Source organism: Arenimonas oryziterrae DSM 21050 = YC6267 (assembly GCF_000420545.1).
GTDB lineage: Bacteria > Pseudomonadota > Gammaproteobacteria > Xanthomonadales > Xanthomonadaceae > Arenimonas > Arenimonas oryziterrae.
Genome location: NZ_ATVD01000002.1, coordinates 228,624 through 286,294 on the forward strand (window position 1 = coordinate 228,624; position 57,671 = coordinate 286,294).

Genomic DNA, 57,671 nt, shown 5'->3' on the forward strand with positions numbered 1-57,671 from the left:
GCATTTCTGGATGACCGCATCTTGCCGCAGCGCAGCAACCATACGCTGACGCATTGCACCATCGAAATGTGTTGACGGTCACATACTTGTGCGTATGCTCGGTCGCCATACGCCAGCGCAGGGATGCCTGGCGACATCCGGGACAGGAGCATTGGGACGCCGCTCCACCCCGCATCGTTCTCTGGGGAGGGAAACAATGCGCTATCTGCTCCTGGCTGCCCTCGCAGCCACGTCTTCGTTGTGCCATGCGGCGACCGGTGTCGCCTTCGTACACGGCACCGGCAAACAAACCAACGCCACCGCCGACTACTGGCAACCGACCATGGTCAACAATGTTCGCGGCGGTCTGCCCGACCCGAACAATTACGTCGTCATCAACTGCGACTTCACCAAATACATGTGGGAAACCGATGCCGCCGGCTGTCTCGCAGGGCAACTGACCAGCTTCATCGCCGCGAAGAACATCGATCGCCTGATCATCATCACGCACTCCAATGGCGGCAACGTCGTGCGCTGGATCCTGTCGAATCCGACCTACGACAGTCGCTACCCGAACATCATCGCCAAGACCGTCCGCGTGAACGCGCTGGCGCCTTCGTCCGCGGGCACGCCGCTCGCCGATGCGGTCATCAACGGCAACGTGTTCGAGACCTCGGTGGGCTGGCTGATCGGCTACAAGTCCGACGCCGTGCGCCAGCAGCAGCAAAGCTGGATGGCCTACTACAACGCGAACAATCTCTACGGCACCAGCGGTCGGCCGGCGCTGCCGAAAACCTTCCGCACCGTCGTCGGCACCGATGTCGATTCCGCGATCTGGGATTCGGACAGCTACTGCGGCGGCTACTTCGAGAACGTCGGACTGGAAACCACGCAGCTGTGGCTGAACTCGTGCTCGGACGGCTTCCTCAACTGCACCAGCCAGTCGGCGGCGGGCAGTGTCTGGTTCCAGGACAAGACGCGCATGGCCGGCAGCGAACCGCTGTCGCACAACCAGAGTCGCCGGGCCTGTTTCGGGCTTGATTCGATTCTCCGCACCGACATGTCGAAGTGAGGACCGAACCCATGCGCACTCTTATCGCTTTCGCCCTGGCCACGGCCTCGTTCAGTGCCTTCGCCGGCAATGCCAATCTCGATGCACCGCGTCGCGGTGATCTCGTCGCCACCCGCACCGTCGCCCTGCCCGCACCGAGCGGACAGATCGAACGCCAGCCGGTGTCTTTCAGCTGGAAACTCGATCCGAACGCGGCAGTGACCGAGCAGACGCCGTTCGCGTCGGAAAGCCGCGAATACTGGACGCAGGTGGACTCGGCCGAACTCACCCGCGGTTTCGCCATCGACACCACCGCGCCCGGCGCCGTGATCCGCATCAGTCCGATCGGCAAGGCCGTGCCGGTGCCGGCCGATAACCTGATGCTGCTGCGCGACGGCCGCGCGATCAGTTCGACGCAATCGTTCGCACGTCGCACCACGGCCGCACAGTTGCAGGAAGCGGGCATGGACATCGACAACGGCGCGGCGGTCGTGCAGATCGCGCCGGGATTGGGCAAGGGACGCTTCCAGGTGTTGATGCCGGAAGCGAGCGGGCGCTACCTGGTGCACGTATTCGAACCGGAAAGCGAATACGTGCTCCAGGCGCGCGCGAGCCAGGCCAATGTGCTCGCCGGTGGCGACGTCGAAGTCAGCGCCGTGCTCGGCAAGGGCGACGCCGGACTGCCGGGCTCGCAGCTCGCCGGTCTGCTCGTCTCGCCTTCGGGCAAGAGCTACGACCTGAGCTTCGACCGCAACGGTCGCGCCCTCGCCCACATACCGGTGGATGCCGGCACCGAGCCGGGTCTGTGGGACGTGCAGGTGTTCGCCGGCGCCAGCCAGGGCGAGGGCCGCATCCAGCGCGATACCCGCACCGCGATCGCTGTCGCACAACCGACCGCGCGTCTGGGCAATGGCGTCAGTTTCGACGCGCTGCGCCTGGGCTTCAGCGTGCCGGTGCAGGTCGGCTCGCCGGGACGTTACGAACTGCGCGGCACCTTGTTCGCCACCGGCCCCGATGGCCTGGCGCGCCCGGTGTCGGAAGCGCACAGCGCCGCGTGGTTCGAGCGCGGCAACCGTTCGCTCGCGCTGGCCTTCGATCGCAGCCATCTGCCCCCAGGCTATGGCGCGCCGTTCGAAGTGCGGCAGGTGCAGCTTAATGACCAGAGCCGGATGGGACAGCTGGAAAGCCGCGATCTGGCGGTGCGTGTGGGAACGCAGGGACCGTTCCTGCCCGCGCCGCCGGCTCCGGTGAGCCCAGTGGTCGCGCCGACGCGTGGCCGCGGCAATGCCGGGCGATTCGATCGCTGAAGTTGCTCCGCCGATAGGCGGGCCATTCGCGATCGGCAATAATGACGGCCGGGCACACGCCCGGCCGTCTTCTTTCGAAAGGGCCGCATGGACGCCGACCTGCGCCGCTTCGCGATTTTCTATTTCTGCTACTACGCCGCCCTCGGCGCCTACACGCCCTATGTCGGCCGCTGGGTCGCCTCGCTCGGTCACGGCGGTTATGTCGTCGGCACGATGCTGGGGCTGTGGTACGCGACGCGCATCCTGGCCCCACCGGTCTGGGCACGGCGCGTCGAAGCCAGCGCCCGCCCCGGACACTGGTTCGTCGCCGGATCCGCACTGACGTTGCTGTGTTTTGCCGGTTTCACGCTCACGCGCAGCGCCTGGGCGCTGTTTGCGGTCATGGCGGCGTTCGGGCTGTTCTACAACGCGGTCATGCCGCAGTTCGAGGCGATGACGCTCAAGGCGCTGGGCACGCGCAGCGGCGATTACGGCCGCATCCGCGTCTGGGGCTCGATCGGCTTCCTCATCGTCGCGTCGACGTACGGCTGGTTGCTCGATCGCCTTGGCGACGGCGCATTTCCTTGGATCACCCTGCCCTTGCTGCTGTTGATGCTCGCGGCGGCATGGCCGCATCGCCACGACACGCCGCCCGATCATCTCGACACGCTCGAAGACGCCGGCCATTTGTGGAAGCGCCCGGGCGTGCGCCGCTTCCTGCTCGTCGCCCTGCTGATGCAATTGGGGTTCGGCGCGTTTTATGTGTTCTACACCTTGCACCTCGCCAGACATGGCCACGACGGCGCGACGATCGGCGCGCTGTGGGGCCTGGGCGTGCTCATCGAGATCGCGATGTTCTGGCAGTCGCCGAAGCTGCTCGCGCGCTTCGGTGCGCCGGCGCTGATGTCGTTCTGCATCGCCCTGACCGTCGTGCGCTGGACAGCCACGGCCCTGCTGGCCGATTCGCTCGCGTGGATGGCACTCGCCCAGCTCACGCATTGCTTCAGCTTCGCGATCTTCCATGCCTGCTGCATGCGTCGCATGTCCGATCTGTTCCCGGGCAAGCGCGCTGCCGCCGGACAAAGCCTGCTTTACGGCTTCTCCTCGGGCGTGGGCGGCGTGCTCGGCGCGGCGCTCGCGGCCGGCATGTGGGAATGGCGCGGTGGCACGGCGGCCTTTCTCGCGGGCGCGGCGGCGACCTTGATCGCGTTCATCCTGCACGCCCTGCGCGCAAAACCCCTGCCGGCGCCGACCGGATAGCAGCGCGTCCTGAGCGGCGCCGCGATTGCGTTGCGGTGCCGGGTCCGGAGCGATGATTTATCCTAGACGCACGCGGCAGGGACCGCGATGCGCCCTCGGGCCTCGATACAGCCTGGCCGCGGGTTTCCGGCCACAGGGAGAGCGAACGATCCATGGCCGCCGCCGTCCAGACCTTGCCTGAGGCCGCGCCGCGCCGCGTGCTGGTCACGGGTGCGAGCGGGTTCGTCGCGGCTTCGCTCGTGCGTCGTTTGCTGGCGCAGGGCCATGAGGTGCATGGCCTCGTGCGCGAGCACAGCGATCTGTGGCGTCTGGCCGAACTGGAAGACCGCATCACGCTGCATCGTGCCGACCTCTGCGACGCCACGCGCATTGCTGGAATTTTCGCTGCCGTCCGTCCGCATTGGCTGTTCCATCTGGCGACCGCGCGCGCCGCGCACGAAGGCGACCAGACCTACGCGCAGAGCAATGTCCTCGCCGCCGCAGGCCTGATTGCAGCCTGCCGTCAGCAAACACCCGAACGCGTGATCGTGCACGGCAGCTCACTCGAATACGGTCATCGCGATCTGCCTCTGCGCGAAGACATGACACCGCAACCAACCACCGCGCACGGACAGACCAAGGCCGAGGCGACCGCGATGTGGCTGCAGGCCGCGCGCGACGACGGCCTGCCCGTGACCGTGCTGCGTCTTTTCTCGGTCTACGGCCCCTGGGAAAGCAGTGCGCGCCTGTTGCCGAAAGCGCTGCTCGCCGGCCTGGCCGCGCGCGAACTGCCGCTGACGCCACCGGGCATCCGTCGCGACTACGTGCATGTCGACGACGTCGTGACGGCCAGCCTGCGCGCGATCGGCGCCGACGCGACGATCGGCGAAGTCGTCAACATCGGCAGCGGCGAACAGACCAGCAACGAAGAACTCGTCGCGCGCATCGACGCACTCACCGGCGGTCGCCTGCGCCTGGCGGAAAATGCCCATCCGCGCCATGAAAACGATGCCGGGCACTGGGTCGCCGACACCGGAAAATGCCGGACGCTGCTGGGCTGGTCGCCGACGCTGACGCTCGACGAGGGCCTGCGCGGAACGCTCGCGTGGCTGCGCGAACACCGACACCTGGCGATGTATGTCTGAGATCGCCCTGCGCCAGATCATCGGTCGTCCCTCCCTGTCCATCGTCGTGCCGGTGTTCCGCAATGCGCCGTCCTTGGCGACCCTGGTCGAACGCATCGACGCGGCGATGGCCGCCGCCGGCCTGAGCCACGAAATCCTGCTCGTCGACGACGCCTCGCCCGATGATTCCTGGGCGCGCATCCGCACGCTCGCCACCGCGAGTTCGCACCTGCACGGTCTGCGTCACGCGCGCAACGAAGGTCAGCATGTCGCGGCGATGACCGGCCTCACGCGCGCGCAGGGCGAGATCTGCGTGGTCATGGATGCCGATCTGCAGGACCGGCCGGAAGCCATCGCCGGCATGGTCGCGCGGCTGCAGCAGGGCGATGCCGAGGTGGTGTTCGCCGGCCGCGTCGGCGACTACCAGTCGTGGCCGCGCATGCTCAGTTCGCGTCTGTATCGTCACGTCCTGCTCGGCGGCCTGACCCGATTACCCACCGATGCCGGCATGTATTTCGCGATCACGCGCTCCGGTCTGGCGCGTTTGCGCACGCTGCGTCCGTCCGGGCAGCCGATGCTGATCGGACTGCTCGCCGCTGCCGGCTTGCGCTGCGAAAGCCTGCCGGCGGCCCGCGCCGAGCGGGAACACGGGACCTCGGCCTACAGCAGTTGGCGACGCCTGCGCTCAGCGCTGCGCATGGCGCGTTGCGCCTTGTTTTCAGCGCGCGCGCCCGATGGGTCAGGCTGGCCGCAGGCCGTGCTGGCCGAGCCCCGCATCGGTCCGGCGGAGGATCGCCGATGACGCGCGCGCGTTGGCCCGTGCTGCTGCTCGCCGGCCTGGCCCTGATCGCCTACTACGCATGGATCGCCTGGCAGGCACCGTTCAATGTCGGCGACGAGGGCTATCTGTACTACCTCAGCTGGGCGATGAGTCTGGGGCAATCGCCGTATCGCGATTTCGAACTGTCGTCGTATCCGCCCGGCCTGTTTGCGCTGCACGGCCTGGTGTTCCGGCTGTTCGGTGCGAGCATCGAAAGCGGTCGCGGCTTCGACGCCCTGTGGCTGCTGGCCAATGTCGGTCTGGCCCATGGCGCCGTGCGCGGCATCGCCGGGCGCGGGCCGGCATGGGTCGCGACGGCGCTGGTCGCGCTGATTCCCGGTCCCTGGCATTTGTCCTATATCGCCACGCTGAGTCTGGCCTCGCTGTGGCTCGGCGTGCGTATCCAGTGCGACGGACGACGCTGGGATCATGTCTGGCTCGGCGGGGTCATTGGCCTGGGGCTGCAGATGCGCCTGGACGCGGCGATCTGCGCGATGGCGCTCGCCCTGCTTGTGAGTTGGCGGCGCGCGCCTGCGACGCGCCTGGCCGGTGATTTGAGCGCCTTGCTTGGTACGGCCTTGCTCACCCTGCTGCCGTTATCTATTTACCTGCAGCAGCGCGGCCTGTTCGGCGACTATCTCGCACAGTTGGGTCATTTCGTCGGCATCGCGTCCGAACGCAGCGGCGCCTGGTACCGACTGCCGCCGCCCGGCTTCGACGCGCTGTTTTCGGGCTGGCCGGGCGCCTTGTTTCCGGCGCTGTATTTCAGCTCGTTCGCGATCGTGCTGGGCGTCTGCGCGGTGGCCGGCAAGCAGATGCGGTCCTGGCAGTGGCAGGACCGTGCGCCTCTGCCGCTCGGCGTGCTGGTCGCCTGCTGGGTGCTGATGAATTTCCCGCAGCACGCGCTGGAACGGCCGGACGAATGGCATCTGTATCAGCGCGGTTTCGCCTTCGTGGTCGGTGCGTGCTGCCTGCTCGGCCAGGCGCCGCTAAGGGCGCTGTTCGTCCATCGAACGGCGCGCACGATCCACGCCGTCGCCGCGTTCTGCCTGTTGCTATTCACGATTGGCGGCTTGTGGTTTCCGGCCGGCGGTGGACCAGGCAATCTGCGCGGCGCCGGGGCCGTCGTTGTGTTGCCCAACGGCCTGCGTTTCGTCGAACCGATGGACAGCGACTGGGGGCGCGCGGCGACGGATATCGTCGCCGAGACCCGTCCGCAGGATCGCATCGCCGGCGTCCCGTTTGCGCCGGGGCTGAATTTCATCACCCAGCGCCTGACGCCGGGCCGCCGCAATCACTACATGCCCAATGCCATCCGCACGCCCAACGACGATGCACAGAGCGCGGCGATGCTCGCCCGGGCCTCGCATGTCGCGTTGCAGCCGGGCTTCCAGTTCTCGCCGATGCCCCGGGCGGCGCTGGGCTGTTATGCGCCCGCGATATCCTTCGTCCTCAACCACGACTACGATGTGCGCCAAGGCTTTGCGCATCCGCTCCTGCTTGCGCGCCGACCGGGCACGTCCGATGTCGCGCATAACATCGTGCCGCCCTGCACCGCCCCTGTGGCAGAACCCACTCCTCTTCCCGATCCTGCCTGACCCGACCCCCATGAACGACGCCGAACGCCAACTGCACAACGCCCACCAGCGCCACTACTACGAAACCGCGCTCGACAAGCCGGCGATGCAGGTGCTGGACACGCCTTATGTGCGTCGCCATGTCGATCGCATGATCGAGCACGGCGGTCTGCAGCCCGGTCAGCACATCCTGGAAGTCGGCGCCGGTCTGGGCAAGTTCAGTCTGCCGCTGCTGCAACGCGGACTCGACCTGACCTGCAACGATCTTTCGCCGGTCATGCTCGAGCGTCTGCGCGAAAGCGCACCGCGCCCGGTGCCGACCGTGGCCTGCGACATCATCGATATCGGCGCGCATGCGAAAGAAAAATTCGATCGCGCGATCGGTTTCTTCACCCTGCATCACATGGTCGAGCTCGACGCCGTGTTCGCCGGCATCCGCAGCGTGCTCAAGCCCGGCGCCGAGATCTGTTTCAGCGAACCGTTCGGGCGCAATCCGCTGTACCTGGTACAGATCGCGTTGACGCCGCGCATGACCCTGAAGGCCGAGCGCGGCATTTTCGATATGTCCGACAAGGTCATCCACGCGGCGATGCGCCGCGCCGGCCTGGAGCCGCTACCGAGCGCGAGCTATGGTTTCGCGCCGCCGTTCGTGGTCAATCGCGGCTGGGGCGGCCGGCTCGAAGACGCGCTCAATGGCCCGCGCTGGCTGTCGTTCGCGCATGCGTTCGTGATGTTCCGGGCACGTAATCCCGGATGAATCTGTCGCTCTACGCGTGTCCGCGCTGTCATCGGCCGCTGGCCGGCGATGCGCTCCGCCTGCACTGCCACGAATGCGGTTTCGCGCTGACCATGAGCGAAGGCCTGTGGCTCGACAACACCCTGGCGCAACCGCCGGGTTTCTCGCCGGACCGGCGTGAACACCTGAGCGACATCGAACGCGACCATTTCTGGTTCGGACCGCGCGATCATCTGCTCGCGAAACTCGCCGCGCGTGAACTGCCCCGCGGCGGCAACGCGCTGGAACTGGGCTGCGGCAGCGGACGCCTGTTGCCGGCCTGGAACACGCAGTTCGCGCAGACCTTCGCCGTGGAATCGTATGCCCGCTCGCTCGCCGAGGCGCAGGCGCGCGACGCGCGCACGACCCTGGTGCAGGCGGACGTGACGCGACTGCCTTTCGCCGACAACCAGTTCGACACCGTGCTGGCCTTCGATGTGCTCGAACACGCGCCCGCCGACGCCATGCTCGGCGAAGCAAGGCGGGTGGCCCGCGACGGTGCGCGCTTCCTGCTCTCGGTACCGGCGTTCCAGAGTCTGTGGAGCTATGCGGACGTCGCGGCCGGGCACCGGTGCCGCTATGACCTCGCGCAACTGCGCGGCGAGCTCGTCGCCAATGGCTGGCGCCTGCTCGGCCATACGCATTACCAGTTCGCCCTGTTTCCCGTGCTCTGGCTCAGCCGCCGCCTGCTCGGCGAACGCGGCCAGGCCGCCGAACGCCGTCCCAGCCGCGTCGCCACAGCCCTGCTGGGCCGGATCAATGCGCTCGAGGTCGGTTTGGGTGCCGGATTGCGTTTGCCCTATGGCACGTCATTGATGGCATGGGCCGAGGCGGTTTGATGCACAAGGATTTCAAGCTGCTGCTGTTCGCCCACGAGCCCGCTGCCTTGCGCGCGGCCGTGGCCGCCGGCCTCAGCGATTTCATGGTCGACTGCGAATGGCGCGGCAAGACCGAGCGCCAGACCGGCGCCGATACCGATACCTCGCATGTGGGCATGGCCGAGGTGGCCGCCGCCGCGGCCGTTCCGGGCGCCCGCATCACCTGCCGCATCAACAGCCATGGCGAATGGACGGCACGCGAAGTCGACGCCGCGATCGCCGCCGGCGCGACCCGCGTTTTCCTGCCGATGGTTCGGCGCATGAGCGAGGCCGAGCACTTTCTGCGCCTCATCGATGGCCGCGTCGAACCCGCGATTCTCGTCGAGACTCTGGAAGCCGTGCGTCTTGCTCCCGATCTCGCGCGCCTGCCGCTGTCGGCCGTGTACGTGGGTCTGAACGATCTTGCGATATCGCGTGGCAGTTCGCTGATTTTCGAGGCCGTGCTCGACGGCACCGTGGCCAGGCTGCGCGACATCTTCGACGGCGTTGAATTCGGATTTGGCGGCGTCACCCTGCCCGGCTGCGGTCACCCGGTACCCGGCGACCTGCTGCTCGCGGAAATGCAGCGGCTGGAATGCGATTTCAGTTTCATGCGGCGATCCTTTCACCGCGACGTGCAAGGCAAGGACATGACGACCGAGGTCGCACGCCTGCGCGATTTCTGGCGCCGCCTGGGCCTGCGCAACCGCAGCGAACGCAATGCGCAACACCAGCAGCTGCAGCGCTGCCTGCAGATGCTGCTGGCCGACAGCCCCGCCACCGCGCCGGCCTGAACACGCCGCGCCGCGGCGTGGCTCAGTGCTTGATCATGATGTGCCGGATTGCGGTGTAGTCCTCGAGCCCGTACATCGACAGGTCCTTGCCGTAGCCGGACTTCTTCATGCCGCCATGCGGCATTTCGTTGACCAGCATGAAATGCGTGTTCACCCAGGTGCAGCCGTACTGCAGTTCGGCGGACACACGCATCGCCTTGCCGATATCCGAAGTCCAGACCGAAGACGCCAAGCCGTAGTCGCTGTCGTTGGCGAAGGCGATCGCCTGGTCGACGTCGGAGAACCGCGTGACCGACACCACCGGGCCGAACACTTCCTTGCGCACGACCTCGTCGTCGTTCGTGGCACCGGCGATGACCGTGGGCTCGTAGAAGAATCCGCCGCCCGCCACCACTCGACCACCCGTCGCGATCTCGATGTGTTTCTGCGCACGGGCGCGGTCGACGAAACCGGCGACACGGTCGCGCTGCGCGGCCGACACGAGGGGACCGAGCTCGACGCCCTCCTCGTCCTGCAGGCCGTGCTTGATCGTCGAGACGGCCGAGGCGAGATCGGCGACGAAATTGTCGTATTTCTTCGACTGCGTATAGATGCGGCAGGCGGCCGTGCAGTCCTGACCGGCGTTGTAGTAGCCGAACGCGCGGATGCCTTCGACGACCGCGGCGATGTCGGCATCGTCGAACACGATCACCGGCGCCTTGCCGCCGAGTTCCAGATGCGTACGCTTGAGCGTCTGCGCGGCGACCTCGAGCATCTTCTGCCCCGTCGCGATCGAGCCGGTCAGGGAGATCATGCGCACCTGCGGCGCCGACACCAGCGGCTGGCCGACGCTGGCGCCGCGACCGAACACGATATTGGCGACACCCGGCGGCAGCAGATCGCCGATCAACTCGAAAAAGCGCAGCGAGGTCAGCGGCGTAATTTCCGACGGCTTCAGCACGAGGGTGTTGCCCGCCGCAAGCGCAGGCGCCATTTTCCAAGCCGCCATCATCAGCGGATAGTTCCAGGGCGTGATCGAGGCGATGACGCCGACCGGATCGCGCCGGATCATCGAGGTATGGCCGGGCAAGTACTCCGCCGAGGCCGAGCCGCCGAGACAGCGCGCGGCACCGGCGAAAAAGCGGAACACGTCGGCGATCGCGGGAATCTCGTCATTCAGAGCAGCCGAATACGGTTTGCCGCAGTTGTCCGATTCCAGCCGGGCGATTTCGTCGGCATGCGCTTCGACGACCTCGGCGATCTTCAACAGAACGGTCGCACGATCCTTCGGCGCCGTGCGTGCCCAGCCGGGCAAGGCGGCGTCGGCCGCCGCGACAGCGGCCGCCACTTGTTCGGGACTGGCTTCGGGAATGCGGCACAGCTCCGCACCGGTGGACGGGTTCAAGACCGAGAACGGCTCGCCCTGCCCGCTCACGAGTTGGCCGTTGATGAACATTCGGGTCTGCATGGGCTGGCTCCGGGGTGTGCGAAGGTTGTTGCAGCTATTTGCCGCTGCCGGCCACCGAGTCGGTGTCGCGGGTGAGGTAGTACGCGCCGAGGATCGGCAGCATCGTCGCGAGCATGACCATCATCGCCACGACATTGGTGATTGGCGTGTCGCGCGGTTTGCTCAACTGATTGAGCAGCCAGATCGGCAGGGTACGCTCGGTGCCGGCGGTGAACGTGGTGACGATGATTTCGTCGAAACTCAGCGCGAATGCAAGCATGCCGCCCGCGAGCAGGGCCGTGGCGATGTTGGGCAGGACCACGTAACGGAAGGTCTGGAAGGGGTCGGCACCCAGGTCCATCGAGGCCTCGATCATCGAGGACGAGGTGCGGCGGAAGCGCGCGATGACATTGTTGTAGACGACCACAATGCAAAACGTCGCGTGGCCGATGACGATCGTCAGCAAACCTGGCTCGACGCCGACCATCTTGTACGCCGCCAGCAGCGCGATGCCGGTGACGATGCCGGGCAACGCGATCGGCAGGATGAACAGCAAGGTGATGCCTTCCTTGCCGAAAAAATCGCGCCGGTACAGGGCGGCGGCGGCAAGCGTTCCCAGGGTCATGGCGATCAGTGTGGACAGGCTGGCGATGCGCACCGACAGCCAGATCGCGTCGCGCACGTCGGTGCGCGCCCAGGCCTCGCCGAACCACTGCAGCGTGAATCCCTGCAACGGAAAACTGAAAGCGCTTTCCTCGGTATTGAACGCGTACAGGAAGATCACCAGGATCGGCGCGTGCATGAACAGCAGACCGCCCCAGGCCGCCGTCTTCAGGCCCCAACCCGCGCGATCGCCGTGCTCAGAGCGCATCGAAGGCTCCCAGGCGCTTGGCGATCGCCAGATAGATCGCCACGAGCACGATCGGCACCACGGTGAAGGCCGCCGCCATCGGGATATTGCCGACCGCGCCCTGCTGCACGTAGACGTAGGTGCCGATGAACAGGCCCGACGGGCCGATCAGCGTGGGGATGATGTAGTCGCCGAGGGTCAGCGAGAAGGTGAAGATCGAGCCGGCGACGACGCCCGGAAAAGCCAGCGGCAGGATCACGTGCCGGAAAGTCTGTCCCGCTCGTGCGCCCAGGTCCGACGAAGCCTGCACGAGATTCGGCGGCACGCGCTCGAGCGCGGCCTGGATCGGCAGCACCATGAACGGCAACCACAGATAGGTGAACACGAGAAAGCGGCCCAGGTGCGAGGTCGACAGCGTCGAACCGCCGACATAGGGCAGCTGCAATAAGGCTTCGAGCGCGCCGGTCAGATGCAGTTGCCCGAGTAACCAGAACACGATGCCACCCTTGGCCAGGATCACGGTCCAGCTGTAGGCCTTGACGATGTAGCTCGCCCACATCGGCAACATCACGCCGATGTAGAAGAACGCCTTCACCGCCGGCGTCGCGTACCGGGACATGTAGTAGGCGATCGGAAACGCGATCACCGCCGACGCCAGGGTGACCGCCGACGCCATCGCCAGCGTGCGCATCACGATGTCGATATTGCCTTTCGCGAAAATCAGCCCGTAGTTGCGCAGGGTGAACTGCGGCAGCACGCTCATCGAATAGTCGTCGAAGCTGTAGAAGCCCTGCCACAGCAGGGCCAGCAAGGAGCCGAGATAGATGATGCAGAACCAGATCAGCGGCGGCCCGAGCAATACCGCCAGCAGCAGACCGGCGCGCCGGTGCAGCAGCGCCGCCACGTGGCGCAGGGGCGTGCGCAGGTAGAGCGCGTTCGCGTTCATCCCGCAGGATCCTTGAGCGGCACCATCGCCTCGCGCGACCAGGTCGCGAACAGGGAATCGCCTGCACGCGGCAGCGCCGCGTCCTGCGCTTCGTTGTTGTTGAGGCTGACCACGAGCGTCGCGCCGCCATCGAGTGCCATCTCCACGCGGCTGGTCGCGCCGTGGTACTGCACGTCCTCGACCAGACCCGGCACGCTGATGCGATCCGAGCCCGACGACGGCAGGCTGGCCAGACGGATGTGCTCGGGCCGGATCGAGAACGCATGCGCACTGCCGCCGAGCAACTGCGCGCGCTCGCCATCGATGACGTTCGAAGTGCCGACAAAACGGGCGACGAACACCGTGGCCGGACGCATGTACAGATTGCGCGGCGTATCGACCTGTTCGATGCGGCCCTGGTTGAACACGGCGACGCGGTCGGACATCGACAGGGCTTCGCCCTGGTCGTGCGTGACGTAGATGAAGGTGATGCCAAGCTTGCGCTGCAGGGACTTGAGTTCGCCCTGCATCTGCTCGCGCAGCTTGAGATCGAGTGCGCCGAGCGGCTCGTCGAGCAGGAGCACGCGCGGCCGGTTCACCAGGGCGCGGGCCAGGGCCACGCGCTGTCGCTGTCCGCCGGAAAGCTGCGAAGGCCGACGATCGCCATAATCGGCCAGCGCGACCATCGCCAGCGCCTCGGCGGCGCGCTCGCGCCGCTCCGTTTTCGCGACGCCCTTGACCATCAATCCGTAGGCGACGTTGTCGCGCACGTTCATGTGCGGGAACAGCGCGTAGTCCTGAAAGACGGTATTCACGTCGCGCTGGAACGAGGGCACACCGGCTGCCTCGCTGCCATGGATGCGGATCGATCCGCTCGTGGGCTGCTCGAAGCCGGCGATCAGGCGCAGGCAGGTGGTCTTGCCTGAGCCCGACGGGCCGAGCATCGAAAAGAACTCGCCCTCGCCCACCGCGATCGAGACGTCATCGACGGCCTTCACCGCCCCATAGTGACGGGATACCTTGTCGAACTCGACGGCGGAGGTCATGCGCGCGTTCCGCTAGCCACCCATGATCGTGATGTAGTCCTGCGTCCAGCGGCTGTACGGCACGCATTCGCCCTGGCTGCACTTGGCTTCGGGCGTGCGCCAGAAATGGATCTTGTCGAAGTTGTCATAGCCATTGGTCTTGCAGCCCTCGGCACCGAGCAAGGCATTGTCCTTGCACGCCACCGGCACCGCCGGCAGCGAGCCGAACCAGGACGCGACGTCGCCCTGCACCTTTGGGCTGATCGACCATTCCATCCACGCGTACGCGCAATTGGGATGCTTGGCCTGGCTGTGCATCATCGTGGTGTCGGCCCAGCCCGTCGCGCCTTCGGCCGGAATGACCGAGGCGATCGGCTGCGGTGGTTTTTCCGCCTGCAGGGCGTTGACCTGGTACGGCCAGGAGCCGGAAACCACGACGCCTTCGTTCTTGAAGTCGCTCATCTGGATGGTCGCGTCGTGCCAGTAGCGATGCACGAGGCCCTTCTGCTTGCGCAGCAGTTCCAACGCGGCCGCGTACTGGGCTTCGTTGAGCTCGTACGGATCCTTGATGCCAAGCTCGGGCTGCTTGCTCATGAGGTAGAGCGCGGCATCGGCGATGTAGATCGGTCCGTCGAAGGCCTGCACGCGGCCCTTGTTGGATTTGCCGTCGGGCAGTTTCTGTTCTTCGAACACGACGCTCCAACTGGTCGGCGCTTCCTTGAAGGTGCCGGTGTTGTACATCAGCACGTTCGGGCCCCATTGGTAGGGCACGCCGTAGTGCTTGCCGCCCACCGTGTGCCAGGCTGCATCCTGCAGGCGCGGATCGAGCGTGGAATAGGATTTGACGCGGGCGACGTCGATCGCCTGCACCTTGCCACCGGCGATCAGACGCAGCGAGGCGTCACCGGAGGCCGTGACCAGGTCGTAGCCGCCCTGGTTCATCAGCGAAACCATTTCATCGGAATTGCCGGCCGTCTTGACGTTGACCTTGCAGCCAGTGGCCTTCTCGAAGCCGGTGACCCAGTCGTAATTCTTGTCGCTATCGCCGCGTTCGATGTAACCGGGCCAGGCGATGATGTCGACAGCGCCTTCGAGCACGGGCACCGGCGCGGTGGTGGCGGAGGCAGAGGGTGGCGGCGCGGCGTCTTTCTGTCCGCAGGCAGCGGCGGCCAGCGTGATCGCGGCCGAAAGGGCGAGGTGTTTCATACCGATGGACATCACTGCAGCCTCCCTGGTGACAAACCTTGCAACAGGATGCAGGCCAGGCGGAGACAGACACGCGTTGGCCTGCGGTTTCGTGACGAGCCGCGCGTGGGTTGCGGCGAGCCCATAGCCTCACCGGCCGCCCAGTCAGTGTCAAGTATATTGATCACCCGCACATCGGCGGCGCCGGACCGGCTTACTCGGGGTTGGAAACACCATGCGGCACATGTCCGGTCGCGACATGCCGGCGCGCGTTTTCGACGTTGTGCCGGGAATCGTCGAAGAACAGGTCGGCGCCGAAAGCCTGCAGGAACGGTCCCTTGTCGCGGCCGCCGAGGAACAATGCCTCGTCCAGGCGCACGCCCCACTCGCGCAGGGTCAGGATCACGCGTTTGTGCGCGGGCGCCGAGCGTGCGGTGACCAAGGCGGTGCGGATCGGCGAATCCTCGGCGGGAAAGGCCTGCTGCAGTTCGTGCAGGGCACCGAGGAAGCCGCGGAACGGCCCGCCGGACAGCGGCTCGTGCGCGCGTTCGGCCTCGTGCGCATGGAACGCGGCGATACCGCCCTCCTGCGACACCCGTTCGGACTCGTCGCCGAAGATCACTGCGTCGCCGTCAAAAGCGATGCGCAGCTGATCGCGCGCGGCTTTTCCCGAAGTCTGGATGCCCTCGACACCCGTTTCCGGGGCACGCGAGGGCAGGATCGTCGCCGCCGCGACATCGTGTTCGAGCGCGCGTCGCACCGAATCGGGATTCGCCGACAGGAACAACTGCGCGCCGAACGGCTTGATGTAGGGATACACCGGCGCGCCGCTGGTAAACACGGCGCGGATGATGCCCAAGCCGTGTTCTTCGATGGCGTTGAAAATGCGCAGGCCGGTGTCGGACGAATTGCGCGACAGCAGGATCACTTCGACGCGCGGCCGCTCCGCCGGTGCGCCGGCATTGAGCGCGAGCAGCTTCTTCACCAGCGGAAATGCGATGCCCGGCGCGAGCGGCTCATCCTCGCGCGCGCGCTGGAACTGCGAATACGCCGCGACGCCTTCCCGCTCGAACAGGTCGTGCCCGTCCTCGAGCTGGAACAGCGCCCGCGCGGTGATCGCGACGACGAGCTGGGCGTTGGAAGGTTCGACGGAAACGGACGTCGTCATGCTCAGGTCACGAACTGCTCATTGAGGATACGCTCCTCGAGATTGTGTTCGGGATCGAACAGCAAGGTGACCGTGCGGTCCTGCGATTCGCGAATGGTCACTTCCACCACATTGCGCACTTCATGCGAATCGGCGGTTGCGCTGACCGGTCGCTTGTAGGGATCGAGCACCTCGATCTTGATCTGCGTATCGGCCCGCAGCAGCGCCCCGCGCCAACGCCGCGGCCGGAACGCCGCGATCGGCGTCAGCGCGATCACCGACGAGCCGAGCGGCAGGATCGGACCATGCGCGGAAAAGTTGTAGGCGGTGCTGCCGGCCGGCGTCGCGACCAGCGCGCCGTCGCAAACGAGTTCGTCCAGGCGCACCTGGCCATTGAGATGCACGCGCAGATGCGCCGCCTGGCGGGTCTGTCGCAGCAGGGAGACTTCGTTGTAGGCCAGCGAGGACATCGTCGGGCCGGCTTCGGTCGTCGCGGCCATTTCCAGCGGACGCAGTACGGCCGGTTCAGCCGCGTGCAGACGCTCGACGAGCTCGCCGGCACGGTACTGGTTCATCAGGAATCCGACGGTGCCGAGCTTCATGCCGAACACCGGGACATTGCGCTCGCCATGCCGGTGCAGGGTCTGCAGCATGAAACCATCGCCACCGAGCGCACAGATGACATCGGCGTCCTCAGGTTGCCGCTGGCCATGCGTCTTGGTCATCAAGGCCAAGGCCTCCTGCGCTTCCGGCGTCGGACTGGCAAGAAAGGCGATGCGGGGATGGGCGGGCAGGATCATGCAGGGCGTCTCCGGTCAGCGGGGAGCATAGCCGATTGCCCTTTTCAGGGGTGATGCATGCGCCGACCCGACGCGGGTGCCGTTCCGGCAGCCCGCGTTTTCAAGCCGACCTCAAGCCGGACGCGAACCGGCCGCGGCGATCTGCGCGAGACGACGCACCGCGACCGACAAGGTCGCGAAATCCATGCTGCGCAGATTGCGCATGTCGGCGAACATGCTCAGCGTGTATTTCAGCGCCGCATCATCGCGTGCCAGCCATTTTGCGACCATCGCTTCCGGCTTCTCGCCCTTCGCGGCCGAGCCGAACACGATGCCGACCAGCGAGCGCTGCTGCGACTGCAGTTCGTCGCGCAGCACGCCGCGTGCCTGCGCATGCCAGCGGCCTTCGACGGGCAGCTTCTCGACGTTGTCCATGAGCCACTTGCTGTGCAGGGCATCGGACAAGGCGAAGTACACCTGGCCCACGTCCGCGACCGCGAGCTTGCGCTCGATCGCCACGTCGATGATGTCCAGCGCATAGGTCAGGTACGGCAGGCAGGCAAAGGCCTGCGCCAACTCCGCCGGGAACCCCTGCGCCAGCCACTGTGCACGGTCCGCTTCCAGCGAGGCTTTGCTTTCCGCCGGCAGGATGCCCGGCAGCGCTTCCCGCAGGGCCTGCATCGGCGCGGTGTAGCGCTCGACCATCTGCGCGATGTTCAGCGTTTCGCCCGGCTTGTTGAGCAGCCAGCGCGTCATGTTGCGCTGCAGATGCCAGATATCGCTGAGCGCTTCGATCTGCGCCGACTCCGGCACCTTCAGATCCAGTGCGTCGATGCCCGACCACCAGTTGCGCGCACCGAGGATCTCGCGCGTGATGGTGTAGGCCTTGGCGATCTGCGCCGGCGTTTCGCCGGTGTCTTCCTGCATGCGCAACAGGAAGGTCGAGCCCATGCGGTTGACCATCGAGTTGGTCACCGCCGTGGCGATGATTTCCCGACGCAGACGATGGTTCTCCATGTCCGCCGCGTAGCGTTCCTGCAGTGCCTTCGGGAAATAGCGCACAAGCTCCTTCGACAGGTACGGATCCTCCGGCACGTCCGAATCCAGCAGCTGGTTGAAGATCACGATCTTGTCGTAGCTCAGCAGCACCGACAGTTCCGGACGCGTCAGGCCGTGGCCGCGCGATTTTCGCTCGCTCAGTTCCGCATCGGTCGGCAGGAACTCGATCGCACGATCGAGCAGACCCTGCGATTCCAGTGTACGGATGAAGTGCCCGAACGAGCCCAGACGCGCCGCGCTCATCGCTTCCATCAGGCTGATGGCCTGGTTCTGGCGATAGTTGTCGTTGAGCACCAGCTCGCCGACTTCGTCGGTCATGCTCGCCAGCAGGGTATTGCGCTGGGGCATGGTCAGGTCGCCGCGTTTGACCACGGCGCCGAGCAGGATCTTGATGTTGACCTCGTGATCGGACGTATCCACGCCCGCCGAGTTGTCGATGAAGTCGGTATTGAGCAGCACGCCGTGATGCGCGGCTTCGATGCGGCCGCGCTGGGTCATGCCCAGGTTGCCGCCCTCGCCCACCATCTTGCAGCGCAGCTCGCTGCCGTTGACGCGCAGCGCGTTGTTGGCGCGGTCGCCGCAATCAGCATGGGTTTCGCTGGCCGCCTTGACGTAGGTGCCGATGCCGCCGTTCCAGAGCAGATCGACCGGCGCCTTGAGAATCGCATTCATCAGGTCGGCCGGCGCCATCTGGTCGGCGTCGGTCTGGATGTCGAGCGCAGCCTTCACTTCCGGCGACAGCGGAATGGTCTTGGCCGATCGCGGGTAGATGCCGCCGCCGGCGCTGATCAGCGACTTGTCGTAGTCGTCCCAGCTCGAACGCGGCAGCTTGAACAGACGGTCGCGTTCGACGAACGAGCGCGCCGACTCCGGATTCGGATCCAGGAAGATATGGCGGTGATCGAAGGCCGCGAGCAGGCGGATGTGCTTGGACAGCAGCATGCCGTTGCCGAACACGTCGCCGGACATGTCGCCGACGCCGACGCAGGTGAAGTCCTGCGTCTGCGAATCGCGACCGAGCGCGCGGAAATGGCGCTTGACCGACTCCCAACCGCCCTTCGCAGTGATGCCCATGCCCTTGTGGTCGTAGCCAACCGAACCACCGGACGCGAACGCGTCGTCGAGCCAGAATCCGTGCTCGGCCGAAATGCCATTGGCGATATCCGAGAACGTCGCAGTGCCCTTGTCGGCCGCGACGACCAGGTACGGATCGTCCTGGTCATGACGCACGACATCGACGGGCGGCACGATCTTGCCGTTGACGATGTTGTCGGTGATGTCGAGCAGGCCGTTAATGAAGCGCTTGTAGCAGGCGATGCCTTCGGCGAGCACCGCGTCGCGATCGCCGCCGATCGGCGAACGCTTGGCGAAGAAGCCGCCCTTCGAGCCGACCGGCACGATGACCGTGTTCTTGACCATCTGCGCCTTGACCAGGCCCAGCACTTCCGTACGGAAATCCTCGCGGCGATCCGACCAGCGCAGGCCACCGCGCGCGACCGGTCCGAAGCGCAGGTGCACGCCTTCGACGAACGGCGAGTAGACGAAGATTTCGCGGTAAGGACGCGGCTTCGGCAAGTCCGGCACCTTGGCCGGATCGAACTTAAAGCTCACGTAATCCTTGTGCGTGCCACCCTCGCCCTTCTTCTGGAAGAAGCTCGTGCGCAGGGTCGCGTTGATCGCCGCGATGAAGCCACGCAGGATGCGGTCCTCGTCGAGACTGGACACTTTTTCCAGCATGATCGACAGCGCGTCGCCGCAGGCATCGATCTGGGCGTCGCGGTCGAGTGCGCGATCGGCGCCCATTTCCTCGAGGATCGTGCGCAGCTGCTCGCGGTCGGCCATCGGCACGACGTCGGTCAGCGACTGGCGCAGGGCCTGGCAGGTTTTCGGATCGGCCTTGACGTCGCGGCCCGGCTCGAAGCGTGCTTCGAACAATTCGACCAGCAGGCGCGCGATCAGCGGATAACGCGCCAGCGTTTCTTCCATGTACGTCTGCGAGAACGTCACGCCGGTCTGCAGCATGTACTTGCAGTAGCCGCGCAGCATCGACACTTGGCGCCAGCCCAGACCCGCTGCGAGCACGAGACGATTGAAACCGTCGCTCTCGGCGTCGCCGCGCCAAACGGCGGCAAACGCCTCTTCGAAACGCGTGCGCACAGCATCGGCATCGACTTGGCCGGACAGGGCTTCGACCTCGAAGTCCTGAATGACCACGCGGCCGTCTTCGAGCTCGAGCTCGTAAGGATGTTCGCTGTTGATGCGCAGGCCGAGGTTTTCCAGCATCGGCAGCGCGTCGGACAGCGCGATCTCCTTGCCGAGGCGGAACAGCTTGAAGCGCAGCTCGCCTTCGCCGCTGCGATACAGCGACAGGCGCAAATCCTTATCGCCGGTCAGCGCACTGGCCTGCAGCACGTCGCCCGCGGCCAGTTCCGGCGTCACCGATTCGATGTAGCCAGCCGGCATCGCGCGGCCAAAGCGGTTGGCCAGTTTCAGGCCCTGCTCTTCGCCGTGCCGCTGCACGAGCTGGTCGCGCAGTTCGTCGTGCCAGTTGCGCACGAGACGCGCGAGTTCGAGTTCGAGCGCAGCGGCGTCGACATTGACCTTCTCGCCGGCTTTCGGGCGGATGGTCAGATGCAACTGCGCCAGCGGCGACTCGCCGATCTGGATATTGGTGTCGAGACGGTCGCCGTGCAGCTCGCGCATCAGCAAGGCTTCGATGCGCTCGCGGATTTCGGTGTTGAAGCGGTCGCGCGGGATGTAGACCAGGGCCGAATAGAAGCGGCCGTAGCGGTCGCGGCGCAGGAACAGGCGCGGACGCACGCGCTCCTGCAGACCGAGAATGCCGATCGCGGTCTGCACCAGTTCTTCCGAGGTCGCCTGGAACAGCTCGTCGCGCGGCAGGGTCTCCAGAATGTGCTTGAGCGCCTTGCCGCTGTGGCCGGTTTCCGGCAGGCCCGAGGCCTTCATGACGCCGTCGAAACGCTGGCGCACGACCGGAATATCCCAGGGGCGGCGGTTGTAGGCGCTGGACGTGTAGAGGCCGAGGAAACGCTGCTCGCGCACGGCGCGACCCTCGGCATCGAATTCCAGCACGCCGATGTAGTCCATGTAGCCGGCCCGATGCACCGTCGAACGGGCATTGGTCTTGGTCAGGATCAGCGGATCCAGACGCGCCCCCGGCGGCAGGTCGGCGGCGGCCAGGCCGGTGAGCGGGCGCGGCGCGGCTTCGTCGTCCTTGCCGTGCATTAGGCCCAGGCCCGTGCCGACGACCGGGCACAGCATGCGCTTGCCGTCGCGTTCGCCGACTTCGTATTCGCGGTAGCCGAGGAAGGTGAAATGGTTGTCGGCGGCCCAGCGCAGGAAGGCCTGCGCTTCGGCGCGCTGCTCGTCGCTGGCGGGCATGCGGCGGGTACCGAGTTCTTCGGCGATCACTACCATCTTGTCGCGCATGACTTTCCAGTCCGCCACGGAGCCGCGCACATCGGCGAGCACCGTCGCGATTTCCTGCTCCAGCGCGGCCATGACCGCCGCCTCGCCCTGGCGATCAATTTCCAGGTGCATGAAGGATTCGGGGGCACCCTCGCCCACGCCGACCAGCTTGCCGGACGCATCGCGTGCGATCGCGATGACCGGATGCACGATGCCGTGCATGGCGATATCGCGCTGCGAAAGCAGCATGCTGACCGAGTCGACCAGGAAGGGCATGTCGTCGTTGACGATCTGCACGACCGTGTACGCGGTTTCGAAACCGTCGCCGGCCGCGGGATTGAACACGCGGATCTTCGCCTTGCCCGGCTGACGCTGCTGCGCGAACTCAAGTGCGCTGGCGGCGATGCCGGCCCAGGCGACCGCGGGCCGCAGGGCCAGCTCGTCGGACGGCATGCGCGCGAAATAGGCGGCAGTGAAGGCCTTGGCGAGCTCGGACTGGCTCGCAGGAACGGCCGATTTCAGCGCGGCGAGGACGGAGTCAAGGGGGGCTTGGGCGCTCATGCGAATTCAGTCTCGATGGAAGCGTGAAAGTAGGAAATTGTAGCCAATTCAGGCCACTAGCGGCCAGTTGGCGGCCGATGAACAAAGCCCCGCCGTAGCGGGGCTGGGATACTGGCCGGTATGGCGAGCATGCGTTCGCGCGATCAGCGCAGGCCGGTTTCGTTGCGCGCGATGACCAGGCGCTGGATTTCCGAGGTGCCTTCGTAGATCTCGGTGATCTTGGCGTCGCGGAAATAGCGTTCCAGCGGCATTTCCTTCGAATAACCCATGCCGCCGTGGATCTGCACGGCCTGGTGGGTGATCCACATCGCCGCTTCCGACGCGGTGAGCTTGGCGACTGCCGCCTCGGTGCTGAAACGGCCGCCATTCTTGTCGGTCTCGCCCTTGGTCCAGGCGGCGCGCAGCGTCAGCAGCAAGGCCGCGTCGAGCTTGCACTTCATGTCGGCGATCTTGGCCTGGGTCATCTGGAACGTGCCGATCGCTGCACCGAACGCCTTGCGCTCCTTCACGTAGCTCAGCGTGGCTTCGTACGCGGCGCGCGCGATGCCGATCGCCTGCGAGGCGATGCCGATGCGGCCGGCGTCGAGCACGCCCATCGCGATCTTGAAGCCCTCGCCTTCGGTGCCGAGCACTTCATCGGCCGACGCGACGTAATCCTGGAACTCGATCTCGCAGGTCGCCGACGCGCGGATGCCGAGCTTGGGTTCGGTCTTGCCGCGGTGAAAACCGGGCTTGGTGGTGTCGACCATGAACGCGGTGATGCCCTTGGGACCCTTCGCGGGGTCGGTCATCGCGAACAGCACGATGTACTTGGCGACGGGGCCGGAGGTGATCCAGCTCTTCTTGCCATTGATCACGAAGCTGCCGTCGGCCTGCTTGACCGCGCGGCAACGCATGGCCGTGGCGTCGGAACCGGACTGCGGCTCGGTCAGCGCGAACGCGCCGATCTCGCGGCCTTCGGCGATCGCGCGCACGTACAACTGCTTCTGCGCCTCGGTGCCGAATTTCAAGATGCCGTTGCAGAACAGGGAATTGTTCACCGACACGATCGTGGAATGCGCGGCATCGCCAGCGGCGATTTCCACCATGGCCAGCACGTAGCTCACCGGGTCCATGCCGGCGCCGCCGTATTCGGCCGGGACTTCGATGCCCATCAGACCGTTTTCGCCGAGCGTGCGGATGTTCTCGAGCGGGAATTCGCCGGTGCGGTCGTGGTGCTCGGCGCTCGGCGCGATCTTTTCCTGCGCGATGCGGCGGGCCACGTCCTGGATCATCAACTGCTCTTCGGTGAATCGGAAATCCACGGCAGGTCCTCATTGGCTTTCGGGAAGACCGCCATTGTAGCGGGTCGCGCCGGGCCGATTCGATGACGGACTTGGCAAGACCGCGTGAAGTCCCGCCTTGACGGCCGCCCGGGGCAGGCCTAACCTGCCTCATCTTTAAATCCGGATGAAAGGATAAAGCCTTGGATCTCGATGCCTGGTCCGCCTGTCTGCGCGTACTCGCCGATCCCACCCGGGTCCGCCTGCTGGCGCTGCTCGAGCGCGAAGAGCTCACCGTCGCCGAACTGTCGGCCGTGACCCGGCTCGCCCAGCCGCGCGTGTCGACCCATCTGGCCAAGCTCAAGGAAGCCGACCTGGTCCGCGACCGGCGGGCCGGCGTGTCGGCCTATTACCGGTTCAACGAGGACAACCTGGAGCCGTCGGAACGCGCGCTCTGGGACGCCCTGCGTTCGGGCACGGACGATCCGCTGCTGCGCCAGGACGCCGAGCGCCTGACCGAAGTGCTCGCCTCGCGGTCGGCCGACCAGAACTGGGCCGATTCCGTCGCCGGCGACATGGAGCGGCACTACTCGCCGGGCCGTACCTGGGAAGCGCTCGCGCGCGCCGCGCTGCCGATGCTCGCGCCCGGCGACGTGCTGGACGTTGCCTCGGGCGACGGCGTGCTCGCCGAGCTGCTCGCGCCGCATGCCAAGCGCTACATCTGCATCGACTCCAGCACCAAGGTCGTGCTCGCCGCGGGCGAACGCCTGCGCAAGCTCGACCACGTCGAGGTGCGCGAGGGCGATATGCAGCACCTGCCCTTCGACAAGCCACAGTTCGACCTCGTGCTGATGATGCACGCCCTCACCTATGCCGAAAAACCCGCACTCGCGGTCGCCGAGGCTGCCCGCGTGCTGCGCCGCAACGGCCAGTTGCTGCTGACCTGCCTGGCCAAGCACGAACACAAGGCTGCAGTGACGCCGTACGGCCACGTCAACCTGGGCTTCACCGAAAAAGACCTGCGCAAGTACGCCGAAAAAGCCGGCCTGAGCGTGCAGGTATGCGAAGTCGTCACCCGGGAAAAACGCCCGCCGCATTTCGAAGTGCTGACCCTGCTAGCCCGCAAGGCCTGATCCACCGATCGCCGCGCCACGAGCGCCGACTCTGTCGAAGGATGAATTGTTGAACTCGCTTCCCTGGAAACACCCGCATCGCGTTGCCCTGCTCGAGCAGGCGCTGGCCGAACGCATCCTCGTGATCGACGGCGCCATGGGCACGATGATCCAGCGGCACGAACTCGACGAAGCGGGCTATCGCGGCGACCGGTTTGCGCAGGGATATGACGGAACGCACTTTTCCGAGGGACACCATCACGGCCCGAGCTGCGGCTGCGCGGGCGATCTCAAGGGCAACAACGACCTGCTCACGCTGACCCAGCCGCAGATCATCCGCGACATCCACCTGGGCTATCTCGAGGCCGGCGCCGACCTCATCGAGACCAATACCTTCAATTCCACGCGCGTGTCGCAGGCCGACTACAAGCTCGAGCACCTGGTGCCGGAGCTGAACCGGGAGGCCGCCCGCCTGGCGCGCGAATGCTGCGACCAGATCGAGGCGCGCGATCCGTCGCGCCCGCGGTTTGCGATCGGCATTCTCGGCCCGACCTCGCGCACCGCCTCGATCAGCCCGGACGTGAACGACCCGGGTTTCCGCAACACCAGCTTCGACGAATTGCGCGACAACTACATCGAAGCTGCGCGCGCGCTGATCGAAGGCGGCAGCGACGCGATCATGGTCGAGACGATCTTCGACACGCTCAACGCCAAGGCAGCGCTTTATGCGCTGGAAGTGCTGTTCGAGGAACTCGGCGAGCGTGTGCCGATCATGATTTCCGGCACGATCACCGACCTGTCCGGGCGCACGCTGTCGGGCCAGACGGCCGAGGCGTTCTGGTACTCGATGCGGCATGCGCGACCGCTGTCGATCGGATTGAACTGCGCGTTGGGCGCCAAGGACCTGCGCGCGCATGTCGACATGCTCTCGCAGGTCGCCGATACCCATGTCAGCGCGCATCCGAATGCCGGCCTGCCCAACGCCTTCGGCGGCTACGACGAAGGCCCGGAGGAAATGGCGCATGTGCTGCGCGAGTTCGTCGAGGCGGGCCTGCTCAATCTGGTCGGCGGCTGCTGCGGCACGACGCCGGCGCATATCAAGGCGATCAGCGACGCCGTCGCTGGGAGTCCGCCGCGCCGGATCCCGCAGCCGCCGGCCTACACGCGCCTGTCGGGCCTGGAGCCGTTCGTCATCACGCCGGACACCAATTTCGTCAACGTCGGCGAGCGCACCAATGTCACCGGCTCGGCGCAGTTCAAGAAGCTCATCCTGGAAAACCGCTACGACGAGGCGCTGACCGTCGCGCGCCAGCAGGTCGAAAGCGGCGCCCAGGTCATCGATATCAATATGGACGAGGGCATGCTTGATGCCGAGGCGGCGATGCCCCGGTTCCTCAAGCTCATCGCTGCCGAACCGGATATTTCGCGCGTGCCGGTGATGATCGACTCCTCGAAATGGAGCGTCATCGAAGCCGGCCTGAAATGCGTCCAGGGCAAGGCGATCGTCAATTCGATCTCGATGAAGGAAGGCGAAGCCGCCTTCATCGAACACGGCCGCAAGGTCCGCCGCTACGGCGCAGCCGTGGTGGTCATGGCCTTCGACGAAGTCGGTCAGGCCGATACGTACGAGCGCAAGGTCGAGATCTGCTCGCGCGCCTACCAGTTGCTGACCGAAGAAGCCGGCATCGCGCCCGAAGACATCATCTTCGATCCGAACATCTTCGCCATCGCCACCGGCATCGAGGAGCACAACGGCTACGCCGTCGCCTTCATCGAGGCGGCTGCCGAACTCAAGCGGCGTTTCCCGCTCAGCCATATTTCCGGCGGCGTCTCCAATGTCAGTTTCAGCTTCCGCGGCAACAACGCCGTGCGCGAGGCGATCCATTCGGTATTTCTGTACCACGGCATCCGCGCCGGCATGGACATGGGCATCGTCAACGCCGGCGGCATGCCGATCTACGACGACCTCGACGCCGTGCTGCGCGAGACCGTCGAGGACGTGGTGCTCAACCGCAGCGCTGATGCGACCGAACGCCTGCTGGCCGAAGCCGACAAGCACAAGTCGAAAAAAGGCGAGATCAAGGGCGAAGACCTGACCTGGCGCACCAAGACCGTCATCGAGCGGCTCAAGCATGCGCTTGTGCACGGCATCGACAAATTCGTCGAAGAAGACACCGAACTTGCACGGCTGGACGCCGACAAGCCACTGGAAGTCATTGAAGGGCCGCTGATGGCGGGCATGAATGTCGTTGGCGATCTGTTCGGCGCCGGCAAGATGTTCCTGCCGCAGGTGGTCAAGTCCGCGCGCGTCATGAAAAAAGCTGTGGCCCACCTCATCCCGTTCATCGAGGCGGAAAAACTGCGCTCGGGCAACGCCGGCAAGCCCAAGGCGAAAATCCTGATGGCAACCGTGAAGGGCGACGTGCACGACATCGGCAAGAACATCGTCGGCGTGGTCCTGGCCTGCAACAACTTCGAGGTCGTGGACCTGGGCGTCATGGTGCCGACGCAGACCATCCTCGACCGTGCGCGCGAGGAAAAGGTCGACGTGATCGGCCTGTCCGGCCTGATCACGCCCTCGCTTGAGGAAATGAGCCACGTCGCCAAGGAAATGAAGCGGCAAAACCTGCACCTGCCGCTGCTCATCGGCGGCGCCACGACCTCGCGCGCGCACACCGCGCTGAAGATCGCCCCGCACTATGCCGAACCCGTCGTCTGGGTGAAGGACGCGTCGCGGGCCGTCGGCGTCGTGCAATCGCTGATCTCCGACATCCTGCGCACGCCCTTCGTGGAGGGCATCGCCGCCGACTACGCCGAGGTGCGCGCGCGTCACGCCAACCGCGGCGACGCCAAACCCCTGATGTCGATCGACCGCGCGCGCCTGAAGCGTTTCAAGGACGACTGGGCGAGCTACGAACCACACGCCCCGATTAAGCCTGGCGTGACCGTGTTCGACGACGTCCCGCTGGCCGAACTGCGCGCGATCATCGACTGGACGCCGTTCTTCCAGACCTGGGAGCTGTCGGGCCGCTATCCGCAGATTCTCGACGATGCGATCGTCGGCAAGCAGTGCCGCGAGTTGTTCGCCGATGCCAACGCGATGCTGGACCGGATCGTCGACGAAAAATGGCTAACCGCGAAAGCCGTCTGCGGTCTGTGGCCCGCGAATGCGCAGGGCGACGACATCCTCGTCAATGCAGACGCCCCGACGACGCTGCACTGCCTGCGGCAACAGGCGGAAAAGCCGGACGAGCGGCCGAATTTCTGTCTGGCCGACTTCATCGCGCCCGCCGACAGCGGCAAGACCGACTGGGTCGGCGCGTTCGCCGTCAATGCCGGCATCGGCATCGACCCGCACGTCGCCGCGTTCGAAAAAGCGCACGACGACTACAACGCGATCCTGCTCAAGTCTCTTGCCGACCGCCTCGCCGAAGCCTGCGCGGAGTGGCTGCACCGCGAAGTGCGCGCGCGCCTGTGGGCCTACGCGCCCGACGAGGCCCTGAGCAACGAAGACCTGATCGCCGAGAAATACCGCGGCATCCGCCCTGCCCCGGGCTATCCGGCCTGCCCGGAGCACAGCGAGAAGGAAACCATCTTCCGTCTGCTCGATGCGGAGAACGCGATCGGACTGCGTCTTACCGAGAATTTCGCGATGTATCCGGCCTCGGCCGTCAGCGGACTGTACTTCTCGCATCCGCAGAGCCAGTATTTCGTGGTTGGCCGGCTCTCGCGCGAGCAGGTCGCCGACTACGCCAAGCGCAAGGGCGTGACCTTGCTGCAGGCCGAACGCTGGCTGGCTCCGAACCTGGACTACGACCCCGAATGAGCGATCTCGCCCCACCGGCCCCGCACATTGTCATCGTCGGCGGCATCAGCAACGCCGAGTTCTTCGAGCGCTACGCGGCGCCCGGCCGGGTCGGTCTGTGCGGCGGCGTCGACTTCATCAACAAGTCGATCCGCAAGCTGCAGTACCACCTCACGCCCGAGGGCCATCGCAGTCCCTGGTCGCATGCGTTCTTGTGCAGCGGCCGACGCGTGGACGGTCGGCATTGGCTGCTGGAGTCGGATCTCGACATCCGCCACAAGCAGATCCGCCTGGGCGTGCAGGAAAACCGCGCCGATCGCTACCACGACGCCGAAACCTTTCCGAACCTGGCGATCCTGGATTTCGCGCTCGACGAGTCGCAGACGGCGAAAGTGCTGACCGAAGCCCTCGACCTGCTGTCGGGCCTGTCGCACTACTCCCTGCGCGAACTCATCGGCACCCTCATGGCGATGCAGAACCCCAGCCTGCGCCGGCGCCGCAACGTGCTCGAAAGCGAAGGCGCGCTGTACTGCTCGGCGATGGTGCAGCACTGCTATTCGACGATCGGCATCGAATTCGCACCCGGCGTCGACCACAAGAACGTGACCCCGCACGACATCAGCATGGCTGCACACCCGCACACGGCCTACGTGTTGATCCGCGAACCGGGCCGTTCTTCCCTGCGCAAACTAAAGAACACGATTTCCCAGATGTTCGACGACGTCTCGGCCTGAGGTCGGGGCTTACCAGACCAGATCGTCCGGCACCTGATAGGCCGGGTCGCTGTACGGATCGTCGGTCGCAGGCGCGTTCGGATCGACCTTCAGCGCGACGCAGGGAGCGAACACCGCCTCGGCTTCGATCAGCAGCGCGATCGGCACGACGAGATAACGGCCGCCGTCCTGCACCACGCCCAGTTCGCCCGCGTTGAGCGCCTTGAGCTGTTCGGGCGTGACGTACACGCGCTTGATCTTGCCGCCGTATTCGAAGTGCCGCGCGATTTCAGCGTCCTTGACGTTGAGCGCCTTGTCCTTGAGCAGTTCGGCGAGCTTTGCCTTCGCCTCGCGACGAACGCGCGCTTCTTCCTGCTTCACGCGCTCAGCTTCGATGCGCTCGTCTTTTTCCTTCTGCGCGCGGATCGCATAGGCCTTGCCCAGGTCGATCTCTTCCTGGCTGCGCTTGGGCGCGCCCGCGGCATGGGCCTGGCGACGCTGATCCGGTCGCGGACCCGTGCGCGGCTTGGCGGCGTCGTGGCGCGGCTTGCCGGCCTCGGAGCGCGGTTTCCCGGCTTCGTGGCGCGGACGGTCGCCGGGCTTGCGGTCGCCGCCGCGATGCTCGGCGCGGCGCGCATCGCCGGGCTTGCCCGGGGCGCTGCGAGGGTCGCGCGTTTCGGGCTTGCGCTCGGGTGCAGGCGCGGGCTTGAAGCCCAGGCCCAGCAGCTGGTTCTTGAGGGAATCGCTCATGCGTGGTTTTGCTTCAGTAGTGCGGCGGCGGCGGTTCTTCGCCGGGATCGGAATGCAGTTCCGAGCGCAGTTGCTTGAGATCGTCGAGCGCGCGCTGCAGCAGTTGCAGGGCGCGTCGGGTTTCGGCACGCGATTCGGCGAGCGCGTCGCTCATCTCCGCCAGCGTGTGCTCCTGGAACGCGACGCGAGTTTCGAGTTCGGCGAAACGGCGATCGAACTGGAACTCCAGCGAGGTATCGGGCACGGGCATGGGCCTCACTCCTTCGCGGCGATCGTACGGCCGCGACCGATGCCGTAGTAGGCCAGGCCGGCGGCCTCGACTTCGGCGGGCTCGTAGATGTTGCGGCCATCGAAAACGACCGGATGCTTGAGCGCGGCCTTGAGCTGGTCGAAATCGGGATTGAGGAATTTCTTCCATTCCGTCACCACGACCAGCGCGTCCGCCCCCTTCAGCGCCGAGGCAGCGGAATCGCACAGCACCAGATCGGCGCGTTCGCCGAAGATGCGCTGCGCCTCCTCGCTTGCCTCCGGGTCGTGCGCGCGCACCTGGGCACCGGCTTCCCACAATTGTGCGAGCAAGGTGCGGCTGGACGCCTCGCGCATGTCATCGGTATTGGGCTTGAACGCCAGACCCCAGACCGCGAAGGTGCGCCCGCGCAATTCACCGCGGAAATGCCGCGCGATGAGTTCGAACAGCTTGTGCTTCTGGCGATCATTGACGGCTTCGACGGCTTCCAGGATCTGCGCGTGGTAGCCGTGCTGGCGCGCCGTGCGCTCCAGCGCCTGCACGTCCTTGGGGAAACACGAGCCGCCATAACCGGCGCCGGGATAGATGAAGGAATAGCCGATGCGCGGATCCGAACCGATGCCGTGCCGCACCATCTCGATGTCGGCGCCGACGCGTTCGGCGATGTTGGCCATTTCGTTCATGAAACTGATCTTGGTCGCCAACATCGCGTTCGCGGCGTATTTGGTCAGCTCGGCCGACCGCACGTCCATGGCGACGATGCGCTCGTGATTGCGGTTGAACGGCGCGTAGAGACGCTTCATCGCTTCGAGCGCGGACGGACTCGAGGAGCCGACGACGATGCGATCGGGGCGCATGCAGTCCTTGACCGCATCGCCCTCCTTGAGGAATTCGGGATTGGAAACGACTTCGAACGGCACGTCCGCGCCGCGCTTGGCCAGTTCCGCAGCCACGGTGGCGCGCACCTTGTCGGCGGTGCCGACGGGCACGGTGGATTTGTTGACGATGACCGCACGCTTGCCCAGGTTCTGGCCGATCGTGCGCGCGACCGCGAGCACGTACTGCAGGTCGGCGCTACCGTCCTCGTCGGGTGGCGTGCCGACCGCGATGAAGATGATTTCGCCGTGCGCGATCGCGCTGGTGGCGTCGGTGGTGAACGCGATGCGGCCGGCGCCATGATTGGCCAGCACCATGTCTTCCAGGCCCGGCTCGTAAATCGGGATCACGCCGCGATTCAGGCCTTCGACCTTGGCCGCGTCGATATCGACGCAAACCACCTGGTTGCCGACTTCGGCAAGACACGTGCCGGTAACCAATCCCACATAACCGGTGCCGAAAACGGTAACGCGCATGCTGACTCCCGAACCGCAGAAAGGGCGGCGGCGATGCCGCCGCCCCGGGGCTTACTTGATGATGCTGATCAACTCGACTTCAAAGGTCAGCATCGAGTTCGGACCGATGGGCGCCTGGCCGTTCGGGCCGTAGCCGAGCTTGGACGGAATCCACAGCTTGTACTTGCTGCCGACCGGCATCAGGGCGACGCCTTCGGTCCAGCCCGGGATGACCTGGTTCAGCGCGAACTCGGCCGGCTGGCCGCGCTCGTACGAGCTGTCGAAGGTCGTGCCATTGAGCAACGTGCCCTTGTAGTGCACGCGCACCGTATCGGTCGCCTGCGGCGTCGGACCCGCACCCTGACGCAGCACCTGGTACTGCAGGCCACTGGCCGTGGTGCGCACACCGGGCTTGGTTTTGTTGGCGGCGAGGAAACGGTTGCCGGCTTCGAGATTCTTCTGGCCCTCGGCCGCGGCCTGCGCGCTCAGGCGCGCCTGCATCTTCTGGCTGAAGGCGTTGCGCAGCTGTTCGGCCTGCGCATCGGTCATCGCGGTCGGCTTGCCGGAGAACACGGCCTGGATGGCCTGCGCCATCACGTTGACATCGATCTCGCCCTTGATCGGCTCGAGCGAACGCGCGACGTCCATGCCGATCATGTAGCTGACCTTCTGACGCTCGGTGGTCAGGGCGCCAGCAGGCCGGGCGGCAGCGGGCGCGGGCTTGGCGGCCGGCGCGCGCGCAGCGGCTGGCTTGGCAGCGGGCGTCTGGGCCATGGCAGCAGCGCCAACGGCGAGCGTCGCCACGAGGGCGGCGGAACGAAGAACCGGATTCATCGGGTGAAACTCCTGGGCTAAGCCGGCGCATGCGGCATAAGCCCCCATTGTCGCCAGCGCGGGGCTCGGCGGCAATCGGCGCGAACGGCTGCCCTCACCCCGGCCCTCGCCCGCAAGCGGGAGAGGGAGTTCGCGTTGATCCTTCTCCCCGCTCGCGGGGAGAAGGTGGCCGCAGGCCGGATGAGGGGTGCTTCGACGAAGCGCAATTACCCCTTTTTCGCAGGCCTCGGCGCCGCCATCAGACTCTCGAGTTTCGCAACCAGTTCCGGATCATCGGGCTTGGTGCGGCTGCCGTAACTCGCGACAACCTTGCCGTTGCGATCGATCAGGTACTTGTGGAAATTCCAGCCCGGCGCATCGCCGGTCGCGGCGGTCAGCTGACGGTAGAAAGGCGTCACTGCATCGCCTTTTACGTGCACTTTTTCGAACATCGGAAATTTCACGCCGTAGGTGAGCGTGCAAAATTCCTGGATCTGTTTTTCGCTGCCCGGCTCCTGTCCCATGAAATCGTTCGACGGAAAACCGAGAACCGCGAATCCGCGATCCTTGTATTTGGCATGCATCGCTTCCAGCGCCTCGTACTGCGGCGTGAAACCACACTTGCTGGCGGTGTTGACCACCAGCAGCACGTCGCCGCCGTAGGCCCGCTGCAGGTTAACCACCTCTTTTCCGGCCAAACGGCGGTAGTTCTGGTCCAGCAAGGCCTTGCCCGACAGCGCAGGCGCCGCTGCCAACAGGCCCGCCAGGGCAACAAACATCAGCTTTTTCATCGACTTACCCCTGGTTGGGGCCCGCGGCCCGGATATATGCCATCAGTTTGGTACGAAAAGTGTGCAGGGAGTGTTGACATCAAATTTTCTAGTGTTATAGTTGCCTACAACACCGCTCACTTACCTCACCAGCCTGGGAGGCAATATGTACCACAAAGTCAAAAACACGATGGCCGGCCTGATGGTCGCCCTGTCCATGCTGGCGGTGAGCTATTCCGTCGGCGCCCCGCCGCGCAACGAGATGGCCAGCATCGATCTGTCCTCGCCGGGCTTCAACGTCCAGGCCGACAGTGCCGAGATCGCCCGCAAGCGCAACATCGGCATGAAGCGCCAGATGTCGATGCCGTTCTTCTCGTTCGCGCCGATCCTGCCGAAACGGGAGTCCTGAGCATGAGCATTGCATGGAGCGACAACTCACCGATCTACCGCCAACTCAAGGAGCGGGTGGTGGGCATGATGCTGGATGGCGTGCTGAAGCCCGGCGACGCCCTGCCCTCGGTCCGGCAAATCGCCGCCGAGTACCAGCTCAATCCGATTACCGTCTCGCGCGCCTATCAGGAGCTGGCGGACGAAGCTTTGGTTGAAAAACGAAGGGGACTTGGCATGTACGTTACCGAAGGGGCGCCCGTGAAACTGCTGGCCAGTGAGCGCGAGCGTTTTCTGAGCGATGAGTGGCCGGCGATGGTGGAACGCATCCGCCGCCTGGGTTTGAACATGGAACAGTTGTTGAAAGCGGCCAATGACGGAGGTGCGAAATGAGCGCCCTGATCACTGCCCGCGGTCTGAGCAAGCGCTACGGAAAGCAGATCGCCGTCGATAACGTGAGTTTCGACATCCCCGCCGGCCGCATCGTCGGCCTGATCGGTCCGAACGGTTCGGGCAAGACCACCACGCTCAAGGCCATGCTGGGCCTGGCGCCGTTCGACGGCGAGCTGACGGTGCTCGGCCTCGACCCGCGCACCCAGCGCGATGAGCTGATGCAGCAGGTCTGCTTCATCGCCGACGTGGCGATCCTGCCGCGCTGGCTGAAGGTCAAGGACGCGGTCGACTTCGTTGCCGGCGTGCATCCGAAGTTCGATCGCGCCAAGGCCGAGCGCTATCTGTCGCACACCAAGCTCAAGCCGGACATGAAGGTCAAGCAGATGTCCAAGGGCATGATCGTGCAATTGCACCTCGCCCTGGTCATGGCCATCGACGCGAAGCTGCTGGTGCTCGACGAACCGACCCTCGGCCTGGACATCCTTTATCGCAAGCAGTTCTACCAGAACCTCCTGGAAGACTATTTCGACGAAGAGAAGACGATCATCGTCACGACGCACCAGGTCGAAGAGATCGAGCACATCTTGTCCGACCTGATGTTCATCCGCGAAGGCAAGATCGTTCTTTCGGCGACGATGGACGATGTCGCCGAGCGCTTCACCGAGGTCATGGTCAACGCTGACCGTGCCGATGCCGCCCGCGCGCTCAAGCCGATCGACGAGCGCCAGGTGTTTGGCAAGTCTGTCTTCCTGTTCGACGGCGTGCCCCGCGCACAGCTGGCTGAAATGGGCGAGACCCGCAATGTCGGCGTCGCCGATCTGTTCGTGGCAACGATGAAAGGAACCTACGCATGAACACCTTCAAGTGGTTGATGAAGCGTGAGTACTGGGAACACAAGGGCGGTCTGTTCTGGTCCCAGATCGTGGTCGGCGGCTTGATGGTGCTCATGATGGGCATCACCTTCATGGTCGCCCTCGGCACCGGCAAGATGCAGGGCATGCATGTCAACGGCACCGAGATGCACAGCCTCGCCGAAGCGGTCACGCCGGAAGTGCAGGTCAAGATGGTGGAAGGCATTTCCACCGTGTTCGTCGGCAGCGCCGCGCCCCTGTTCATCGTGCTGAGCTTCGTGTTGTTCTTCTACTTCCTCGGCTCCCTGTTCGACGATCGCAGCAACCGCAGCGTGCTGTTCTGGAAATCGCTGCCGATCTCCGATCGCGACACGGTGCTTTCGAAGCTGGCGACGGCGCTGGTGGTGGCACCGGTGATCAGCCTGGTCATCGCGACGATCGTGGGATTGCTCATCACGATCCTCATGCTGGGCAGTCTGGCGGTGGCGGGCGTGAATCTGTTCGGCCCGGTGTTCAGCACGGCGCGTACCTATACCTTGCCGCTGGAGTTCTTCGCCTCGCTGCCGGTGTACATGGTCTGGGCCCTGCCCACGGCCGGCTGGTTGCTGATGATCTCGGCCTGGGCCCGCACCAAGCCCTTCCTGTGGGCCGTCGGTATTCCTCTGGTCACCGGCGGTCTGCTGAGCTGGACGAACGCGATGCTCGATCTGAACTGGAAGCTCGAGATCCTGTGGCGCGCCATCGGTCGTCTGCTGCTGAGCGTGGTGCCGGGTTCGTGGTCCTTCCTGATCAACGATCCGGGCCGCATCCAGGCCGACGCGCTGGACCATGGTTCGCCGCTGTCCGCCGCCTGGGCTGTCATGACGACGCCGGAAATGTGGATCGGTGCGGTGGTCGGTATCGCGATGATCGTGGTTGCAGTCCGCCTGCGTCGGTTCCGCGACGAGGGTTGATTCGAGCTGCTCCTGCCGGAACATCGGCGCCGGAAACGAAAGAGCCCCGCATTGCGGGGCTTTTTTTCGTCTGCCGCGACCCTCACCCCAGCCCTCTCCCGCTCGCGGGAGAGGGAGTCGGCGACGTCAACCGCTGCTGCCCCCGGACCCGATACCGCCCTTCGTCAGGGCTTTGGGATCGAGCAATTTGCGCAGTTGCGCTTCGCTGAGCGACGTCATCTGCTTGGCGACCTCGAGCACCGGCCGCTTTTCCTTGTACGCGCGCTTGGCGATGGCGGCCGCCGCTTCGTAGCCGATGACCGGATTGAGCGCCGTGACCAGGATCGGATTGCGCGCCAGCGCCTCGTCGATGCGGTCGTGACGGACCGTGAAACCGGCGATCGCCTTGTCGGCGAGCAGGCGCGAGGCATTGCCGAGCAGCTCCAGCGACTGCAGCAGGTTGTGCGCGATCACCGGCAGCATCACATTCAACTGGAAATTGCCGCTGGCGCCGGCGAAGGTGATCGTCGCGTGGTTGCCGATGACCTGCGCGCAGACCATCGCCATCGCCTCGGGGATCACCGGATTGACCTTGCCGGGCATGATCGAGCTGCCGGGCTGCAGCGCCGGCAATTCGATTTCGCCCAGGCCAGCCAAGGGCCCGGAATTCATCCAGCGCAGATCGTTGGCAATCTTGTTGAGCGCGACCGCCAACGCATTGAGCTGCCCGGAAAACTCCACCGCGGCATCCTGCGCCGCGATTCCCTCGAACAGGTTCGCCGCCTGGGAAAACTTCACGCCCGTACGCACACGCAACTGCGCGGCGGCACGCTTGCCGAAACGTGCGTCGGCATTGATCCCGGTGCCGATCGCGGTGCCGCCGATGGGCAAGCGCTGCAGTCGCTTGGCACTGTCGTCCAGCCGTTCGATCGCCGACGCGAGCTGCGCCGACCAGGCCGACAACTCCTGACCCAGGGTCAGTGGCATCGCGTCCATCAGATGCGTGCGTCCGGTCTTGACGACCTTGGCCAGCGCTTTCGCGCGCTTGTCGATGACCGACTTCAGATGCTTGAGCGCCGGGCGCAGCGTCTCGTGCCAAGCCAGCGCGGCCGATACCTGGATCGCGGTCGGGATCACGTCGTTGGAGCTTTGTCCGAGATTGACGTGGTCGTTGGCGTGCACGGGCTTGCCGAGCTGGCGCGAGGCCAGGGTCGCGATGACCTCGTTGGCATTCATGTTGCTGGAGGTGCCCGAGCCGGTCTGGAACACGTCGATCGGAAACTCGGCATCGACCTCGCCACGCGCGACCGCGTCGGCAGCGCGCACGATCGCCGCGCCGGTATTCTTGGGCAACAGGCCCAGCGACAGGTTCGCTTCGGCGGCCGAGGCCTTGATCAGTCCCAGCGAACGAATGAAGCCGCGCGGCATGCGCAGGCCGGAAATCGGGAAATTGTCGACGGCCCGCTGCGTCTGGGCCCCGTACAGAGCCTGGGCGGGAACGCGCAATTCGCCGAGGCTGTCGTGTTCGAGGCGGGTCTTGGCGGTCATGGGCGGCTCCGATGGGGACGCGCAAGCATAGCGCCGGCCCCCGCAACGAGCATGTAAAATGGCGGTCTGCCGCTGCCCGACCCGCGCAACCACGGAATCCTCATGTCCGAACACACCCTGCTCGCCCTCTCCCCGCTCGATGGCCGCTACGCCGGCAAGGCCGAAACCCTGCGGCCGATCTTTTCCGAGTACGGGCTGATCAAGGCGCGCGTGACGGTCGAAGTGGAGTGGCTGCTCGCGCTCGCGGCGGATCCCGGCATCGTCGAGCTCCAGCCCTTCTCGCCGGCCGCCGGCGCGCGCCTGCGCGCCCTGGCGACGGATTTTTCGGTCGCCGACGCCACCCGCGTCAAAGAGATCGAGCGCACGACGAACCACGACGTCAAGGCTGTGGAATATTTCATCAAGGAAAAACTCGCGGGCGACGCCGAACTCGGCCCGTCGCTGGAGTTCGTGCATTTCGCCTGCACCTCCGAGGACATCAATAACCTCAGCTATTCGCTGATGCTCAAGCAGGCGCGCGACACCGTGCTCGCGCCAGCGCTGCAGGGGCTGGCCGACAAGCTGCGCGCGATGGCCAACGACTACGCCGCGCTGCCGATGCTTTCGCGCACGCACGGCCAGACGGCCTCGCCGACCACCGTGGGCAAGGAGCTGGCCAATACCCTGGCGCGCCTGGGCCGTCAGCAGAAACAACTCGCGCAAATCGAGATGCTCGGCAAGATCAACGGCGCGGTCGGCAACTACAACGCGCATGTCGTCGCCTATCCCGAGGTCGACTGGGCGGCGTTCGCGCAGCGTTTCGTCGAGTCGCTGGGCCTGGACTTCAATCCCTACACCACCCAAATCGAACCGCACGACGGCATCGCCGAGCTCTGCGACGTGCAGCGGCGCATCAACACCGTGCTCATCGATCTGTGCCGCGATGTCTGGGGCTACATCTCGCTGGGCTACTTCAAGCAGTCGGTGAAGGCCGGCGAAGTCGGTTCGTCGACGATGCCGCACAAGGTCAATCCGATCGACTTCGAGAATGCCGAGGGCAATTTCGGCATCGCCAACTCCCTGCTCGGACATTTCGCCGAGAAGTTGCCGATCAGCCGCTGGCAGCGCGACCTGACCGATTCCACGGTCCTGCGCGCACTCGGCACGGCCTTCGGTCATTCGCTGATCGCGCTCGACGCCCTCATGCGCGGCCTGGGCAAACTCAACGCCAATCCCGATCGCCTGGCGGCGGATCTCGACGCCGCCTGGGAGGTGCTCGCCGAGCCCGTGCAGACCGTCATGCGCCGCCATGGCCTGCCCAATCCCTACGAGCAGTTGAAAGCGCTCACGCGCGGCCAGGGCATCACCGAAGCGGCGATGCGCGACTTCGTCGCCGGCCTGGACCTGCCCGCCGACGCAAAAGCACGTCTGCAGGCGCTGACGCCGGGCGGCTATGTCGGCCTGGCCGAACGTCTCGCCAAGAAGATCTGATCATGGCCGCCCTGATCGAGGTCGCTGCCAGCGCGAAATACTTCCTCGGCATGCCGGTCGAGCAGTTCCTGCGCGAGTACTGGCAGAAGAAGCCGCTGCTGATCCGCCAAGCCTTCCCCGGCTACGAGGCGCCACTGGAACCGGAAGATCTCGCGGGCCTGGCCTGCGAGGAAGCCGCGCTGTCGCGCCTGGTCTCCTACAACCGCAAGAAAGACGCCTGGTCCGTGCGCAGCGGTCCGTTCGCCGAGGAAGAGTTTCCCAAGCTCGGCAAGAAGGACTGGACCCTGCTCGTGCAGGACATGGACAAGTGGGATTTCGATGTCCGCGGCCTGCTCGATCGCTTCCGTTTCCTGCCGGCCTGGCGCGTCGACGACGTGATGATCAGCTTCGCCACGCCCGGTGGCTCGGTCGGCCCGCACGTCGATCAGTACGACGTCTTCCTGCTGCAGGCCCAAGGCCACCGGCACTGGCAGATCGACACGAACCCGAAGGCGTCGAAAGCGTTCCGACCCGACGTCGAACTCAAGCTCCTGCAGACCTTCAAGCCATCGCACGACTGGGTGCTGGCGCCGGGTGACATGCTCTACCTGCCGCCGGGTGTGCCGCATCACGGCGAGGCCGTTGATGCCTGCATGACCTTCTCGATCGGCATGCGCGCGCCCTCGCAGTCGGAGCTGATCGTCGATCTCGCCGAAGAACTCGCGGCCTCGCTGCCGGAAGAATCGCGCTACGGCGATCCGGACCTGACTGAGCCCGACGATGCCTTCGAAATCGACGAGGCCGCGTTCGCGCGTGTGGATGCCGCGATCGCCGTCCTGCAGAACCTCGATGCCGCAAAGAAGCGCGAATGGTTCGGCCGCTTCATCACGCGTTACCGCGCCTCCGGCGAAGTGTCCGCTGCGCCCCGCGCGCCCAGCCTTGCCGTCGTCGAGAAAGCCCTGACCGAAGGCGGCCTGCTGCTGCGGCATCCGTTCGCGCGCACGGCCTGGGCGAAAACCGGCAAGCGTGCGCAGCTGTTCGTCACCGGCGAAGCGTTCACGATGAGCGCGGCCTCGGCCCGCCTGCTCGCCAGCTACGAAGCCCTGGACGAAGCTGCGTTCGCCAAGCTCGACGACAGCGCCCGCGAGACGCTGGAAACCTTGATCGCACGCGGGCACTATCAGCTCCAGCGCCCCAGCAAATCCCGCCGATGAGCCTGCTTCCCAGCGCCGAATTCCGCATCGATCCCGCGAGCTATCAGGCCGACCTGGCCGACCTGCGCGCCGTGCGCGAACCGGTGTTCGTGATCGAGCAGAACGTGCCGCTGGAACTGGAATGGGACGAACTCGATCCCCTTTGCCATCACGTGATCGCGCGCGACAACCAGCATCGCCCCATCGGCACCGGCCGGCTCACGCCCGAACACACCATCGGTCGCATGGCCGTGCTGCGCGACTGGCGCGGCAAGGGCGTCGGCGATGCCCTGCTGCAGGCCCTGATCGAGCAGGCGCGCGCGCTGGGCTGGACGGAAGTCAGCCTGCATGCGCAGGTCGGCGCCATAGGTTTCTACGAAAAATTCGGCTTCGCACCCTACGGCGACGAGTACGAGGAAGCCGGCATCCAGCACCGGAACATGCGGCTGGCGCTGGAGCCGCGCCAGCTCGCCGGTCGTCCGCCGGCAGCCGCGCGCGGCCCGTCCGAAAAACCGGTCGAGTTCGACCATATCGATCCGGTCATCGACGCGACCGCCCGGCTCATCGGCGGCGCCCGGCGCGAGCTGGTCGTGTACACCCGCGATCTCGAGCATGCGCTGTATGCGCGACCCTCGATCGTCGAGGCCTTCAAGCAATTCGCGATTTCCGGCCGCGGCGGCGTCGCGCGCATCCTCGTGCAGGACCCGGTGCTCGCCCAGCGTCAGCCGCATCCCCTGCTCGCGCTGGCGCAACGCTTGCCGACCGCGTTCCAGTTCCGCACGCCGGTCGATCCCGAGGACCTGCAGTACGCCTCGGTGTATCTGGCCACCGATCACGATGGTTACCTGTTCCGCACCCTCGGCAGTCGTTTCGAAGGCGACTGGAGCCCGGCCCTGCCTTCGCGCGCGCGCCAGCTCAATGATCACTTCGGGCGGGTCTGGGAACGCTGCCGTCCGTGCACGGAGTTCCGGGCGCTGGGTCTGTAGGCCCGCTCGGGCCCGTCCTGCACCCGCCGACGGGTACTCATGGCCTTGCCGCTCGGGCTATAATTCCCGGCCTTGCCCGTCGCTGCTTGGCGAGGCAATGAATTCCAACCCGAACAATGACTTGGCCTGCCTTCCTAAGAGGCCAGAGCGGATGCCGTGGATAGCCTGATCAAGCAGTTTTCCCAGTCCTCGCAGCTTTCCGGCGGCAATGCCGCCTTTATCGAAGACCTGTACGAGCAGTACCTGGTCGCTCCCGACAGCGTCGGGCCGAAATGGAAAGCCTATTTCGACGCGTTCAAGGGCCGCGAAGCCGGCGATATCCCGCACTCGGCGGTCATGGCCAATATCCAGACGGCGGCGCGCCTCGGCGCGCGCGGTCTCGCCAGCGGCGGCATTGACGAAGAAGCGGCGCGCAAGCAGACCGCCGTCGGCAAGCTCGTCACGGCCTACCGCTCGCGCGGCCATCTCGGCGCGCACCTCGACCCACTGGCGATGACGCCGCCGGAAGACGCTCCGGACCTCAACCTGGCCTTCCACGGCCTGAGCGACGCCGACCTCGACGGCGAATATGCCGTCAGCACCTATTTCGGCGCGCCCAAATACAAATTGCGCGACCTGCTCGGCAAGCTCAAGGCGACCTACAGCCAGAGCATCGGTGCCGAGTTCATGCACATCTCCGACGCGGCCCAGCGCCGCTGGATGCAGCAGCGCTTCGAAGGCGCGGCCGGCAGCTTCGGCCTGGCCAAGGACGACAAGACCCGCGTGCTCGAGCGTCTCACCGCCGCCGAAGGCCTGGAACGCTATCTGCACACCAAATACGTCGGCCAGAAGCGGTTCTCGCTAGAAGGCGGCGATTCGCTGATTCCGCTGATGGACACGCTGGTCCGTCGCGGCGGCACCAGCGGCGTCAAGGACGCGGTCATCGGCATGGCCCACCGCGGCCGTCTGAACGTGCTGATCAATACGCTCGGCAAATCACCGCAAAAGCTCTTCGCCGAATTCGAAGGCCGTTTCGACCATCCCGACACGCCCGAGCATAGCGGCGACGTGAAGTACCACATGGGCTTTTCGGCCGACGTGGCCACGCCCGGCGGCCCGGTGCACCTCGCCCTCGCCTTCAATCCCTCGCACCTGGAAATCGTCGACCCGGTCGTCGCCGGCAGTGTGCGGGCGCGCCAGATGCGTCGCCAGGACGCCGAGCGCAAGCAGGTCCTGCCGATCCTGATCCACGGCGATGCCGCGTTCGCGGGTCAGGGCGTGATCATGGAACTGTTCCAGATGTCGCAGGCGCGCGGTTTCGCGGTCGGCGGCACGGTGCACGTGGTCATCAACAACCAGGTCGGCTTCACCACCAGCCGTCCCGACGACGCGCGTTCCACGCTGTACTGCACGGACCCGGCGAAGATCGTCGGCGCCCCGGTGCTGCACGTGAACGGCGATGATCCGGAAGCCGTGGTGTTCTGCGCGCAGATCGCCTACGACTTCCGCCAGGAATTCGGTCGCGACGTCGTCATCGATCTCGTCTGCTACCGCCGTCACGGTCACAACGAAGCCGACGAACCGGCGGCGACGCAGCCGCTGATGTACCAGAACATCCGCGCCCGCAAGACCACGCGCGAGTTGTATGCCGATGCGCTTGCCGCGCAGGGCGTCATCACCGCCGATGCCGCCAAGGCCCTCGTCGATGCGTACCGCGATCGCCTGGACCGCGGCGAAGTCACCACCGAGCTGGCCAAGGTCGGCGCCGATCCGTATGCGGTCGACTGGACGCCCTGGCTCAACGGCAAGCTGTCGGACGCGGTGAAAACCGGTCTCGCCCGTTTCTCGCTCGACAGTCTCGCCAAGAAGATCAATGCGGTGCCGGACACGCTCAAGCTGCACCCGCGCGTCGCGAAGATCTACGAAGACCGCCGCAAGATGGCGACGGGCGAGCTCGCGATGGACTGGGGCTTCGCCGAAAACCTCGCCTACGCGACCCTGCTCACCGAAGGCTACCGTCTGCGCCTGGTCGGCCAGGACGCTGGCCGCGGCACCTTCTTCCATCGCCATGCGGTCGTGCACGACCAGGTGACGGGCGAAGCGGTCATGCCGCTGCGCCAGCTCGCGCAGCAGCCCGAACACGCGGTCATCATCGATTCGCTGTTGTCGGAAGAAGCGGTCATGGCCTTCGAATACGGCTATTCCACGGCCGAGCCGATGACGCTGAACATCTGGGAAGGCCAGTTCGGCGATTTCGCCAACGGCGCGCAGGTGGTCATCGACCAGTTCATCACGTCCGGCGAATCGAAGTGGGATCGTCTGTGCGGTCTGGTGCTGTTCCTGCCGCACGGCTACGAAGGCCAGGGCCCCGAGCACAGCTCGGCGCGTCTGGAACGTTTCCTGCAGCTGTGCGCGCTCAACAACATCCAGGTCTGCACCCCGACCACGCCGGCGCAGATGTTCCACATGCTGCGTCGTCAGATGCTGCGCGCGACGCGCAAGCCGCTCGTGGTCATGACGCCGAAGTCGATGCTGCGCAACAAGGTGTCGGTGTCGACGATGGAAGATCTCGCCAACGGCGGCTTCCAGAACCTCATCCCCGACAGCGTCTGCGCCGATCCGGCCAAGGCGCGCCGCGTCGTCGTCTGCGGCGGCAAGGTGTACTACGACCTGCTGGAAGTGCTGGAAGCGAAGGCGATTTCCGATGTCGCCGTCGTGCGCGTCGAGCAGTTGTATCCGTTCCCGCGTCCGGAGCTGGCCGAGGAGCTCAAGCGCTTCGCCAATGCCAAGGAAGTGGTCTGGTGCCAGGAAGAGCCGCAGAACCAGGGCGCGTGGTACCAGATCCAGCATCACCTGCGCTTCTGCCTGCAGGCCGGCCAGAACCTGCACTACGCCGGCCGTGCGCGCTCCGCAGCGCCGGCCTGCGGACATCTGAACTCGCACAATGCCGAACAGGCCAAGTTGATCGCCGACGCGCTGATCAACCCGGCCAACGGCGAACACGTCACCGAATAACCGAACACCACCCAGGGCCCTTTCCATGAGCATCGAAGTCAAAGTGCCGGTTCTGCCGGAATCCGTTTCCGACGCCACCATCGCCACCTGGCACAAGAAGGCCGGCGATTCCGTCCGCCGCGACGAGAACCTGCTCGACCTCGAGACCGACAAGGTCGTGCTCGAAGTGCCGTCGCCGGTCGACGGCGTGCTCAAGGAGCTCAAGTTCAAGGAAGGCGACACCGTCACGAGTTCGCAGGTCATCGCGATCATTGAAGAAGGTGCCGTGGCTGCCGCTGCTCCCGCCGCTGCCGCGCCGGCTGCGGCCGCGCCTGCCGCTGCGGCTCCGGCGGCCGCCAAGGCGGCGCCCGCCGCCGCGAAAATCGACTCGGCCCTGCCGCCCGGCGCCGCGAACTTCGCCGCGCGCAACGACGTCAATCCGGCCGATGTCGCCGGCACCGGCCGTCGCGGCGCAGTGACCAAGGAAGACCTGGTCAACTTCGTCAACAGCGGCGGCGCCAACGCCGCCTCCGGTGCCCGTCCGGAGCAGCGCGTGCCGATGACGCGCATCCGTCAGCGCATCGCCGAACGCATGATGCAGTCGAAGAACTCCATCGCGATGCTCACGTCCTTCAACGAGGTCAACCTCGGCAAGGTCATGGCGATGCGCAAGGAACTCGGCGAGCCGTTCGAGAAGACCCACGGCATCAAGCTCGGCTTCATGAGCTTCTTCGCCAAGGCCGCCGCGAACGCGCTGGCCAAGCACCCAGTCGTGAACTCCTCGGTCGATGGCACCGACGTGATCTATCACGGTTATTCGGACATCTCGATCGCCGTGGCGACCGAAAAAGGCCTGGTGACCCCGGTCCTGCGCAGCGTAGAGAACCAGAGCTTCGCCGACATCGAACTGGCGATCGCGAACTACGCGAAAGCCGCGCGCGAAGGCGGTCTCAAGCTCGAGGATCTGCAGGGCGGCACGTTCACCATCACCAACGGCGGCACCTTCGGCTCGCTGATGTCGACGCCGATCGTCAACCCGCCGCAGTCGGCGATCCTGGGCATGCATGCCATCAAGGAGCGTCCGATCGCCGAGAACGGCCAGGTCGTGATCGCGCCGATGATGTACATCGCGCTGTCGTACGACCACCGCATCATCGACGGCAAGGATGCGGTGCTGTTCCTGGTGGACATCAAGAACCAGCTGGAAAATCCGCACCGGATGCTGCTGGGCCTTTAAGTCCCGACGTCCCTCCCCCATCTGGGAGGAAGGAAGGAGCACGTTCTCCGGCCAGTCCGAAAACCGCGCTCCGACATTCCCCTCACCCTGCCCTCTCCCCCGGGAGAGGGAACATCTAGGATCGAATCGAAATGAGCGAGCAGTTCGACGTAGTGGTGATCGGCGGCGGTCCCGGCGGTTACGTGGCGGCCATCCGCGCGGCGCAGTTGGGTCTGAAGACGGCCTGCGTGGATGCCTTCATCGGCAAGGACGGCAAGCCCGCACTCGGCGGTACCTGCCTCAACATCGGCTGCATTCCGTCGAAGGCGCTGCTCGATTCCTCGCGCCAGTTCCACAACCTCACGCACACGTTCAAGGACCACGGCATCAGCGCGGACAACGCGAAGATCGACGTCGCCGCGATGATCGCGCGCAAGGACAAGATCGTTAAGCAGTTCACCGGCGGCATCAACGTGCTGTTCAAGGGCATCAAGGGCAACGCGGTCACGCCGATCGCCGGTTTCGCCACGCTCAAGCCGGGCAAGGTAATCAGCATCAAGGGCCACGACGGCAACGTCGCCGAAATCACCGCCAAGCACGTGATTCTCGCCGCCGGCTCGGCACCGATCGAACTGCCGTTCGCCAAGTTCGACAACAAGCTCATCCTCGACAATGCCGGCGCGCTCGACATCGGCAGCACGCCCAAGCGCCTGGGCGTCATCGGTTCGGGCGTGATCGGCCTGGAGCTCGGCAGCGTCTGGCGCCGTCTCGGCGCCGAAGTCACCATCCTCGAAGCCCTGCCCGACTTCCTCGCCGCCGCCGATGCCGACATAGCCAAGGCCGCCGCGCGCGAATTCAAGAAACAGGGCCTGGACATCAAGCTCGGCGCGAAGGTCAGCAAGGCCGAGATCAAGGGCCAGGAAGTCCACGTCACTTACGCCGACGCCACCGGCGAACAGACCCTCGTCGTCGACAAGCTGCTGGTATCGGTCGGCCGCAAGGCGGCCACGGCCGGCCTGCTTGCCGAAGGCACCGGCGTGACGCTCGACGAGCGCGGCCGCGTCGTCGTCGACGAACATTGCGCCACCGGTGCCGAAGGCATCTGGGCGATCGGCGACTGCGTGCGCGGTCCGATGCTGGCGCACAAGGCGTCCGAAGAAGGCATCGCCGTCGCGGAGCTGATCGCGGGCCTGCCCGGTCACGTCAATCTCGACACCGTGCCCTGGGTCATCTACACCGAGCCGGAAATCGCGTGGGTCGGCAAGACCGAAAAAGAATGCAAGGACGCCGGCATTCCTTACAAGGTCGGCACCTTCCCGTTCGCCGCCGTCGGCCGCGCCGTCGCGATGAACGAAACCGCCGGCCTGGTGAAGGTCATCGCGCATGCGGAAACCGACCGCATCCTCGGCCTGCACATGTGCGGCGCCAACGTTTCGGAAATGGTGCACGAAGGCGTGGTCGCGATGGAGTTCAACGGCTCGGCCGAAGACCTCGCGCGCATCTGCCATGCGCATCCGACCCTTTCGGAAGCCGTGCACGAAGCCGCCCTCGCGGTGGACAAGCGCGCGATCCACAAAGCGAACTGATCGCGGCCGCTCAAGAGATGAGCCGCCCCGGGTCTTTCCGCGCCTTCCGCATCCACAACGACGATGCCGGCTATCGCGCCGGCATCGAGACGATGTCGGTCGACGGGCTGAGCCCGGGCGAGGTCGTCGTCCAATCGGCGTACAGCAGCGTCAATTACAAGGACGCACTCGCCGGCACCGGCCAGGGCAAGATCCTGCGGCAGTTTCCGCTCAACGGCGGCATCGATGTCGCCGGTCACGTCATCGCATCCAGCGACCCGGCGTTCAAGGAAGGCGATGCCGTGCTCTGCACCGGCTGCGGGCTTTCCGAGACACGGGATGGCGGCTACAGCGAAATCGCGCGCCTGGAATCACGCTGGGCCGTGCACCTGCCCCCGGGCCTGAGCCTGCGCGAGAGCATGATCCTCGGCACGGCGGGCTTCACTGCGGGTCTGGCGCTGTATCGCATGCAGCAGAACGGCCAGACACCGGCGCTCGGCCCGATCGCGGTCAGCGGCGCCACCGGCGGCGTCGGCAGCCTGGCAATCGCGATCTTCTCGAAAGCCGGTTATGCGGTCAGCGCGATCAGCGGCAAGCCCGAACACGCCGATCACCTGCGCCGCCTCGGTGCTGGCGAGGTGCTCGCGCGCGAGGCGGTCGCCACCGGAAAACCGCTTGATTCCACACGTTTCGGCGGCGCCCTGGACAATGTCGGCGGCCCGATGCTGGCCAGCCTGTTGGCGCAGACGGCGCCTTACGGCAACGTCGCCAGTTGCGGCCTGGCGGGCAGCCACGCGCTGCCGGCGACGGTCATGCCCTTCATCATCCGCGGCGTGTCCCTGCTCGGGATTGCCTCGGCAGGCACCGCCCGGGACATCCGCGACGCGGTCTGGCAGCACCTGGCTTCCGATTGGAAACCCGACTCCCTCGCCGCCATCTGCACGCGTGAAATCGGCCTGGAAAGCCTTGCCGAGGCCTTCCCGCCCATGCTGGCCGGAGGCTCCTTCGGTCGGACAATCGTCAAACTGTGAATCAATCTTGCGTCATCCGGCATTGACAGGCATACAATCACGCAATCTTTGTGGAGGGCCCTATGGCACGCATCCTGATTGTTGACGATTCCCCGTCCCAGCTCATGGGCATGAAGCGCATCGTGGAGAAGCTCGGCCACGAGGCCCTGAGTGCGGAGGATGGCGCGGCGGGCGTCGAAGCGGCCAAGGCCAACCTGCCCGACCTGATCCTCATGGACGTGGTCATGCCGAACCTCAACGGCTTCCAGGCCACCCGCGCGATTTCCAAGGAAGCCACCACGGCGCATATCCCCGTCGTGCTGGTGACCACCAAGGACCAGGAGACCGACAAGGTCTGGGGCATGCGCCAGGGCGCCAAGGCCTACATCACCAAGCCGTTCACCGAAGCGCAGCTGGTCGATGTGATCAACAGCCTGCTCGCCGGCGGCTGATTCCGCCGCAGGGCAAGCAAAAAGGCGGGGATTCCCCGCCTTTTTTGTTGCCCGCATTCGACGGCCGGCCGCGGCTCAGCTGCGGAACGCCTCGGCCATCTGCTTGTAGAGTTCGCGCTGCGCGGGCGTTTCCGCTTTCGGCGCGCGGATCTCGATTTCCACGATCTGGTCGCCCGCCGCCGGCTTGCCCGGCAGGCCGCGACCGCGCAGGCGCAGCTTGCGGCCGGCATCGGAGTCCGCCGGCACGCGCAGTTCCACCGAACCGCCCAGGGTCGGCACGCTCACCGTCGTACCCAGCGCCGCTTCCCACGGCGCCAACGCCAGCGTGTAGAGGATGTTGCGGCCGTCGACTTCGAAGTCCGCATGCGGCCGATAGTCGATTTCCAGCAGCAGATCGGCGCGATGCGGCCCCTGCGCCTGGCCCTGCCCGCCCAGGCGGATCACCTGGCCCGGCCGGATGCCGGCAGGCACCTTCACTTCCAGCGTACGGCCGTCGATGCCGATGCGCTGGATGCCACCCGAATAGGCGATTTCCAGCGGAATGGCCAGCTTGGCGCGGGTGTCGCCCGGAGGCGCCGGACGCCCGCGCGCGCCGCCCCGGGCGCCGCCGAACAGCGATTCGAAGAAATCGCTGAAGCCCGCACCGCCGCCGCCATCGTCGAAACGGAAGCCGCCGTTGCCGAAACCGCCCGGCCCCTGGCCGAACTGGTCGCCGAAATCGGGCGGTGGCCGAAACTCCTCGCCCGGACGATAGCCGCGCGCGCGCAGCTGGTCGTAGGACGCGCGTTTGTCCTTGTCGCGCAGCACTTCATAGGCCTCGTTGACCGCCTTGAAGCGCTCTTCCGCGCCTTTTTCCTTGCTGACATCCGGGTGGAATTTGCGCGCCAGCCGGCGATAGGCGGTCTTGATCTCCGCCTCGCCCGCGCTCGCTTCCACACCGAGGGTGTCGTAGTAGTCCTTGAATTCCATCCCGCCTCCAACAACAAGACCCGCGGAGCGAACTCCGCGGGGGGATTCTACGTCGTTGCCGCCGCGCTACGCGGCCTTACTGCACCTGGATGCGTCGCGGCGTCGACTGCGGACGCTTGGGAATGACGATTTCCAGCACGCCGTGCTTGCCGGTCGCGACGATATTTTCCGCATCGGCACTGTCGGGCAAGGTGAACTGACGCTGGAAGGCGCCCTGCTCGCGCTCGGTGCGCGCGAGACGTTCGCCGTCGACGGGTTCGTCGGCCTTGCGCTCGCCCTGGATCGTCAGCACGCCCTTGTCCATGCTGATCTCGATCGCCGCCGGATCGACGCCCGGCAGGTCGGCGAGGATGACGAAGCGGCCGGCTTCTTCCTTGATGTCGACGCGCGGCTGCCAGCGCGCCGTGGCGGTGTTGGCTGCGGCGGCGTCGTTGAACAGGTGGTCGAACACTTGCTTGAGTTCGGCGTGCAACGGGTTGTGGCTGTAGCGGAGGTGGTGACGGGCGAGGCTCATGGTGTGGCTCCTTGGGCGGCGGGTGATTACCGCCATGTCCCCTATCTGTATTCGCCGGAATTTTTTTCAAGGACTGGAAATTCAAGCCCGCCGCCCCCATCGCCACGGGGCTTTCACCGGCTTCGTTTAGAATCGCCCCCCAGACAGGAGAAACCCATGACGATCCAGATCGGCGAAAAAATTCCGCAGGCCACCCTCAACTACCTCAAGGATGGCGTGCAGGCCGTCAACACCGACGAATTGTTCGCGGGCAAGAAGGTCGTGCTGTTCGCCGTGCCGGGTGCGTTCACCCCGACCTGCTCGGCCAAGCATCTGCCGGGCTATGTCGAGAAGCTCGGCGAATTCGAGAAGCACGGCGTCGACGTCGCCTGCCTGTCGGTCAATGACGCCTTCGTCATGGGCGCCTGGGCGAAGAGCCAGAACGTACCCGATTCCGTGCACATGCTCGCCGACGGCAATGGCGCGTTCACCAAGGCCCTGGGCCTGGAACTCGACGCCACCGCCTTCGGCATGGGCCTGCGGGCAAAGCGTTTCGCGCTGTACGCCGAAGATGGCGTGGTCAAGCAGCTGTTCGTGGAAGCGCCGGGCGAGTTCAAGGTCTCCGCAGCCGACTATGTGCTCGAGCACCTGGGCTGAAACGACGCTCGTCGTAGAAACAGGAAAGCGGCCGCGAGGCCGCTTTCTTTTTGCTCAGCGCAGGACCCGCAGTTGCAGTTCCGCCCAGGCACCGGACTCGGCCATCGCGGTGATGCGCTGATCGCCCGGTTCGGCGAACGCATGCGAAAAACCGGCACTGCCGACGCTCTCGCCGACAAGCTGACCATTGACCAGCCAGCGCACGCGACGGCTGGTACCGAGCGCGCGCAGCCGCACTTGCGGCGGCAAGGCGCTGTTGGGCGCCCGCGCGATCGCACTGCCGTTGCTCGGACCTTCGATGCGCAGCGACTCCATCGCGGTCAGCGCATCGCCGCTGCAATCAGGCGACAGCGCGGGAATTTCCGCGGCCTTGCGCTGCGCCATCGGCAACCACGGATAGGCGAGACTGGGCCAGCGCGCGATCGCCATCGACCGCGTGGCATGCGTCTGCGAACACGCGCCGGCGATGCGCTTCCCGCTCGTCGCATCCACTTCGACAACCAGACGGCCGGAACTCCACAGGCGCGCGTCGCGCTCGGGCAAGGTCGGCGGCAGACTGCCAGTCAAGGCCCAGGCATCGCGTTTTTCGCGGCACAGTTCCGGATGCGCGGGATCGTCGGCCAGACCAAGCGGCCAGCAGATATCGAGCCGGCGTACGTCCGGTGGCGGCGCACGTCGCGTCGCGACATGCCGGTTGCGCGGCAAACTGTCGACAACCTCGAACAGCAAGGGCAAGGCCGTGACCGCACCGTACTGACCGGGCATCGGCGTGCCATCGGGCCGACCGACCCAAACGCCGATGGTGAAATCGGCCGTGCTGCCGAGCGCCCAGGCATCGCGGAAGCCGTAACTCGTTCCGGTTTTCCAGGCCACGCGTTGCTGGCTGCCAGTATCGAACGTGTCCTCGCTCAGGCCGTCGCGCTCGTGCTTTTCCAGGACCTCGCGAATGATCCATGCCGCGCCCGGCGACAGCAGACGTCGCGCCCCGGGGACCTGCCCGGGCGTGTAATTGACGCGGCCGGCCAGTCCCTCGCGATTGAGCGCGACGTAGGCGCCTACAAGTTGTTCGAGCGAGACACCGGTACCGCCGAGAATGATCGATAGATTGGGTTTGGCGCCGGTCGGCAGACGCAGTTGCACACCGGCATGCGCCAGGCGCGCGGAGAAACGCTCCGGCCCGAGCCGGTCGAGCAGATCCACCGCCGGCACGTTCAGTGACAGTCGCAAGGCGTCGGATGCGGACACCGGCCCGTTGAAATTCGGATCGAAATTGGACGGACGGTAGTCGCCGAAACTTTGCGGTGCGTCGATCAGCAGGCTTTCGGAATGGATCAGGCCATCGTCCATCGCCAGGCCATAGAGGAAAGGCTTGAGCGTCGAGCCCGGCGAGCGCGTCGCCTGCACCATGTCGACATGCCCCAGGCTTGCCTCTTCACCGAAGGCCAGCGAGCCGACATAGGCGCGCGCCTCGAGCGTGTGATTGTCGACGACCAGCAAGGCGGCCGAACTGCGCTCGGGCAAGCGGGAAAAATAGGCGGAAACGCGTTCTTCGAGCATGCGCTGCAGATCGGGGTCGATCGTGCTGCGGACTTCGGTCTTGCCCGGATTGGCGTTGCGCAGTCGCTCGGCCAGCAAGGGTGCGAGCATCGGCGGTTCCAGACGACGCGACACCACCGGCTCGATCAAGGCGTCGTGCACTTCCGCCTCGCTCCAGTCGCCCTGTGCAGCCATGCGCGCGAGCACCTTGTCGCGCGCCAGACGCGCGGCTTCGCTGTGCCGGTCCGGACGCAGACGGCTCGGCGACTGCGGCAACACGGCGAGCAACGCCGCTTCCGCCGGCGAGAGCTTGCGCGAGGACTTGCCCAGATACGCCCAGCTCGCGGCCTCCACGCCTTCGATGGTGCCGCCGAAGGGCGCATGGTTGAGATAGATGGTCAGGATTTCGGTCTTGGAACAATGCAGCTCCAGCTGCAGCGCGCGCAGCATCTGACGAATCTTGCCCCAGCCGCTGCGCGGTTGCGGCTCGATGATGCGCGCGACCTGCATGCTCAGCGTCGAGCCCCCGGAGATGATGCGGCCGTTGCCGATCCACTGTCCGGCCGCGCGTACCAGTGCGACCGGATTGACACCCGGATGCCGCCAGAACCAGCGGTCCTCGTAACCGATCAAGGCCTGCACGTAAAGGGGTGACACGTCGTCGACCTTGACCGGATATCGCCACACGCCGTTATCCGCCGCGAAGGCACGCAGTGGCGTGCCGTCGCTTGCCGTCACGATCACGCTGGCGTCGTGACGGTCGGGCAAGGGCAAGGGAAACAAGCGATCGAGACAGAACACGAAAACCGCGAACAACAACAGGCAAACACCGGCGTGGGCGGCGCGGCGGCGCCAGCGGCGGGCATGGAACGGAGGAAGGGACATGGAGGGAAGTCGAAGGCCGCGGGGACGACGCGAACGTCATCCCCGCGGAAAACCAAGTCTCAAGGTTGGACGACGGTGATGTTTTCCACCGTGGTGCGACCGACAGCACGCAGTTCGGGACGATACATATCCTCGACCTGCGGCGGCGGCACCACGTACGTGCCCGGCGTCACAGCGCGCACCAGATAGAACAGTTTGGCCGTGTCGTAGGAGAGCTTGACGGCAGCGACATAGCGGTCGTCGCGATACTCCTCGTGCACGATCGTTGCCTGGCTGCCGCGCTCGTCGAGAGACACGCCGTCGACGGTGATGTCGGCCCATTGTTCGGCCGGCGTCAGGTTCAGGTTCTCGATCTCCAGGCCCGCCGGCAGCAGGTCGACGACCAACGCATCGGGCACGCTTTCGCGCGACTCGATCTTCAGCTCGACGATCAGGGGCTGACCCTCGCGCAGGGTGCCGCCCTTCCAGGGCGTGCCGTCGGTGTTGTAGTAGCTGCGCAGGACGCGGATCTTGCCGTCGCTGACCGCCGGACGCGTGCGCGGAATGCCTGCGACTTCCACCGTCGCATACAGCGCACCGGTCGATTGCAGGTTGTAGCGCACGCCAGCCGCGAGATCGGCATAACTCAGGCTCTGGCTGGCGATGCGATCGGGCGTGAGCTTGGTCTGCGCGCTGCCGATGCTGTAGTCGCCCTGGAACACGCGTTCCTGGTCCATCGTGTTGGCGAGCGTCTTGCCCAGGCGGGCCAGCGCGATCTGTTCCTGCGTGCTGTACCAAACGTAGCGTTCGCTGGCGCGCGCGCTGAGGTTGCGCGACAACGAGAGCAGACGCGCATCGGCCTGCGGCAGGTTCAGCTTGTGACGCTTGGCCAGCATCACGATCAGGGCCTCGTCGCGGATGCTGGTGCCGTAGTCGCCGTAGTAGTACGGGCGGTCGTCCTTCATCTTGAACGCCTCTGCCAGCGCCTTCTTGCCGCGCGCCTGGTCGCCTTGCAGCGTCAGGGCCAGGCCGAGGTGCATCATCGCCAGCGGCGTCTTGGCCTTGGCGCGATCGTTGTCGTACAGCGCACGCAGCGTGCCCAGCGGTGCCCGGTTGACGCGTGCCAGCACGTAGCCGGCATGCGCCTGGTAGGCGAAGCGCAGGTTGTCGCGATAGTCATAGCCGTAGAACGGCGAGCTGCTGGTCAGCAGATCCTCGTTCAGACGCGTCAGCGCTTTCTGCAACATGCCTTCGGGCACGGCGAAGCCGGCGTCGCGGGCATCGAGCAGGAACTCGGTGATGTACGGCGTGAGGATCGGATACGCCTCGGAATCGCCGCCCCAGAGCGAGAAATGTCCGCTGCTGGTCTGCATCGAGGCCAGACGGCTGAAGGCGCCTTCCAGGCGGTGGCGGCGATCATCCGGCGTCAGCCCCTTGAAGCCCATGCGCGCAGCGGTCTCGGCGTCGAGCAGCAGCGCCGCGTAGCCACGCGTCGTCGTCTGCTCGGCGCAGCCGTACGGATACTTGAGGATGTCGTCGAGCACCTGGGCGAATGGAATCGGCGGCAAGGTGCTGACGGTGACACGGGCATTGACCGTGCCCGGCATCAGACCATCGGCGATCTCGGTGCCGACCGTGAGCCCCTGCCCCGACGTCAGCGTCTGCAGACGCGAACGCGCGACACCGCCCCAGGCCGGACGCACCGGAATCTCGAAGCTGCGATTGACGGTGTGACCGCCGCCGGTGACCTTGAGCTTGATCGTGCCCAGGCCGAAGCCCTGCCCGCCCGCGAGCGGGAAGGTCAGCGTGTTCTTGCCCTCGGCACCGAGCGTGAACTTGCGGCGGCCATTGGCCACGTCCAGCGGGCCGTCGGTGTCGATGGCGACGTTGAACTCGGCGATGCGACCGGTGAAGTTCTGCACGTCCAGCGTCAGCATGCTGCGATCACCGGGCGCGAGCGCGCGCGGCGCGCTGATCTCGGCGAGTACCGGCGCACGCAGCACGCTTTCCGTACTGCCCTGCCCGTACTGGTCCTGGCTGTAGACAAGAGCCGACACGCGCAAGGTGCCGTTGAAGTCGGGCACGTTCACGCTGACCTGGGCTTCGCCGCGCGCATTGAGCACGACCGGGCCGGCGTACAGATCCACCGTCTGCACCTTGGCAGTCGGACGCTTCGCCTGCGGCAAGGCTTGCAGTGCCATGTCGCCGCCGAACTTCAGCGAGGCGGTATCGCCTTCGAAACTCTCGATGACGCGACCGTAGATGTCATAGGCATCGACACCCAGGCGACGCTGCGCGAAGAAATGACTCGCGGCATCGGGCACCGGGAAACGCGTGATGTTGAGAATGCCGATGTCGACGGCGGAGACCGTGACCCAGGCCTTCTTGCCGGCCAGTTGCGGCGCCTTGATCGTGATCGGCAGCGCCTGCTCGGGACGGCTGAGCTTGGGCGCGGTCACCGTCACCGCAACCCGGCGATCGGCGCGCACCATGGGCACGTGCACGACACCGACCGCGCGCGCGGGCGTGACTTTCTCGACCGCCGAACCGCCGCGGAACACCAGCGCAGTGATGTAGACGTCGTGGCGCTCCCAGTCTTTGGTGACCGTGAGTTCGAAGGTCGCACCGGCCTTGGCATCGATCGGCTGCGTGTGCAGCAGATGATCGCTTTCGACGATCAGCACGCCCGGGCCCGGATGCGGCGGCGTCACGGTGACCTTGACCTTGTCGCCGGCGCGATAGCCGGTCCGGTCGATCGCGAGCTTGACCTTGTCGGGGCGCGCGTCGAGGCCGCGGTTCTGGTTATCCCAGTCCCAACCGGCGACGAACGGGAAACGCGTGACCAGGCCGGTCGCCGGATCCTTCACTTCGACGCGGTATTCGCCCCATTCGACGGTGAAGTCGACGCGGGCGGCGCCCTCGGCGCGCGCGGCGACGGTTTTGGTCTCGACCGTCTTGAAGGTGGACGTGTAGTCGTAGCCCCAATGGTCGCTGTCATAGGTCCAGTGATAGTTGCGCTCCTCGCGCACCAGGCTCACGGAAAGATTGCTCGCGGCCTGCAGACGGCCGTCGGCCATGCTGCGGATGATCTCGAAGCCGACCGTGCTGTCGTACGGAGCCGATTCCTTGGCGTCGAACAGCGGACGGACGCCGACCAGCACCGGCGCCGGCCAGAACGTGCGCTTGAGGCTGCGGCTGACCGGTCGACCGCCGGTTTCATACACGCTGCCGGTCACGATCACCGATACGGGCGCCGTGTTCTTGACCTCGTCGGGCAGCTTCAGCGCGTAGCTAAGCTTGCCTTGCGCATCGAGTGCGGTGTCGATGACGTCCTCGGGTTTCTTCGGCAACGACAGGGTCGGATCGCCGAAGAAATGGTCCGGGTACTTCTCGACCGGATGCTGCTCGGTCACCACGCCCATGCGCGCGGTGAAACGGTTCTCCGAGGCCGGCGCGCCGTACAGATACGCGGCGGTCACGTCGAGCTTGAGCGCTTCGCCCGGCTTGATCGTCGCCTGGGCGGAATTGAGGTCGAGCTTCATGCGCTCGGGCAGGAACTCCTCGATGTGCAGCTTCATGCCCTGCACCACATCGCCCGCGCCCGGCGCGGTACGGAATTCGACCTGCCAGTTGCCGGTCGGCGCATCGGGCGGCAAGGCCTGCTGCCATTCGAAATAGCCGGCTTCGCGCGGCGTGAGCTGCGATTCGATGAACACCTTGCCATCGGGTTGCTTCAGGCTCAGGAACAGCGGCTGCGCCTTGACCGGCTTGCCGTCGAAATTGCGCATCAGGGCCGAGATGCGCAGGGTTTCACCGGGGCGGTACAGGTCGCGACCGGACCAGGCGAAGACATCGAACCAGGCCTGTTCGCGGCCGGACACGTCGAACTCGGAGAGGTCCAGCGCCGGCTGGTTGAACGCCAGCATTGACACGTCGTTGCCGCGGCGCGCGATCAGCACCTGCTCGGCATTGAGCTTGTAGGCGACGAGCGCGTCGCCGTTGGAGTCGGTCGTCGCCTTGAGCGTCGTCTCGCCCTTGCGATCGAGCGCGGACAGGGTGACGTCGCCCAGCGCTTCACCGGACTTCAGAGAGGCGGTGTGGACGTAGATGTTGTCCTTGTAGGCGCGCACGTGCAGGCCGATGTCGCTGACGTAGAAGATCGCCGTCTCATATTCGCTGTCGAACTTCGCGACCGGCTTCATGACGGCGAAATACAGGCCGGCGCCCTGCAGCTGGCTGATGTCCTTGAGCGGCAGATAGGTCAGACGGCGTTCGTTCTGCGCGCCACCGAGCACGAAACGATTGAGGTAGACCGAATCGGCGTATTCGCGGATCGAGGCACGCGACTCGCTTTCGTAATCGCCCTCGTCGAGCTGCCAGCCGCTGCGACGACCGCCGCGCTGGTATTCGGCGAAGAACTTGGCGACTTCGCTGTCGCGCACGCGGAAGAATTCGACGTCCACTTCCGGCACGTTCACCGACACCACCGGCAGGCCGCGGCTTTCCTTCGCCGGCAGCACACTGCCTTGCGAGGCGAAGCCGACAGCGGGCTCCATCGGCCCGGTGAAGATCTTACGTTCGTCGTCCTTGCCCAGGATCTTGCCGTCCGCGGCGGTGAGGGCGGCGCGGATCAGCACCGAATAGGTTTCGCTCGCTTCGACATAAGGAAAGCGCAGCGTCTTGCCGTCGCTGGAGAGCACCCAGCTGCCCTTGATCAGTTCGCCCTTCGGCCCCTTGACCACCAGCAGCTGATCGAAATCCTGCGAACTCGCCAGCGCCTGCGAGAACTCAAGCTCGATGGCGGCGTCCCCGTTCTCTTCGCCGCGTCCCGCGGAGACCAGCCCGAATCCGACGACCTTTTCGCGCAAGTCCACGGCCGCCTGACCGGGCTGCAACTCGGGGACCTGGTTGGCGTCGCGCTTGCATCCGGTCAGACCGCTGACGACCAAAACGCAGGCAACAAAAAACGCCGCTATGCGACGTTGGGTTCGGGAATGGAACATGGTGGCACCTCCGGGGACTGCCCAGACGAACGTGCCGAGTCTTGCAACCCGGCCACGTTTTTAATGGAATTTTAACTGCGGTTATTTTTTCGTTATTTATCAATGACTTTCTTGAAATCAGTTACTTGCCGCTCGCCACGACCGGCAGTTTCGCCGCCTGGGCGGTCGCGGAAGCCACCTTGTCGATCGGTGTCATCTGCATCGCGGTATCGGCCACATCCAGGCCCAGACCGCTGCCGCCGTTTCGCGAAGAGCGCATCAAGCGACCAAAATCGATATCGACATAGCCCATCGGATGCCCGTCAGCGGAAAACGCCATGCCGGGCACGCCATCGACGAGCAACACGGTTTTCGGCGTGCGCGTTTCGCCCATGACGAATCCAGGGCGGAACACCGGTACGCCGCCCCACTCGTCCGACGTGCGCAGCAGCGAGAAGAACACCATGCCCGGCTCGGCACGAATGCCGTCGGACAGATTCACGAAGCTCAGCCCCGCCGGCGGC

46 protein-coding genes (2 of these 46 cut by a window edge) are annotated in these 57,671 nt (G+C 65.7%); 25 read left to right on the plus strand and 21 right to left on the minus strand.

Translation table 11 applies throughout. The features are described from left to right. A protein-coding gene (locus G467_RS18015) for a hypothetical protein (protein WP_026802407.1) crosses the window boundary here: on the minus strand, window positions 1–54 show its start. Its footprint begins 612 nt before the window's first position; 54 of the gene's 666 nt are visible here — the first part of the coding sequence; its start codon is at window positions 52–54; its stop codon lies off the left edge, out of view. Window positions 55–196: 142 nt separating this feature from the next. Between G467_RS18015 and G467_RS0105845 the strand changes: the two genes are divergently transcribed. The 9 genes from G467_RS0105845 to G467_RS15635 all read left to right on the plus strand — a co-directional run bounded on the left by G467_RS0105845 (window position 197) and on the right by G467_RS15635 (window position 9,502). Continuing rightward, the gene (locus G467_RS0105845; protein WP_022968799.1) at window positions 197–1,051 is read left to right on the plus strand and encodes a lipase family protein; all 855 of its coding nucleotides are present in this window, start codon (window positions 197–199) and stop codon (window positions 1,049–1,051) included. A gap of 11 nt (window positions 1,052–1,062) precedes the next feature. Next, a complete protein-coding gene (locus tag G467_RS15610) occupies window positions 1,063–2,337 on the plus strand; it encodes a DUF4785 domain-containing protein (RefSeq protein ID WP_022968800.1) in 1,275 nt (424 codons plus the stop codon). A gap of 87 nt (window positions 2,338–2,424) precedes the next feature. Further along, entirely contained in the window at window positions 2,425–3,576 is a 1,152-nt protein-coding gene (locus tag G467_RS0105855) for an MFS transporter (protein WP_022968801.1), read from the plus strand. Between the two features lie 152 nt (window positions 3,577–3,728). Beyond that, a complete protein-coding gene (locus G467_RS15620; RefSeq protein WP_022968802.1) occupies window positions 3,729–4,700 on the plus strand; it encodes an NAD-dependent epimerase/dehydratase family protein in 972 nt (323 codons plus the stop codon). After that, the gene (locus G467_RS17390) at window positions 4,693–5,481 is read left to right on the plus strand and encodes a glycosyltransferase family 2 protein (RefSeq protein ID WP_022968803.1); all 789 of its coding nucleotides are present in this window, start codon (window positions 4,693–4,695) and stop codon (window positions 5,479–5,481) included. Before G467_RS15620 ends, G467_RS17390 begins: the two co-directional genes overlap by 8 nt. Then, window positions 5,478–7,097, plus strand: a complete 1,620-nt coding sequence (locus tag G467_RS18165; RefSeq protein WP_022968804.1) for a glycosyltransferase family protein — start codon at window positions 5,478–5,480, stop codon at window positions 7,095–7,097. Before G467_RS17390 ends, G467_RS18165 begins: the two co-directional genes overlap by 4 nt. Window positions 7,098–7,107: 10 nt before the next feature. Continuing rightward, window positions 7,108–7,833 carry a class I SAM-dependent methyltransferase gene (locus tag G467_RS15630; protein ID WP_022968805.1) on the plus strand — a complete coding sequence of 242 codons (726 nt, stop codon included), beginning with the start codon at window positions 7,108–7,110 and terminating at the stop codon, window positions 7,831–7,833. Next, window positions 7,830–8,690 carry a class I SAM-dependent methyltransferase gene (locus G467_RS0105885; RefSeq protein WP_022968806.1) on the plus strand — a complete coding sequence of 287 codons (861 nt, stop codon included), beginning with the start codon at window positions 7,830–7,832 and terminating at the stop codon, window positions 8,688–8,690. Before G467_RS15630 ends, G467_RS0105885 begins: the two co-directional genes overlap by 4 nt. Beyond that, window positions 8,690–9,502, plus strand: coding sequence for an aldolase (locus G467_RS15635; protein WP_022968807.1), 813 nt, complete (start codon window positions 8,690–8,692; stop codon window positions 9,500–9,502). Before G467_RS0105885 ends, G467_RS15635 begins: the two co-directional genes overlap by 1 nt. A gap of 22 nt (window positions 9,503–9,524) precedes the next feature. On the opposite strand, the gene G467_RS0105895 is transcribed toward G467_RS15635, so the two are convergent. From G467_RS0105895 to G467_RS0105935, 9 genes are all read right to left on the minus strand, one after another. Further along, window positions 9,525–10,949 carry a gamma-aminobutyraldehyde dehydrogenase gene (locus G467_RS0105895; RefSeq protein ID WP_022968808.1) on the minus strand — a complete coding sequence of 475 codons (1,425 nt, stop codon included), beginning with the start codon at window positions 10,947–10,949 and terminating at the stop codon, window positions 9,525–9,527. Window positions 10,950–10,983: 34 nt separating this feature from the next. Further along, window positions 10,984–11,799 carry an ABC transporter permease gene (locus tag G467_RS0105900; protein WP_022968809.1) on the minus strand — a complete coding sequence of 272 codons (816 nt, stop codon included), beginning with the start codon at window positions 11,797–11,799 and terminating at the stop codon, window positions 10,984–10,986. Next, on the minus strand, window positions 11,789–12,724 hold the full coding sequence (locus tag G467_RS0105905; protein ID WP_022968810.1) for an ABC transporter permease: 936 nt from the start codon (window positions 12,722–12,724) through the stop codon (window positions 11,789–11,791). Before G467_RS0105905 ends, G467_RS0105900 begins: the two co-directional genes overlap by 11 nt. After that, entirely contained in the window at window positions 12,721–13,749 is a 1,029-nt protein-coding gene (locus G467_RS0105910; protein WP_022968811.1) for an ABC transporter ATP-binding protein, read from the minus strand. Before G467_RS0105910 ends, G467_RS0105905 begins: the two co-directional genes overlap by 4 nt. 12 nt (window positions 13,750–13,761) lie before the next feature. After that, on the minus strand, window positions 13,762–14,946 hold the full coding sequence (locus tag G467_RS0105915) for an ABC transporter substrate-binding protein (RefSeq protein WP_022968812.1): 1,185 nt from the start codon (window positions 14,944–14,946) through the stop codon (window positions 13,762–13,764). A 181-nt stretch (window positions 14,947–15,127) separates the two neighbouring features. After that, window positions 15,128–16,081, minus strand: a complete 954-nt coding sequence (locus G467_RS0105920; protein WP_022968813.1) for a 5'-nucleotidase — start codon at window positions 16,079–16,081, stop codon at window positions 15,128–15,130. A gap of 2 nt (window positions 16,082–16,083) precedes the next feature. Continuing rightward, window positions 16,084–16,854 carry an NAD kinase gene (locus G467_RS0105925; protein ID WP_026802410.1) on the minus strand — a complete coding sequence of 257 codons (771 nt, stop codon included), beginning with the start codon at window positions 16,852–16,854 and terminating at the stop codon, window positions 16,084–16,086. A gap of 117 nt (window positions 16,855–16,971) precedes the next feature. Continuing rightward, the gene (locus tag G467_RS0105930; RefSeq protein ID WP_022968815.1) at window positions 16,972–21,888 is read right to left on the minus strand and encodes an NAD-glutamate dehydrogenase; all 4,917 of its coding nucleotides are present in this window, start codon (window positions 21,886–21,888) and stop codon (window positions 16,972–16,974) included. Between the two features lie 143 nt (window positions 21,889–22,031). Next, window positions 22,032–23,192: an acyl-CoA dehydrogenase family protein gene (locus tag G467_RS0105935; protein WP_022968816.1), complete on the minus strand. Its 1,161-nt coding sequence runs from the start codon at window positions 23,190–23,192 to the stop codon at window positions 22,032–22,034. Window positions 23,193–23,353: 161 nt separating this feature from the next. On the opposite strand from G467_RS0105935, the gene G467_RS0105940 reads away from it, so the two are divergent. From G467_RS0105940 to G467_RS0105950, 3 genes are read left to right on the plus strand one after another with little or no spacing between them, the layout of a single operon-like run. Next, entirely contained in the window at window positions 23,354–24,283 is a 930-nt protein-coding gene (locus G467_RS0105940; protein WP_022968817.1) for an ArsR/SmtB family transcription factor, read from the plus strand. A gap of 7 nt (window positions 24,284–24,290) precedes the next feature. Next, window positions 24,291–28,088 (plus strand): methionine synthase, encoded by a 3,798-nt coding sequence (metH, locus tag G467_RS0105945; protein ID WP_425386826.1) that lies wholly within the window; start codon window positions 24,291–24,293, stop codon window positions 28,086–28,088. Then, window positions 28,085–28,801 (plus strand): hypothetical protein, encoded by a 717-nt coding sequence (locus tag G467_RS0105950; RefSeq protein WP_022968819.1) that lies wholly within the window; start codon window positions 28,085–28,087, stop codon window positions 28,799–28,801. The genes metH and G467_RS0105950 overlap by 4 nt, the downstream gene beginning before the upstream one ends. A 9-nt stretch (window positions 28,802–28,810) precedes the next feature. On the opposite strand, the gene G467_RS0105955 is transcribed toward G467_RS0105950, so the two are convergent. The 5 genes from G467_RS0105955 to G467_RS0105975 all read right to left on the minus strand — a co-directional run bounded on the left by G467_RS0105955 (window position 28,811) and on the right by G467_RS0105975 (window position 32,712). Then, on the minus strand, window positions 28,811–29,530 hold the full coding sequence (locus G467_RS0105955) for a DUF2058 domain-containing protein (protein ID WP_022968820.1): 720 nt from the start codon (window positions 29,528–29,530) through the stop codon (window positions 28,811–28,813). A 13-nt stretch (window positions 29,531–29,543) separates the two neighbouring features. Then, the gene (locus G467_RS0105960; protein WP_022968821.1) at window positions 29,544–29,780 is read right to left on the minus strand and encodes a SlyX family protein; all 237 of its coding nucleotides are present in this window, start codon (window positions 29,778–29,780) and stop codon (window positions 29,544–29,546) included. A 5-nt stretch (window positions 29,781–29,785) separates the two neighbouring features. Continuing rightward, window positions 29,786–31,129: a UDP-glucose dehydrogenase family protein gene (locus tag G467_RS0105965; protein WP_022968822.1), complete on the minus strand. Its 1,344-nt coding sequence runs from the start codon at window positions 31,127–31,129 to the stop codon at window positions 29,786–29,788. Window positions 31,130–31,180: 51 nt separating this feature from the next. Then, window positions 31,181–31,990: a BamJ family beta-barrel-assembly machinery protein gene (gene bamJ, locus G467_RS0105970; RefSeq protein WP_211214049.1), complete on the minus strand. Its 810-nt coding sequence runs from the start codon at window positions 31,988–31,990 to the stop codon at window positions 31,181–31,183. A 158-nt stretch (window positions 31,991–32,148) separates the two neighbouring features. Further along, a complete protein-coding gene (locus G467_RS0105975) occupies window positions 32,149–32,712 on the minus strand; it encodes a glutathione peroxidase (RefSeq protein ID WP_022968824.1) in 564 nt (187 codons plus the stop codon). Window positions 32,713–32,857: 145 nt separating this feature from the next. Between G467_RS0105975 and G467_RS0105980 the strand changes: the two genes are divergently transcribed. From G467_RS0105980 to G467_RS0105995, 4 genes are read left to right on the plus strand one after another with little or no spacing between them, the layout of a single operon-like run. Beyond that, entirely contained in the window at window positions 32,858–33,100 is a 243-nt protein-coding gene (locus tag G467_RS0105980) for a hypothetical protein (protein ID WP_022968825.1), read from the plus strand. Window positions 33,101–33,102: 2 nt separating this feature from the next. After that, window positions 33,103–33,471, plus strand: coding sequence for a GntR family transcriptional regulator (locus G467_RS0105985; protein WP_022968826.1), 369 nt, complete (start codon window positions 33,103–33,105; stop codon window positions 33,469–33,471). Beyond that, window positions 33,468–34,325, plus strand: coding sequence for an ABC transporter ATP-binding protein (locus G467_RS0105990; RefSeq protein ID WP_022968827.1), 858 nt, complete (start codon window positions 33,468–33,470; stop codon window positions 34,323–34,325). Before G467_RS0105985 ends, G467_RS0105990 begins: the two co-directional genes overlap by 4 nt. After that, window positions 34,322–35,275, plus strand: coding sequence for a hypothetical protein (locus tag G467_RS0105995; protein ID WP_022968828.1), 954 nt, complete (start codon window positions 34,322–34,324; stop codon window positions 35,273–35,275). The genes G467_RS0105990 and G467_RS0105995 overlap by 4 nt, the downstream gene beginning before the upstream one ends. Before the next feature lie 126 nt (window positions 35,276–35,401). On the opposite strand, the gene G467_RS0106000 is transcribed toward G467_RS0105995, so the two are convergent. Beyond that, window positions 35,402–36,802 (minus strand): class II fumarate hydratase, encoded by a 1,401-nt coding sequence (locus G467_RS0106000; protein ID WP_022968829.1) that lies wholly within the window; start codon window positions 36,800–36,802, stop codon window positions 35,402–35,404. A gap of 102 nt (window positions 36,803–36,904) precedes the next feature. On the opposite strand from G467_RS0106000, the gene purB reads away from it, so the two are divergent. The 8 genes from purB (at window position 36,905) to G467_RS0106040 (ending at window position 47,646) form a co-directional block, all read left to right on the plus strand. Next, entirely contained in the window at window positions 36,905–38,272 is a 1,368-nt protein-coding gene (gene purB, locus G467_RS0106005) for an adenylosuccinate lyase (protein WP_022968830.1), read from the plus strand. Window positions 38,273–38,274: 2 nt separating this feature from the next. After that, complete coding sequence (locus tag G467_RS15640) at window positions 38,275–39,465, plus strand: cupin domain-containing protein (protein ID WP_022968831.1); 1,191 nt, start codon at window positions 38,275–38,277, stop codon at window positions 39,463–39,465. Next, window positions 39,462–40,430 (plus strand): GNAT family N-acetyltransferase, encoded by a 969-nt coding sequence (locus G467_RS0106015; RefSeq protein ID WP_022968832.1) that lies wholly within the window; start codon window positions 39,462–39,464, stop codon window positions 40,428–40,430. The genes G467_RS15640 and G467_RS0106015 overlap by 4 nt, the downstream gene beginning before the upstream one ends. A gap of 156 nt (window positions 40,431–40,586) precedes the next feature. Continuing rightward, entirely contained in the window at window positions 40,587–43,424 is a 2,838-nt protein-coding gene (locus tag G467_RS0106020) for a 2-oxoglutarate dehydrogenase E1 component (protein ID WP_022968833.1), read from the plus strand. 25 nt (window positions 43,425–43,449) lie between these two features. Then, window positions 43,450–44,640, plus strand: a complete 1,191-nt coding sequence (gene sucB, locus G467_RS0106025; RefSeq protein ID WP_022968834.1) for a dihydrolipoyllysine-residue succinyltransferase — start codon at window positions 43,450–43,452, stop codon at window positions 44,638–44,640. 131 nt (window positions 44,641–44,771) lie between these two features. Then, the gene (gene lpdA, locus G467_RS0106030) at window positions 44,772–46,205 is read left to right on the plus strand and encodes a dihydrolipoyl dehydrogenase (protein WP_022968835.1); all 1,434 of its coding nucleotides are present in this window, start codon (window positions 44,772–44,774) and stop codon (window positions 46,203–46,205) included. A gap of 17 nt (window positions 46,206–46,222) precedes the next feature. Then, a complete protein-coding gene (locus tag G467_RS0106035; protein WP_022968836.1) occupies window positions 46,223–47,215 on the plus strand; it encodes a YhdH/YhfP family quinone oxidoreductase in 993 nt (330 codons plus the stop codon). Between the two features lie 62 nt (window positions 47,216–47,277). After that, window positions 47,278–47,646, plus strand: a complete 369-nt coding sequence (locus G467_RS0106040; RefSeq protein WP_022968837.1) for a response regulator — start codon at window positions 47,278–47,280, stop codon at window positions 47,644–47,646. A gap of 75 nt (window positions 47,647–47,721) precedes the next feature. Here G467_RS0106040 and G467_RS0106045 read toward each other — a convergent pair whose 3' ends face one another. Further along, window positions 47,722–48,615 (minus strand): DnaJ C-terminal domain-containing protein, encoded by an 894-nt coding sequence (locus G467_RS0106045; RefSeq protein WP_022968838.1) that lies wholly within the window; start codon window positions 48,613–48,615, stop codon window positions 47,722–47,724. Window positions 48,616–48,691: 76 nt separating this feature from the next. After that, the gene (locus G467_RS0106050) at window positions 48,692–49,129 is read right to left on the minus strand and encodes an Hsp20/alpha crystallin family protein (RefSeq protein WP_022968839.1); all 438 of its coding nucleotides are present in this window, start codon (window positions 49,127–49,129) and stop codon (window positions 48,692–48,694) included. Between the two features lie 156 nt (window positions 49,130–49,285). Here G467_RS0106050 and G467_RS0106055 point away from each other — a divergent pair, with 156 nt between their 5' ends. After that, window positions 49,286–49,765, plus strand: a complete 480-nt coding sequence (locus G467_RS0106055) for a peroxiredoxin (RefSeq protein ID WP_022968840.1) — start codon at window positions 49,286–49,288, stop codon at window positions 49,763–49,765. A gap of 54 nt (window positions 49,766–49,819) precedes the next feature. Here the strand turns inward: G467_RS0106055 and pbpC are convergent, their stop codons facing one another. The 3 genes from pbpC to G467_RS0106070 all read right to left on the minus strand — a co-directional run. Beyond that, on the minus strand, window positions 49,820–52,186 hold the full coding sequence (gene pbpC / locus G467_RS0106060; protein ID WP_022968841.1) for a penicillin-binding protein 1C: 2,367 nt from the start codon (window positions 52,184–52,186) through the stop codon (window positions 49,820–49,822). A gap of 59 nt (window positions 52,187–52,245) precedes the next feature. Further along, a complete protein-coding gene (locus G467_RS0106065) occupies window positions 52,246–57,168 on the minus strand; it encodes an alpha-2-macroglobulin family protein (protein WP_033397402.1) in 4,923 nt (1,640 codons plus the stop codon). Window positions 57,169–57,289: 121 nt separating this feature from the next. Then, window positions 57,290–57,671 carry the 3' portion of a hypothetical protein gene (locus G467_RS0106070; protein WP_022968843.1) on the minus strand. It continues 416 nt past the right edge of the window, so 382 of the gene's 798 nt are visible here — the last part of the coding sequence; its start codon lies beyond the right edge, outside the window; it ends in the stop codon at window positions 57,290–57,292.

Bases quoted from the DNA above. Each gene is read 5' to 3' on its own strand.
- G467_RS0105845 (WP_022968799.1), top strand. From the start codon at position 197: ATGCGCTATCTGCTCCTGGCTGCCCTCGCAGCCACGTCTTCGTTGTGC.
- G467_RS15610 (WP_022968800.1), top strand. From the start codon at position 1,063: ATGCGCACTCTTATCGCTTTCGCCCTGGCCACGGCCTCGTTCAGTGCC.
- G467_RS0105855 (WP_022968801.1), top strand. From the start codon at position 2,425: ATGGACGCCGACCTGCGCCGCTTCGCGATTTTCTATTTCTGCTACTAC.
- G467_RS15620 (WP_022968802.1), top strand. From the start codon at position 3,729: ATGGCCGCCGCCGTCCAGACCTTGCCTGAGGCCGCGCCGCGCCGCGTG.
- G467_RS17390 (WP_022968803.1), top strand. From the start codon at position 4,693: ATGTCTGAGATCGCCCTGCGCCAGATCATCGGTCGTCCCTCCCTGTCC.
- G467_RS18165 (WP_022968804.1), top strand. From the start codon at position 5,478: ATGACGCGCGCGCGTTGGCCCGTGCTGCTGCTCGCCGGCCTGGCCCTG.
- G467_RS15630 (WP_022968805.1), top strand. From the start codon at position 7,108: ATGAACGACGCCGAACGCCAACTGCACAACGCCCACCAGCGCCACTAC.
- G467_RS0105885 (WP_022968806.1), top strand. From the start codon at position 7,830: ATGAATCTGTCGCTCTACGCGTGTCCGCGCTGTCATCGGCCGCTGGCC.
- G467_RS15635 (WP_022968807.1), top strand. From the start codon at position 8,690: ATGCACAAGGATTTCAAGCTGCTGCTGTTCGCCCACGAGCCCGCTGCC.
- G467_RS0105895 (WP_022968808.1), bottom strand. From the start codon at position 10,949: ATGCAGACCCGAATGTTCATCAACGGCCAACTCGTGAGCGGGCAGGGC.
- G467_RS0105900 (WP_022968809.1), bottom strand. From the start codon at position 11,799: ATGCGCTCTGAGCACGGCGATCGCGCGGGTTGGGGCCTGAAGACGGCG.
- G467_RS0105905 (WP_022968810.1), bottom strand. From the start codon at position 12,724: ATGAACGCGAACGCGCTCTACCTGCGCACGCCCCTGCGCCACGTGGCG.
- G467_RS0105910 (WP_022968811.1), bottom strand. From the start codon at position 13,749: ATGACCTCCGCCGTCGAGTTCGACAAGGTATCCCGTCACTATGGGGCG.
- G467_RS0105915 (WP_022968812.1), bottom strand. From the start codon at position 14,946: ATGTCCATCGGTATGAAACACCTCGCCCTTTCGGCCGCGATCACGCTG.
- G467_RS0105920 (WP_022968813.1), bottom strand. From the start codon at position 16,081: ATGACGACGTCCGTTTCCGTCGAACCTTCCAACGCCCAGCTCGTCGTC.
- G467_RS0105930 (WP_022968815.1), bottom strand. From the start codon at position 21,888: ATGAGCGCCCAAGCCCCCCTTGACTCCGTCCTCGCCGCGCTGAAATCG.
- G467_RS0105950 (WP_022968819.1), top strand. From the start codon at position 28,085: ATGAGCGATCTCGCCCCACCGGCCCCGCACATTGTCATCGTCGGCGGC.
- G467_RS0105955 (WP_022968820.1), bottom strand. From the start codon at position 29,530: ATGAGCGATTCCCTCAAGAACCAGCTGCTGGGCCTGGGCTTCAAGCCC.
- G467_RS0105960 (WP_022968821.1), bottom strand. From the start codon at position 29,780: ATGCCCGTGCCCGATACCTCGCTGGAGTTCCAGTTCGATCGCCGTTTC.
- G467_RS0105965 (WP_022968822.1), bottom strand. From the start codon at position 31,129: ATGCGCGTTACCGTTTTCGGCACCGGTTATGTGGGATTGGTTACCGGC.
- bamJ (WP_211214049.1), bottom strand. From the start codon at position 31,990: ATGGGGGCTTATGCCGCATGCGCCGGCTTAGCCCAGGAGTTTCACCCG.
- G467_RS0105975 (WP_022968824.1), bottom strand. From the start codon at position 32,712: ATGAAAAAGCTGATGTTTGTTGCCCTGGCGGGCCTGTTGGCAGCGGCG.
- G467_RS0105980 (WP_022968825.1), top strand. From the start codon at position 32,858: ATGTACCACAAAGTCAAAAACACGATGGCCGGCCTGATGGTCGCCCTG.
- G467_RS0105985 (WP_022968826.1), top strand. From the start codon at position 33,103: ATGAGCATTGCATGGAGCGACAACTCACCGATCTACCGCCAACTCAAG.
- G467_RS0105990 (WP_022968827.1), top strand. From the start codon at position 33,468: ATGAGCGCCCTGATCACTGCCCGCGGTCTGAGCAAGCGCTACGGAAAG.
- G467_RS0105995 (WP_022968828.1), top strand. From the start codon at position 34,322: ATGAACACCTTCAAGTGGTTGATGAAGCGTGAGTACTGGGAACACAAG.
- G467_RS0106000 (WP_022968829.1), bottom strand. From the start codon at position 36,802: ATGACCGCCAAGACCCGCCTCGAACACGACAGCCTCGGCGAATTGCGC.
- purB (WP_022968830.1), top strand. From the start codon at position 36,905: ATGTCCGAACACACCCTGCTCGCCCTCTCCCCGCTCGATGGCCGCTAC.
- G467_RS15640 (WP_022968831.1), top strand. From the start codon at position 38,275: ATGGCCGCCCTGATCGAGGTCGCTGCCAGCGCGAAATACTTCCTCGGC.
- G467_RS0106015 (WP_022968832.1), top strand. From the start codon at position 39,462: ATGAGCCTGCTTCCCAGCGCCGAATTCCGCATCGATCCCGCGAGCTAT.
- sucB (WP_022968834.1), top strand. From the start codon at position 43,450: ATGAGCATCGAAGTCAAAGTGCCGGTTCTGCCGGAATCCGTTTCCGAC.
- lpdA (WP_022968835.1), top strand. From the start codon at position 44,772: ATGAGCGAGCAGTTCGACGTAGTGGTGATCGGCGGCGGTCCCGGCGGT.
- G467_RS0106035 (WP_022968836.1), top strand. From the start codon at position 46,223: ATGAGCCGCCCCGGGTCTTTCCGCGCCTTCCGCATCCACAACGACGAT.
- G467_RS0106040 (WP_022968837.1), top strand. From the start codon at position 47,278: ATGGCACGCATCCTGATTGTTGACGATTCCCCGTCCCAGCTCATGGGC.
- G467_RS0106045 (WP_022968838.1), bottom strand. From the start codon at position 48,615: ATGGAATTCAAGGACTACTACGACACCCTCGGTGTGGAAGCGAGCGCG.
- G467_RS0106050 (WP_022968839.1), bottom strand. From the start codon at position 49,129: ATGAGCCTCGCCCGTCACCACCTCCGCTACAGCCACAACCCGTTGCAC.
- G467_RS0106055 (WP_022968840.1), top strand. From the start codon at position 49,286: ATGACGATCCAGATCGGCGAAAAAATTCCGCAGGCCACCCTCAACTAC.
- pbpC (WP_022968841.1), bottom strand. From the start codon at position 52,186: ATGTCCCTTCCTCCGTTCCATGCCCGCCGCTGGCGCCGCCGCGCCGCC.
- G467_RS0106065 (WP_033397402.1), bottom strand. From the start codon at position 57,168: ATGTTCCATTCCCGAACCCAACGTCGCATAGCGGCGTTTTTTGTTGCC.